Origin of the sequence: Stenotrophomonas sp. (genome assembly GCF_032103445.1) — a bacterium.
In the GTDB taxonomy this organism is placed as follows: Bacteria; Pseudomonadota; Gammaproteobacteria; order Xanthomonadales; family Xanthomonadaceae; genus Stenotrophomonas.
In genome coordinates this window covers 1-45,543 of sequence record NZ_DAMDFR010000034.1, presented here as the reverse complement: position 1 = coordinate 45,543, position 45,543 = coordinate 1, and the positions used below count along the sequence as shown (strand labels likewise).

48 protein-coding genes and 2 tRNA genes are annotated in these 45,543 nt (G+C 65.7%); 25 read left to right on the top strand and 25 right to left on the bottom strand.

Features of this window, described 5'->3' with window-relative positions:
- The first annotated feature begins 8 nt into the window (after nt 1-8).
- Both RT551_RS13260 and RT551_RS13255 read left to right on the top strand, forming a co-directional pair.
- Nucleotides 9-1,778, top strand: coding sequence for an EAL domain-containing protein (locus RT551_RS13260; protein ID WP_313459425.1), 1,770 nt, complete (start codon nt 9-11; stop codon nt 1,776-1,778).
- Between the two features lie 80 nt (nt 1,779-1,858).
- Complete coding sequence (locus RT551_RS13255) at nt 1,859-4,126, top strand: ATP-binding protein (protein ID WP_313459422.1); 2,268 nt, start codon at nt 1,859-1,861, stop codon at nt 4,124-4,126.
- Between the two features lies 1 nt (nt 4,127).
- On the opposite strand, the gene bfr is transcribed toward RT551_RS13255, so the two are convergent.
- The 3 genes from bfr to RT551_RS13240 form a co-directional block, all read right to left on the bottom strand.
- A complete protein-coding gene (gene bfr, locus RT551_RS13250) occupies nt 4,128-4,598 on the bottom strand; it encodes a bacterioferritin (RefSeq protein ID WP_282297275.1) in 471 nt (156 codons plus the stop codon).
- A gap of 177 nt (nt 4,599-4,775) precedes the next feature.
- Nucleotides 4,776-4,985 (bottom strand): bacterioferritin-associated ferredoxin, encoded by a 210-nt coding sequence (locus RT551_RS13245; protein ID WP_311192849.1) that lies wholly within the window; start codon nt 4,983-4,985, stop codon nt 4,776-4,778.
- A 98-nt stretch (nt 4,986-5,083) separates the two neighbouring features.
- Nucleotides 5,084-5,722: an RNA pyrophosphohydrolase gene (locus RT551_RS13240; RefSeq protein ID WP_311192850.1), complete on the bottom strand. Its 639-nt coding sequence runs from the start codon at nt 5,720-5,722 to the stop codon at nt 5,084-5,086.
- 121 nt (nt 5,723-5,843) lie between these two features.
- On the opposite strand from RT551_RS13240, the gene RT551_RS13235 reads away from it, so the two are divergent.
- Together RT551_RS13235 and RT551_RS13230 are read left to right on the top strand one after the other, a co-directional pair.
- Nucleotides 5,844-5,920: transfer RNA gene (locus RT551_RS13235), tRNA-Met, on the top strand.
- A gap of 49 nt (nt 5,921-5,969) precedes the next feature.
- Nucleotides 5,970-6,044 (top strand) — tRNA-Gln (locus tag RT551_RS13230).
- A 373-nt stretch (nt 6,045-6,417) separates the two neighbouring features.
- Here RT551_RS13230 and rpsI read toward each other — a convergent pair.
- Both rpsI and rplM read right to left on the bottom strand, forming a co-directional pair.
- Nucleotides 6,418-6,810 (bottom strand): 30S ribosomal protein S9, encoded by a 393-nt coding sequence (gene rpsI, locus RT551_RS13225; RefSeq protein ID WP_125360306.1) that lies wholly within the window; start codon nt 6,808-6,810, stop codon nt 6,418-6,420.
- 2 nt (nt 6,811-6,812) lie between these two features.
- Nucleotides 6,813-7,241: a 50S ribosomal protein L13 gene (gene rplM, locus RT551_RS13220; protein ID WP_282295555.1), complete on the bottom strand. Its 429-nt coding sequence runs from the start codon at nt 7,239-7,241 to the stop codon at nt 6,813-6,815.
- A gap of 183 nt (nt 7,242-7,424) precedes the next feature.
- Between rplM and coq7 the strand changes: the two genes are divergently transcribed.
- A complete protein-coding gene (gene coq7, locus RT551_RS13215; RefSeq protein WP_313459414.1) occupies nt 7,425-8,069 on the top strand; it encodes a 2-polyprenyl-3-methyl-6-methoxy-1,4-benzoquinone monooxygenase in 645 nt (214 codons plus the stop codon).
- A 99-nt stretch (nt 8,070-8,168) separates the two neighbouring features.
- On the opposite strand, the gene speD is transcribed toward coq7, so the two are convergent.
- Nucleotides 8,169-8,963, bottom strand: a complete 795-nt coding sequence (speD, locus tag RT551_RS13210) for an adenosylmethionine decarboxylase (protein WP_005411315.1) — start codon at nt 8,961-8,963, stop codon at nt 8,169-8,171.
- Between the two features lie 170 nt (nt 8,964-9,133).
- On the opposite strand from speD, the gene crp reads away from it, so the two are divergent.
- Both crp and RT551_RS13200 read left to right on the top strand, forming a co-directional pair.
- Nucleotides 9,134-9,799 (top strand): cAMP-activated global transcriptional regulator CRP, encoded by a 666-nt coding sequence (crp, locus tag RT551_RS13205; RefSeq protein WP_125360303.1) that lies wholly within the window; start codon nt 9,134-9,136, stop codon nt 9,797-9,799.
- Between the two features lie 81 nt (nt 9,800-9,880).
- Nucleotides 9,881-10,642, top strand: coding sequence for a sulfite exporter TauE/SafE family protein (locus tag RT551_RS13200; RefSeq protein WP_313459410.1), 762 nt, complete (start codon nt 9,881-9,883; stop codon nt 10,640-10,642).
- A 100-nt stretch (nt 10,643-10,742) separates the two neighbouring features.
- Here the strand turns inward: RT551_RS13200 and RT551_RS13195 are convergent, their stop codons facing one another.
- The 6 genes from RT551_RS13195 to RT551_RS13170 all read right to left on the bottom strand — a co-directional run bounded on the left by RT551_RS13195 (nt 10,743) and on the right by RT551_RS13170 (nt 17,625).
- A complete protein-coding gene (locus RT551_RS13195; RefSeq protein ID WP_313459407.1) occupies nt 10,743-11,459 on the bottom strand; it encodes a haloacid dehalogenase-like hydrolase in 717 nt (238 codons plus the stop codon).
- Nucleotides 11,456-12,250, bottom strand: coding sequence for an indole-3-glycerol phosphate synthase TrpC (trpC, locus tag RT551_RS13190; protein WP_311192855.1), 795 nt, complete (start codon nt 12,248-12,250; stop codon nt 11,456-11,458). The genes RT551_RS13195 and trpC overlap by 4 nt, the downstream gene beginning before the upstream one ends.
- A gap of 81 nt (nt 12,251-12,331) precedes the next feature.
- Nucleotides 12,332-13,369 (bottom strand): anthranilate phosphoribosyltransferase, encoded by a 1,038-nt coding sequence (trpD, locus tag RT551_RS13185; RefSeq protein ID WP_313459405.1) that lies wholly within the window; start codon nt 13,367-13,369, stop codon nt 12,332-12,334.
- 32 nt (nt 13,370-13,401) lie between these two features.
- Nucleotides 13,402-13,980 carry an aminodeoxychorismate/anthranilate synthase component II gene (locus tag RT551_RS13180; RefSeq protein ID WP_313459404.1) on the bottom strand — a complete coding sequence of 193 codons (579 nt, stop codon included), beginning with the start codon at nt 13,978-13,980 and terminating at the stop codon, nt 13,402-13,404.
- A gap of 58 nt (nt 13,981-14,038) precedes the next feature.
- The gene (gene trpE / locus RT551_RS13175) at nt 14,039-15,514 is read right to left on the bottom strand and encodes an anthranilate synthase component I (RefSeq protein WP_313459401.1); all 1,476 of its coding nucleotides are present in this window, start codon (nt 15,512-15,514) and stop codon (nt 14,039-14,041) included.
- A gap of 194 nt (nt 15,515-15,708) precedes the next feature.
- Nucleotides 15,709-17,625: an XVIPCD domain-containing protein gene (locus tag RT551_RS13170; protein ID WP_313459398.1), complete on the bottom strand. Its 1,917-nt coding sequence runs from the start codon at nt 17,623-17,625 to the stop codon at nt 15,709-15,711.
- A 596-nt stretch (nt 17,626-18,221) separates the two neighbouring features.
- Between RT551_RS13170 and RT551_RS13165 the strand changes: the two genes are divergently transcribed.
- The 3 genes from RT551_RS13165 to RT551_RS13155 all read left to right on the top strand — a co-directional run bounded on the left by RT551_RS13165 (nt 18,222) and on the right by RT551_RS13155 (nt 20,329).
- Nucleotides 18,222-19,088, top strand: a complete 867-nt coding sequence (locus RT551_RS13165; RefSeq protein ID WP_313459395.1) for an ankyrin repeat domain-containing protein — start codon at nt 18,222-18,224, stop codon at nt 19,086-19,088.
- Between the two features lie 38 nt (nt 19,089-19,126).
- Nucleotides 19,127-19,948 (top strand): ankyrin repeat domain-containing protein, encoded by an 822-nt coding sequence (locus tag RT551_RS13160; RefSeq protein ID WP_313459393.1) that lies wholly within the window; start codon nt 19,127-19,129, stop codon nt 19,946-19,948.
- A gap of 126 nt (nt 19,949-20,074) precedes the next feature.
- A complete protein-coding gene (locus tag RT551_RS13155; protein ID WP_313459391.1) occupies nt 20,075-20,329 on the top strand; it encodes a DUF333 domain-containing protein in 255 nt (84 codons plus the stop codon).
- Between the two features lie 12 nt (nt 20,330-20,341).
- Here the strand turns inward: RT551_RS13155 and yegS are convergent, their stop codons facing one another.
- The 5 genes from yegS to RT551_RS13130 form a co-directional block, all read right to left on the bottom strand.
- On the bottom strand, nt 20,342-21,265 hold the full coding sequence (yegS, locus tag RT551_RS13150; protein WP_313459388.1) for a lipid kinase YegS: 924 nt from the start codon (nt 21,263-21,265) through the stop codon (nt 20,342-20,344).
- A 178-nt stretch (nt 21,266-21,443) separates the two neighbouring features.
- Nucleotides 21,444-22,208 (bottom strand): hypothetical protein, encoded by a 765-nt coding sequence (locus RT551_RS13145; RefSeq protein ID WP_313459386.1) that lies wholly within the window; start codon nt 22,206-22,208, stop codon nt 21,444-21,446.
- Nucleotides 22,209-22,316: 108 nt separating this feature from the next.
- Nucleotides 22,317-22,808: a GNAT family N-acetyltransferase gene (locus RT551_RS13140; protein ID WP_313459383.1), complete on the bottom strand. Its 492-nt coding sequence runs from the start codon at nt 22,806-22,808 to the stop codon at nt 22,317-22,319.
- Between the two features lie 2 nt (nt 22,809-22,810).
- A complete protein-coding gene (gene rpe, locus RT551_RS13135) occupies nt 22,811-23,488 on the bottom strand; it encodes a ribulose-phosphate 3-epimerase (protein WP_125360582.1) in 678 nt (225 codons plus the stop codon).
- 37 nt (nt 23,489-23,525) lie between these two features.
- Entirely contained in the window at nt 23,526-23,858 is a 333-nt protein-coding gene (locus RT551_RS13130; RefSeq protein ID WP_313459419.1) for a DnaJ domain-containing protein, read from the bottom strand.
- A gap of 144 nt (nt 23,859-24,002) precedes the next feature.
- On the opposite strand from RT551_RS13130, the gene RT551_RS13125 reads away from it, so the two are divergent.
- The 8 genes from RT551_RS13125 to RT551_RS13090 all read left to right on the top strand — a co-directional run bounded on the left by RT551_RS13125 (nt 24,003) and on the right by RT551_RS13090 (nt 31,711).
- Nucleotides 24,003-24,929: a phosphoribosylaminoimidazolesuccinocarboxamide synthase gene (locus tag RT551_RS13125; RefSeq protein ID WP_313459380.1), complete on the top strand. Its 927-nt coding sequence runs from the start codon at nt 24,003-24,005 to the stop codon at nt 24,927-24,929.
- An 11-nt stretch (nt 24,930-24,940) separates the two neighbouring features.
- Nucleotides 24,941-25,426, top strand: a complete 486-nt coding sequence (locus RT551_RS13120) for an Mpo1-like protein (protein WP_313459377.1) — start codon at nt 24,941-24,943, stop codon at nt 25,424-25,426.
- Nucleotides 25,427-25,779: 353 nt separating this feature from the next.
- The gene (locus RT551_RS13115) at nt 25,780-28,608 is read left to right on the top strand and encodes a monovalent cation/H+ antiporter subunit A (protein WP_313459374.1); all 2,829 of its coding nucleotides are present in this window, start codon (nt 25,780-25,782) and stop codon (nt 28,606-28,608) included.
- Nucleotides 28,608-28,988 carry a Na+/H+ antiporter subunit C gene (locus RT551_RS13110; RefSeq protein WP_313459372.1) on the top strand — a complete coding sequence of 127 codons (381 nt, stop codon included), beginning with the start codon at nt 28,608-28,610 and terminating at the stop codon, nt 28,986-28,988. Before RT551_RS13115 ends, RT551_RS13110 begins: the two co-directional genes overlap by 1 nt.
- Entirely contained in the window at nt 28,985-30,520 is a 1,536-nt protein-coding gene (locus tag RT551_RS13105; protein WP_313459369.1) for a monovalent cation/H+ antiporter subunit D, read from the top strand. Before RT551_RS13110 ends, RT551_RS13105 begins: the two co-directional genes overlap by 4 nt.
- On the top strand, nt 30,517-31,023 hold the full coding sequence (locus RT551_RS13100; RefSeq protein WP_313459367.1) for a Na+/H+ antiporter subunit E: 507 nt from the start codon (nt 30,517-30,519) through the stop codon (nt 31,021-31,023). The genes RT551_RS13105 and RT551_RS13100 overlap by 4 nt, the downstream gene beginning before the upstream one ends.
- On the top strand, nt 31,020-31,304 hold the full coding sequence (locus RT551_RS13095; RefSeq protein ID WP_125360575.1) for a K+/H+ antiporter subunit F: 285 nt from the start codon (nt 31,020-31,022) through the stop codon (nt 31,302-31,304). The genes RT551_RS13100 and RT551_RS13095 overlap by 4 nt, the downstream gene beginning before the upstream one ends.
- Complete coding sequence (locus RT551_RS13090; protein ID WP_313459364.1) at nt 31,301-31,711, top strand: Na+/H+ antiporter subunit G; 411 nt, start codon at nt 31,301-31,303, stop codon at nt 31,709-31,711. Before RT551_RS13095 ends, RT551_RS13090 begins: the two co-directional genes overlap by 4 nt.
- Before the next feature lie 167 nt (nt 31,712-31,878).
- Here the strand turns inward: RT551_RS13090 and RT551_RS13085 are convergent, their stop codons facing one another.
- Both RT551_RS13085 and RT551_RS13080 read right to left on the bottom strand, forming a co-directional pair.
- Nucleotides 31,879-32,832 carry a sodium:calcium antiporter gene (locus tag RT551_RS13085; protein WP_313459361.1) on the bottom strand — a complete coding sequence of 318 codons (954 nt, stop codon included), beginning with the start codon at nt 32,830-32,832 and terminating at the stop codon, nt 31,879-31,881.
- A gap of 78 nt (nt 32,833-32,910) precedes the next feature.
- Nucleotides 32,911-33,522 (bottom strand): hypothetical protein, encoded by a 612-nt coding sequence (locus RT551_RS13080; protein WP_313459359.1) that lies wholly within the window; start codon nt 33,520-33,522, stop codon nt 32,911-32,913.
- 135 nt (nt 33,523-33,657) lie between these two features.
- On the opposite strand from RT551_RS13080, the gene RT551_RS13075 reads away from it, so the two are divergent.
- Entirely contained in the window at nt 33,658-34,167 is a 510-nt protein-coding gene (locus RT551_RS13075) for a hypothetical protein (protein ID WP_313459356.1), read from the top strand.
- Here the strand turns inward: RT551_RS13075 and hmgA are convergent.
- Nucleotides 34,157-35,458 carry a homogentisate 1,2-dioxygenase gene (hmgA, locus tag RT551_RS13070; protein WP_313459353.1) on the bottom strand — a complete coding sequence of 434 codons (1,302 nt, stop codon included), beginning with the start codon at nt 35,456-35,458 and terminating at the stop codon, nt 34,157-34,159. The genes RT551_RS13075 and hmgA overlap by 11 nt on opposite strands.
- Nucleotides 35,459-35,470: 12 nt before the next feature.
- Nucleotides 35,471-36,586 (bottom strand): 4-hydroxyphenylpyruvate dioxygenase, encoded by a 1,116-nt coding sequence (gene hppD / locus RT551_RS13065; protein WP_313459351.1) that lies wholly within the window; start codon nt 36,584-36,586, stop codon nt 35,471-35,473.
- 129 nt (nt 36,587-36,715) lie between these two features.
- Here hppD and RT551_RS13060 point away from each other — a divergent pair, with 129 nt between their 5' ends.
- Nucleotides 36,716-37,207 carry a MarR family transcriptional regulator gene (locus RT551_RS13060; RefSeq protein WP_125360569.1) on the top strand — a complete coding sequence of 164 codons (492 nt, stop codon included), beginning with the start codon at nt 36,716-36,718 and terminating at the stop codon, nt 37,205-37,207.
- Between the two features lie 72 nt (nt 37,208-37,279).
- Here RT551_RS13060 and RT551_RS13055 read toward each other — a convergent pair whose 3' ends face one another.
- The gene (locus RT551_RS13055; protein ID WP_313459349.1) at nt 37,280-38,422 is read right to left on the bottom strand and encodes a hypothetical protein; all 1,143 of its coding nucleotides are present in this window, start codon (nt 38,420-38,422) and stop codon (nt 37,280-37,282) included.
- Between the two features lie 229 nt (nt 38,423-38,651).
- Between RT551_RS13055 and RT551_RS13050 the strand changes: the two genes are divergently transcribed.
- Complete coding sequence (locus tag RT551_RS13050; RefSeq protein ID WP_313459346.1) at nt 38,652-39,056, top strand: DUF6795 domain-containing protein; 405 nt, start codon at nt 38,652-38,654, stop codon at nt 39,054-39,056.
- A 115-nt stretch (nt 39,057-39,171) separates the two neighbouring features.
- Here RT551_RS13050 and RT551_RS13045 read toward each other — a convergent pair whose 3' ends face one another.
- The 3 genes from RT551_RS13045 to RT551_RS13035 all read right to left on the bottom strand — a co-directional run bounded on the left by RT551_RS13045 (nt 39,172) and on the right by RT551_RS13035 (nt 42,237).
- Nucleotides 39,172-39,705 (bottom strand): thioredoxin family protein, encoded by a 534-nt coding sequence (locus tag RT551_RS13045; protein ID WP_313459343.1) that lies wholly within the window; start codon nt 39,703-39,705, stop codon nt 39,172-39,174.
- Nucleotides 39,706-39,740: 35 nt separating this feature from the next.
- Nucleotides 39,741-41,240 carry an oligopeptide:H+ symporter gene (locus RT551_RS13040; protein WP_313459340.1) on the bottom strand — a complete coding sequence of 500 codons (1,500 nt, stop codon included), beginning with the start codon at nt 41,238-41,240 and terminating at the stop codon, nt 39,741-39,743.
- A gap of 121 nt (nt 41,241-41,361) precedes the next feature.
- Nucleotides 41,362-42,237 (bottom strand): tryptophan 2,3-dioxygenase family protein, encoded by an 876-nt coding sequence (locus tag RT551_RS13035; RefSeq protein WP_313459338.1) that lies wholly within the window; start codon nt 42,235-42,237, stop codon nt 41,362-41,364.
- Nucleotides 42,238-42,540: 303 nt separating this feature from the next.
- Here RT551_RS13035 and pdhA point away from each other — a divergent pair, with 303 nt between their 5' ends.
- From pdhA to RT551_RS13015, 4 genes are all read left to right on the top strand, one after another.
- Nucleotides 42,541-43,623 (top strand): pyruvate dehydrogenase (acetyl-transferring) E1 component subunit alpha, encoded by a 1,083-nt coding sequence (gene pdhA / locus RT551_RS13030; protein ID WP_313459336.1) that lies wholly within the window; start codon nt 42,541-42,543, stop codon nt 43,621-43,623.
- Nucleotides 43,616-44,686, top strand: coding sequence for an alpha-ketoacid dehydrogenase subunit beta (locus tag RT551_RS13025; protein WP_125361934.1), 1,071 nt, complete (start codon nt 43,616-43,618; stop codon nt 44,684-44,686). Before pdhA ends, RT551_RS13025 begins: the two co-directional genes overlap by 8 nt.
- 1 nt (nt 44,687) lies before the next feature.
- Nucleotides 44,688-45,041, top strand: coding sequence for an SH3 domain-containing protein (locus RT551_RS13020; protein ID WP_313459334.1), 354 nt, complete (start codon nt 44,688-44,690; stop codon nt 45,039-45,041).
- A partial coding sequence (locus tag RT551_RS13015) for a biotin/lipoyl-containing protein (protein WP_313459332.1) occupies nt 45,038-45,543 on the top strand: 506 nt, incomplete at its 3' end. The genes RT551_RS13020 and RT551_RS13015, both read left to right, overlap by 4 nt.

Here is a 45,543-nt window from a genome sequence, read left to right as displayed (position 1 = left end):
CGGCCCCGTTGCCCAGCAACGTGGTGCCGCTGGCCACCGCCGCCAGCGCGGCCGTAGCCACGCCCCCGCCGCTGACGGTGGCTCCCGCACCGAGCCTGCCGGCCGACACTGCCCCGCCACTCGGCTCCGAAGCGCCGTACCGGGTGCTGATCGTGGAGGACGACCGTTCGCAGGCCCTGTTCGCGCAGAGCGTGCTGCACGGGGCTGGGATGGAGGCGATCGTGATCAGCGACGCCGAAGGCGCGCAGCAGGCCATTGCCGAGCACCGCCCCGACCTGATCCTGATGGATCTGCATCTGCCGGGCCTGGACGGCATGCGCCTGACCGCGCTGATCCGCCAGCAGCCCGGCCAGCAACTGCTGCCGATCGTGTTCCTCAGCGGCGACCCCGACCCGGAGCGCCAGTTCGAAGTGCTCGACAGTGGTGCCGATGACTTCCTGAGCAAGCCGATCCGACCCCGCCACCTGATTGCGGCCGTGTCCAACCGCATCCGCCGCGCCCGCGCGCAGGCTGCGACCCAGAGCGGTGCTGGCGGCGGCCCGGTGATGAACAACCCGGAGACCGGGTTGCCGACCCGCCACCATGTGCTGCAGCAATTGTCTGCGGCGCTGGCGCATGGCGATCACGGCGGCCTGTTTTTCATTGAAGTAGCCAGCGCGCTGGGGCTGCGCGAACGCTACGGCTACGCAGCATTCGAACGCCTGATGGTGCAGGCCGCACAGCGCCTGGCTGACAGCGCGCACCCACACCTGCTGGCGCGGTTGAACGACAACAGCTTCCTGGTGCTGGCCCGCGGGATCGACGAGGACAGTCTGGACACCATCGCGCAGAACCTGCGCACGCAGTTGTCCGAACGCGCCTTCGTGATCCGCGACGAAGAATCGGTGCACCTGCGTGGTGTGGTCGGCCATGCCCAACTGTCCGGCGGTTTCAGCGACGCCGGCACCGCGCTGGAAGCAGTCGAACGCACCACCCTGCAGGCGCGCCTGCTGTCCTCGGGCGTGGCCGCCTACGTGCGCCGCGAGGACGTGGCTGCGCAGGAACACCTGGCCCTGCTGGAAGGACAGCTGGAACTGGCCTACCAGCCGATCGTGGCGGTGGCCGGCGGCAACACCGCGCAGTACCAGGTGCTGCTGCGCCTGCGCCAGGCCGACGGCACCCTGCTGTCGGCCGGCCAGGTGATTCCGGCGGCAGAAGCGGCCGGGCGCATCGCCGACCTGGACCAGCAGGTACTCGACCACGCGCTGGGGCTGCTGGACCTGTACCGCCATGCCACCCAGCCACTGCATCTGTTCGTCTCGCAGTCGCTGCGCACGCTGGCCCGCGACGCCTTTGCCGACTGGCTGCTGGAGTCGCTGGAGCGACGCCAGATCGCCGGCAGCGCGGTCGTCATCGACGTACGCCTGCCGGATGCGCTGATCCATACGGTCACCCTGCAGCAGTTCTGCAACCGCATGAGCGCGGCCGGCGTGCGCTTCTGCCTGAGCCAGTTCGAGCCGGGCACCGAGGCCAACGCGTTGCTGACCCAGTTGCCGCTGTCTTACGTGCGCATGGCCGCGCGCTTCTCCAGCACGCATGCCAACCAGAAAACCCGCGACGAACTGCGCGGTGCCATCGATGCGGCGCACCGCGCCGGCGCGCTGATCATCGGCCAGCAGATCGAAGATCCGCAGGCCGCCGCAGCGATGTGGATGGGCGGCGTCGACTTCATCCAGGGCAACATGGTGCAGTCGGCCGGCAGCGAACTGAACTTCGACTTCCATAACGCGGTGCTGTAACCGTGGCGGCCCAGGGACGGGTTCCATTCGCGTTCTGGCTGGCCGCCATCACCGCGGCGTTGGCGGCGACGGCCAGTGTGATGGCGGTGGTGACGCTGCGCGCGCCGTGGATGTGGATCGCGGCCGGTGCTGCCGGTGTGGCCCTGGTGGCCGCCCTGATGGCGATGCGCCGCTGGCACGAACTGGAGGGCACCCTCGCCCAGCAGCAACGCCGCCACGCCGCCCTGGCCGGGGAGCGCGACCAGCTGCTGCGCACGCTGCAGCAGCAGGACGCGCTGGAACAGGAGCTGCTGCAGGCCAAACAGGCGGCAGAAACCGCCGCGCTGGCCAAGGGCGAGTTCCTGGCCACGATGAGCCACGAGATCCGCACGCCGCTCAACGGCATCCTGCCGATGCTCGACCTGATCGCGCGTGGGCAACTGGCCAGCGACCAACGGCAGATGCTGCAGACCGCCACGGTCAGCTCCCAGCAGCTGCTGCGCATCGTTGACGACATCCTGGATTACTCCCGGCTGGAGGCCAAGGGCCTGGACCTGGAGACCACCACCTTCAACCTGCGCGAGTTACTGGAAGGCCTGGTGCAGCTGATGCGGCGCACCGCCGAGGCCAAGCGCCTGGCCCTGACGCTGGAACTGGATCCGTCGGTGCGGCTGGCAGTGCGCGGCGACCCGGTGCGGCTGCGCCAGGTGCTGGGCAACCTGCTGGTGAACGCGATCAAGTTCACTGAGCGTGGTGGCATCCGCCTGCGGGCGAGCCGCCAGGGCGAGAGCGGCAACCAGCATCTGCTGCGTTTCGAAGTGATCGACAGCGGGATCGGCATCGAGCCGGCAATGCAGTCGCGTCTGTTCCAGTCCTTCAGCCAGGCTGATGCCTCCACCACCCGCATCTATGGCGGCACCGGGCTTGGCCTGGCCATCTGCAAGCGCATCATCGACCTGATGCATGGGCGCATCGGGGTCAGCTCGACGCCGGGGCATGGTGCCAACTTCTGGTTCGAGATTCCCTTGCTGAAAGTGGCCGGCGACCTGCCGCCGCCCAGCGCTACCACCCGCGCCCTGCTGGTCAGCCAGGACCCGCTGCTGATCCAGCGCCTGCAGCGGGTGACCCTGCACCACGACATCCGCCTGCACACCGTGGAAAGCGCTTCAGCTGCCCTGGATATCCTGCGCGCCCCGTCGCGGCGTGGGATCGAGCCGGACCTGACCTGGGTGATCGCCGACGCCGATGCGCTGCGCCACGGAGCCACCGCGCTGCACCGCGCCGTGCTGCGCGAACCGCGCGAGCCGCGCCCGCACCTGCTGTGGCTGGAGGGTACCGAGTCGCTGGCCGCGCTGCTGCATGAGGACGCCTTGGCGGTGTCGCGCGACGTGGGTGACATCGAACTGCATGCGCTGCTGCGTCCGCCGCAGCCCAGTGCGCGCCCGGCCCCGCTGCTGGTCAATGTGGAGGATTACGCCGAGCCGGTGGACGCGCAGCAGCTGGGTTTGAACCTGCTGCTGGTGGAAGACAACAGCGTCAACCTGCTGGTGGCCCAGCGCCTGCTGCAGGTGCTGGGCTGCACCGTCACTACCGCCACCGATGGCGAGCAGGCCCTGCAGGCCCTGCAGACCCAGTCGTTCGACCTGGTATTGATGGACTGCCAGATGCCGGTGATGGACGGCTACACCGCCACTCGCCGCTGGCGGGCACTGGAAGCCGAAAGCCGGGTCGGCCGGCTGCCGATCGTGGCGATGACCGCCAACGCGATGGCGGGCGACCGCGAACGCTGCCTGCAGGCCGGCATGGACGACTATCTGTCCAAGCCGGTCAACCGCGAGTCGCTGCAGGCCTGCCTGCTGCGCTGGCAGCAGAATGCCGAGAACAATGCGGTTGCCCTGGCGGTGCAGGCCGAGCCGCTGCCGGCACCCACGCCCCCACCCCTGCCGCCGCTCAACGACGCACCGCTGCTGCGCGGGCTGGAGCCGGAAACGCGCAGCGAGGAACCGGCCCAAGTCGTGCTGGACCCGGCGGTGCTGGACGAACTGCAGGAGGTGATCGGGCCGGAAACCGCGCACATCATCGGCGTGTTCCTGGACGACACCCCACCGTTGATCCGCCAGCTGCAGGACGCGTCGGTGGCCGGTGACCTGGAACAACTGCGCAACCTGGCGCACAGCCTGAAGTCGGCGAGCGCGAACGTGGGCGCGATGGCGTTGTCGATGGCGGCCCTGCGCATCGAGCAGGATGCACGCGCCGGTTCGCTGGAGCGCCCGGCCGTGGCCGTGGCGCTGCTGGTGGCAGAGTTCGCACGGGCCCGGATCGCGCTGGCCGGCTATCAGTCCGCCCTGCGCAATCCGGCCGCGCCGTAACTCACTCTTCCAGCTTGGTCAGCAGGTACTGCGGCTCACCGATGCGTTCGATCAGGTCGAGCTGGGTCTCCAGCCAGTCGATGTGCTCTTCCTCGTTGTCGAGGATCTTCACGAACAGCTGGCGGCTGACGTAGTCGCCCACGGAGTCGGCGTAGGCCACCGCCTCACGCAGGGTGACCGCGCCTTCCCGCTCCAGCGCCAGGTCGCACTGCAGGATCTCGGTCGGGTTTTCGCCAATGCGCAGCTTGCCCAGCGCCTGGAAGTTGGGCAGGCCTTCCAGGAACAGGATGCGATCGGACAGCACGTCGGCGTGCTTCATTTCTTCGATCGATTCCTTGTACTCGTGTTCGGAGAGTTCCTTCAGCCCCCAGTTCTTCAGCATCTTGGCGTGCAGGAAGTACTGGTTGATGGCGGTCAGCTCGTTGTAGAGGACCTTGTTGAGGAATTCGATGACCTTGGCGTCGCCCTTCATGACCGTGCTCCTGCAGCGTGAAAACGCCGGCACTGTAGCGCGTTGGGCAGGGGGATGATTAAACGCGAATCATGATCGGTAGCGCTTTTCGGCGGGGTGCCGCTCAAGGCGCGGAAATGATCCGGTAGCAGCCGGCCCCTGGCCGGATGACTTTAGCGGGATTGGCGCGGGTTGCCGTCAGGCAACCTGGGCCAAACCCAGAACCGGAAGCGGCAGGTCGTGGGTGTTGCGGGCCTTGGCCAGCAGGTCGGCGGCCATGTCCAGGCAGGAGCCGCAGGTCGCACCGCAGCCGGTCCGCATGGTCAGTTCGGCCACGTTCGCAACACCGCTCTGGGCGGCTTCGCGGATCTGGTGGTCGGTAACCCCATTGCAGATGCAGACGTACACGTGGCGGACTCGGCTGACAGGCCGGAATCGGCCTGTGCGCATTTGAATCGAAACGAGAATGGTTGTCAATTTCGAAACTGAATCATTCTCGATAGGATTCAGCCAGCCTGCCCACCACCCGGCTCGGTCTTCTTCCTCGGCCAGTAGCCCCCGCCCCGCTTGGGGGCCGGCGCGCGCTTGCGCGGGCGGTCGTGCCCGGCCGCATTGCCGGGCATCCAGGCCTCCTGGGCCGACTTGGGCATGTTCTGCACCCCCGCTCCGGCGACCCCGCGCGCCAGCGGAGCCAGGTGGCGCAGCGCGCGGGCATAGACCCCGCGCTTGAACATCACCACGTGCTCCACCGGGTACCAGAAGTCCACCCAGCGCCACTGATCGAACTCGGGGCTGTCGGTATGGTCCAGCTTCACATGCGACTCGTCGCCCGCCAGGCGCAGCAGGAACCACACCTGCTTCTGGCCGATGCAGACCTGACGCTCATTGCGCCGCACAGCCCGCGCCGGCAGGCGATAGCGCAGCCAGCCCGGTGTCGCACCCAGCACTTCCACGTGCTCGGGCAACAGACCGGTTTCTTCCTGCAACTCGCGATACATGGCCTCGACCGGGGTCTCATCGGTGTTCATGCCGCCTTGCGGGAACTGCCAGCCATCCCGGCGCACACGTCGTGCCCAGAACACCTGCCCGTCCTGCCGCATCAGCACAATGCCGACGTTCGGTCGATAGCCGTCCGGATCGATCACGATGCGGACTCCTGAATAAAATCTACTGGTTGGGACTGTGCCATGCCGGCACCCCACTCACAAGCGTGATGGAAAAGTGTTGACAGATCCCATCTTGCACCCCAGAATTACCGGCTCCCAAGGCTATGTAGCTCAGCCGGTTAGAGCACAGCACTCATAATGCTGGGGTCGGTGGTTCGAGTCCACCCATAGCCACCAAGTCCGCTTGGTTTAACTTGGGAAAAGTGCAATAATTGCACGCACATTTTGCCCCGTCGCCAAGCGGTAAGGCACCTGACTCTGACTCAGGCATTCGGTGGTTCGAATCCATCCGGGGCAGCCACACAAAAGCAAAAAGCCTGATCTTTGATCAGGCTTTTTGCTTTTGTGTGGGCGCTAGCTTGGGCGCAAAGCGCCCAAGCCCGAAACCTTGCCTTGCAAGGTTTCGGCGCCAGCGCGTACCACCTTAACCCCGCACCTTCGGTGCGCCCCCTTCAACAAGAAGGGGGCTCTCCTCCAGAGAGGCGGCTTCGCTTCGCTCGCCTTTCGGTGGCGGAAGCATCTTTTGGATCATGCATTACGGACCCAGGCCGATACATCTGCAAACGAAGGCTCTTCACCACAGAAGTCGAGTACCCCAGAAACGACAAAAGCCCGGCCGGAGCCGGGCTTTTGCTTTTCCCAGTTGGACTCCGAGGAGCCCAACCCAGGCGCGATTAACGCTTGGAGAACTGGGTGGCGCGACGGGCCTTGTGCAGACCGACCTTCTTACGCTCGACTTCACGGGCGTCACGGGTCATGAAGCCAGCCTTGCGCAGCTCGGACTTCAGGGTTTCGTCGTACTCGACCAGCGCGCGGGCGATGCCCAGGCGGATCGCACCGGCCTGGCCGGTGGTGCCACCGCCAGCGGCGGTCACGGTGATGTCGAAGCTCTCGGTGTTCTTGGTCAGCTCCAGCGGCTGACGCACGATCATGCGAGCGGTTTCACGACCAAAGAACTCGTCCAGCGGACGGCCGTTGACGGTGATGTTGCCAGCGCCCTTGCGCAGGAAAACGCGGGCAGTGGAGGACTTGCGGCGGCCGGTGCCGTAGTTTTGAGTGATAGCCATGATTAGATATCCAGAACCTGGGGCTGCTGAGCGGCGTGCGGGTGCTCGGAGCCCGAGTACACCTTGAGCTTACGGTACATGGCGCGGCCCAGCGGGCCCTTCGGCAGCATGCCCTTGACGGCGATTTCGATGACGCGTTCCGGGTGGCGCTCCAGCGCCTGGGCCAGGGTTTCGGTCTTCAGGTTGCCGATGTAGCCAGTGAAGCGGTGGTACAGCTTGTCCTGCAGCTTGTTGCCGGTGACGGCAATCTTTTCTGCATTGATGACAACCAGGTAGTCACCGGTGTCGACGTGCGGGGTGTAAACCGGCTTGTGCTTGCCGCGCAGACGGCGGGCCAGCTCGGAGGACAGACGACCCAGCGTCTTGCCGGAGGCGTCAACGAGATACCAGTCGCGCTGGACGGTCTCGGACTTTGCAGTGAAAGTGCTCATGAAAGAACTCAAGTAGGTCGGGCTCATTGCGGCGATGGAACCACCGGAACTCTGCCACGCGTTGTGAAGAGGCGGGATTGTACCGGCCCCCTGCCCGGCATGCAAGTCAGCCGGGGCTGTGGTTGGCACCGGGCCGCCGCCCGGGCGAAAATCGGACCACCCCCGCTGCTGCCGTGCCTGCGCATGACCTCGCTCCGCCAGATCACCCCGCTGGACCACCTGCTGACCGAAGCCCAACGGGCCTTGGACACGGTGTTCGGCAACCCGCCGGCGCACCGCCCCTACCCCGCCGAAGCCACGCCGGACGTGGAGCTGGACGCAGATGAGCGCCGCCACGCCGCCGGTCTGATGCGCATCAACCACGTCGGCGAGGTTTGTGCCCAGGGTCTGTATTTCGGCCAGGCCGCCGTGGCCCGCGAGCCGGAAACCCGCGCCCATCTGCTGGAAGCCGCCCAGGAAGAGACCGACCACCTGGCCTGGTGCGCCCAGCGCCTGCGCGAACTGGACAGTCGCCCCAGCCTGTTCAATCCGCTGTGGTATGCCGGCAGCTACACCATCGGCACCCTGGCCGGCCTGCGCGGCGACGGCTGGAACCTGGGCTTCGTGGTCGAAACCGAGCGCCAGGTCGAAGCCCACCTGGACGAGCACCTGGACACCCTGCCCCCGGCCGATCTGCGCAGCCGCGAGATCCTCAAGGTGATGAAGATCGATGAGGCCCGCCACGCCGACCACGCCGAGCATGCCGGCGCGCGCCGCCTGCCGCCACCGATCCCGACCGTGATGGCGCTGGCGTCGAAGGTGATGAAGGGCGTGGCCTACCGGTTGTGATGAATGAAAGCAAAACGGCCCAGTGTCTTCACACCGGGCCGTCTCGTCAGAAGACCGTGAAACGTCGGATCTGCGCGACCCGACGTTCCACGCAACCGATTACTCGGACAGATTGCGTCCGTGGAACAGCTCTTCGATCTCGCGCTTGAGCAGCGCTTCGATCTTCATGCGTTCCTTGAAGGACAGGTTCTTGGCCTTCTCTTCGAACAGGTACTGGTCCAGGTCGAAGTCCTTCAGGTGCATCTTCGTGTGGAAGATGTTTTCCTGGTAGACGTTGACGTCGAACATCTCGTAACGCGACTTGATGTTCTTGGCCAGGAAGTTCTGGATCGAGTTGATCTTGTGGTCGATGAAGTGCTTCTTGCCCTTCACGTCACGGGTGAAGCCACGCACGCGGTAGTCCATGATCACGATGTCCGATTCCAGACTCTCGATCAGGTAGTTCAGCGCCTTCAGCGGCGAGATCACGCCACAGGTGGCCACGTCGATGTCGGCACGGAACGTCGCAATACCTTCCTGCGGATGGGTTTCCGGGTAGGTGTGGACAGTGATGTGGCTCTTGTCCATGTGCGCGACCACGGCGTCGGAGATCAGCTCCTTGCCGGCCAGCTTCTTGTCGATCACCGGTTCTTCGGAGATCAGGATGGTCACCGACGCACCCTGCGGATCGTAATCCTGGCGCGCGACGTTGAGGATGTTGGCGCCGATGATCTCAGCGACATCGGTCAAGATTTGAGTCAGCCTATCGGCGTTGTACTCTTCATCGATGTATTCAATGTAACGCTGGCGCTCCTCTTCGGTGCGGGCGTAACACACGTCATAGATGTTGAAGCTCAGCGCCTTGGTGAGGTTGTTGAAACCCTGCAACCTCAGGCGAGGCAACGGCTTGACCACGGCGGTCGATCCTGTGTGTGGTGGGAAAGGGGGAATTATGGGGCAAACGGGCCGGGGGCGAAACTTGCATCGAGGCAAGTTCGTGTGCTGGGTTTGCCCTTCACAATGCTGATCGTTAAGCTCGCGGGATACAGCCGTGAATTCTTCATGAGCAGAGGGAGCGCCTTACCGTGTCAACTGTGCGCCTTGCTACAAGTCCATTGGCCCTGGACATCGCCACCATTGACCGGTTTCTGGCCCACAGCCACCGCCGGCGCTACCCCGCCCGGACCGACGTGTTCCGGCCCGGGGACCCCGCCGGAACCCTCTACTACGTGATCAGCGGCTCGGTTTCGATAATGGCCGAGGAAGAAGACGACCGCGAACTGGTGCTGGGCTACTTCGGCGCAGGCGAGTTCGTCGGCGAAATGGGCCTGTTCGTCGAATCCGACCGCCGTGAAGTCGTGCTGCGTACCCGCACTCCCTGCGAGCTGGCCGAGATCAGCTACGAGCGCCTGCACCAGCTGTTCCTGGGGCCGCTCTCCTCCGATGCCCCCCGCCTGCTGTATGCCCTGGGCCAGCAGGTCTCCAAGCGCCTGCTCGACACCAGCCGCAAGGCCAGCCGGCTGGCGTTCCTGGATGTGACCGACCGCATCGTGCGCACCCTGCACGACCTGTCCAAGGAGCCGGAGGCCATGAGCCACCCGCAGGGCACCCAGCTGCGCGTGTCGCGCCAGGAGCTGGCCCGCCTGGTCGGTTGCTCGCGTGAAATGGCCGGCCGCGTGCTGAAGAAGCTGCAGAGCGACGGGCTGCTGCACGCGCGTGGCAAGACCGTTGTTCTGTACGGCACCCGTTGACGCCCGATTCCCCCGGTGGGTGACGACCGTTGGTCGTCACGCCGTACCGCGGCCTTCACCTGGACCCGATAGGCTGAAGGCATGGAACTAGGCAGCGAATTCTATTGGTTCATCCTGATCGGCCTTGGCGCGCAGCTGGTGGACGGCGCGCTGGGCATGGCGTTCGGGCTGGTTTCCTCGTCAGTGATGCTGAGCATGGGCATCCCACCCGCGGCAGTCAGCGCCAGCGTGCATACGGCTGAAGTGTTCACCACCGGGGCGTCCGGGGTGTCCCACCTGGTAGCCGGCAACGTTGATAAACGACTGTTCCTGCGCCTGGCCCTGCCGGGTGCGGTGGGCGGCGTTCTCGGGGCTTACGTGCTGACCCAGCTCCCCGGCGACGCGATCCGTCCCTTCATCTACGCCTATCTGCTGGTGCTGGCGGTGTTCATCCTGCTGCGCGCAGCGGGGCGGCTGGTCCCGCGTCAGGAGGTCAAGCGCGTGCCGTTGCTGGGCTTCGTGGCCGGCATGCTCGACGCCAGCGGCGGCGGCGGCTGGGGGCCGGTGGCCACCTCAACCCTGCTGGCGCGCGGCGGCCAGGCCCGGACCACCATCGGTACCGTCAATGCGGCCGAGTTCGTCGTGACCGTGGCGGTGTCGGTGACCTTCCTGCTGTCGATGGGACTGCAGTACCTGAACATCGTCGCCGGCCTGCTGATCGGCGGCATGATGGCCGCGCCGTTGGCGGCCATTCTGGTCAAGCGCGTGAAGGAGCGCTGGGTGCTGGTCGCGGTAGGCGTGCTGGTGCTGGGGATCAGCCTGTTCCAGGTGGGCAGCGCGGTGAAGGGATGGTTGGCGGGGTAATCCGGCATCGCGAGGGCCGGCCAACGGCCGGCGCTACCTGCCATCTGATCCGACATCACCGGTAGCGCCGGCCGTTGGCCGGCCCCCGCGATGCCTGCGATCAGGCAACGTCACCGCCGCGATCCACACAGCCCCAATTGAGGATGCGCGTACCCGGCTTCAACACCTGACGGAAGTAGTCGACCTTCGAATGCTTCGGATTCACCACCACCGGATCCTTCGCCGCCAGCAGCAGCGGCAGGTCAGCGGTGCTGTCCGAGTAGGCCACGTCGATATCGCCATAGCCGCGCTCACGCAGCATGCGCATCTTCTCTTCGTTGTGGCAGTGCCGGGTTGCCCCGACCGCGCCCAGGCGCGGCCCCACTTCGCTGCCGATCACCGGCACGCCCTGGTGGGCAACGAAGGCGAGGATGGCACGGGCCAGCTCCGGCGGCGCACCGGTGGCCACGACCACGCGGTCACCCTTGGCCCGGTGCTCGGCGAACACGGCCAGCGCCTGCGGCAGCAGCTTGGCGCGCAGCTGCGCCTCGTGCTTGATCACGTAGGCGTCGATGACCCGGTTGAACTCGCGCGCGCGGTGCAGCCCGAAGGTGGCAATCCATACATAGACCGAGATGCCGGTACGCCGCGTCGGCAGCATCGCCACCAACGGCCCCGCAATGGGGGTGACCAGCAGCGCGGCCAGCAGCCGCAGCGGATTGCGCTTGATCAGCGAAGCAAACAGGTGGCTGCCGGAATCGCCGTCGTACAGGGTGTGATCGAAGTCGAAAACAACCAGCGGGGCGTCGTCACGCGGAGTCGGATAGGTCGCAGTCATGCGTTGAAGAATAGCTGACGCAGCCCCTCGCCGGGCTCTTCCACCCGCATGAAGGCCTCGCCGACCAGGAACGCATGCACGCCGGCATTGCGCATCAGGGCGACATCATCGGGCCCCAGAATGCCGCTTTCGGTCACCAGCAGACGGTCGCGCGGCACCGCCTGGCGCATCTCCAGCGTGGTCTGCAGCGAGACTTCAAACGTGCGCAGATTACGGTTGTTGATGCCCACCAGCGGCACCGGCACCTGCAGGGCACGCTCCAGCTCGTCGATGTCGTGTACTTCCACCAGCACGTCCATGCCCAGTTGCATGGCCAGGTCGGACAGTTCGGCCAGCTGGCGATCATCCAGCGCGGCCACGATCAGCAGGATGCAGTCCGCGCCCAGCACGCGCGCCTCGTACACCTGATACGGGTCGATCACGAAGTCCTTGCGCAGCACCGGCAGCGTGCAGGCGTCGCGCGCCTGCTGCAGGTAGGCGTCAGCACCCTGGAAGAAGTCCACGTCGGTCAGCACCGACAGGCAGCTGGCCCCGCCGAACTCGTAGCTGACCGCAATGTCGGCCGGATGGAAGTCCGGGCGGATCACCCCCTTGGACGGGCTGGCCTTCTTCACCTCGGCAATCACCGCCGGGTCGCCGTTGGCGATGGCCGCCTGCAGCGCGCGGGCAAAGCCGCGCACGGGCGGTGCGCTGGCCACCTGGGCCTGGAGGGTCTCCAGCGGCACCTGCGCACGGCGCGCGGCCACTTCTTCGACCTTGCGGGCCAGGATGGTGTCGAGGATGTCGCTCATGGGGAATTCGGGTCCTTCAGGCCAGCCATGCATTCAAGCAGGCGATTATCGGCCAGCAGCGGGTGGGGCGTGAAGGCGGGCTCAGCCCGCGTCGTTCAGGCGGCGGGTGGCGGCGACGTAGTCCTGCATGCGCTGGCGGGCGCTGCCGTCGGCAATGGCCGCGCGTGCGCGTGCCAGCCCGTCGGCGATGCTGTCGGCCACGCCGGCCACGTACAACGCGGCACCGGCATTCAGCGCCACGATGTCCAGCGCCGGGCCGGGTTCGTTGTCGAGCACGCCGCGCAGCATGGCGATGGACTCTTCCGGCCCGCTCACCTTCAGGTTGCGGCTGGCGGACATGGCGATGCCGAAGTCTTCCGGGTGGATCTCGTACTCGCGCACCTTGCCGTCGCGCAGTTCGCCCACCAGGGTGCCCGCGCCCAGCGAAATCTCATCCATGTTGTCGCGCCCCCACACCACCAGCGCGCGCTCGGCCCCCAGCTCGCGCAGCACGCGCGCCTGGATGCCCACCAGATCCGGATGGAACACGCCCATCAGCACATTGGTGGCCCCGACCGGATTGGTCAGCGGGCCAAGGATGTTGAAGATGGTGCGCACGCCCATTTCGCGGCGCACCGGTGCCACCACCTTCATCGCCGGGTGATGCATCGGCGCGAACATGAAGCCGATGCCGGTCTCTTCAATCGCGCGTGCGACCTGCTCCGGGCGCAGCTCGATCACCGCGCCCAGCGCTTCCACCGCGTCGGCGCTGCCGGACTTCGACGACACGCTGCGGTTGCCGTGCTTGGCGACCTTGGCTCCGGCCGCGGCGACCACGAACATCGCGCAGGTGGAGATGTTGAAGGTGTGCGAGCCGTCACCACCGGTGCCGACAATGTCCACCAGGTGGGTCTTGTCCTGCACCGGCACCGCCAGTGCCAGTTCGCGCATTACCGTGGCCGCGCCCGCGATTTCGCCGACCGTTTCCTTTTTCACCCGCAATCCAGTGAGGATGGCGGCGGTCATCACCGGTGACACTTCACCGCGCATCACCTGACGCATCAGGTCGATCATCTCGTCAAAGAAGATCTCGCGATGCTCGATCGTGCGCTGCAGGGCTTCCTGGGGGGAGAAGGTCATGCGGGTGTCCTTTGTGATGCGGGCAGCGCGGCTCAGCGCTGCAGGAAGTTTTTCAGCAGGGCGTGGCCGTGCTCGGTGAGGATCGATTCGGGGTGAAACTGCACGCCCTCGACCGGATGCTCGCGGTGACGCAGGCCCATGATTTCCTCGATGGAACCGTCGTCGTTCTCGGTCCAGGCGGTGACTTCCAGGCACGACGGCAGCGTGGCCTTGTCGACCACCAGCGAGTGGTAGCGGGTGGCCTGGTAGCGGTCCGGCAGGCCGGCGAACACACCCTTACCTTCATGCCGGATGGGTGAGGTCTTGCCGTGCATGATGTTGCCGGCACGGATCACGTCGCCGCCATACACCTGGCCAATGCTCTGGTGGCCCAGGCACACGCCGAGGATCGGCGTGGTCGGCCCCAGCCGCTGGATCAGCTCCAGCGACACGCCCGCTTCATTGGGCGTGCACGGACCGGGCGAGATCACGATGCGCTCGGGCCGCTGCGCGGCAATCTCGTCCACGCTCATCGCGTCATTGCGCACCACCTTGACCTCGGCACCCAGCGTCTGCAGGTACTGCACAAGGTTGTAGGTGAAGCTGTCGTAGTTGTCGATCATCCACAACATGGAAAAATCCCTGGAATTCTGTGGGTAGTGCCGGCCGCTGGCCGGCAACAAAAAAACCTCAAAGGCCCTTGGCGGCCTGCGCAACGGCGCGGAACAGCGCACGGCCCTTGTTCATGGTCTCGTCCCATTCCTTGCCCGGGTCCGAGTCATAGACGATGCCGGCACCGGCCTGCACGTGCAGGCGGCCGTCCTTGATCACCGCCGTGCGGATCGCAATGGCGGTATCCGCGTCGCCGTGCCAGCCGATGTAGCCGATGCTGCCGGCGTACACGTTGCGCTTGATCGGCTCCAGCTCGCGGATCACTTCCAGCGCGCGGATCTTCGGCGCACCGCTGACCGTGCCGGCCGGGAACGTCGCGCGCAGCACGTCGGCGTAGCTCAGGCCCGGCTGCAGCCGGCCAGTGACTTCGCTGACGATGTGCATGACGTGGCTGTAGCGTTCGATCACGAACTGCTCACCCACTTCCACCGTGCCGGCCTGCGAGACGCGGCCGGCGTCGTTGCGGCCGAGGTCGATCAGCATCAGGTGCTCGGCACGTTCCTTGGGGTCGGCCAGCAGCTCGGCTTCCAGTGCGTTGTCTTCTTCCACCGTGGCCCCGCGCGGGCGGGTGCCGGCGATGGGACGCACGGTGACTTCGCCGTCCTGCAGGCGCACCAGGATTTCCGGTGAGGAGCCCACCACCTGCACGTCGCCGGTGTCGAGGAAATACATGTACGGCGACGGATTCAGCGCGCGCAGCGCGCGGTACACGTCCACGGGGCGCGCCTTGAACGGCACGCTCAGGCGCTGGCTGAGCACCACCTGGAAGATGTCGCCGGCACGGATGTATTCCTTGGACTTGTCCACCGCGGCAATGAAGCCGTCGCGGGTGAAGCCGGACACGAAGTCGTTCTCATCCAGTACATCGCGGGTGATTGGGGCCGGATAGCCTGCGCCCGGGGCGCGCAGCTTGGTCACCAGGGCATCCAGGCGGCCCTGCGCCTCGTCGAAGGCACCGGGCTGGCGCGGGTCGGCGTGCACGATCAGGTACAGACGGCCCTTGAGGTTGTCAAAGACCGCAAGGTCTTCCGAATGCAGCAGCAGGATGTCCGGCGTGCCCAGCTCATCGCGGCCACGCGGCGGGGCCAGGCGCGGTTCGATGTAGCCGATGCATTCAAAGCCGAACCAGCCCACCAGCCCGCCGGTGAAGCCCGGCAGACCGGCCAGCTTGGGCACCGAATGGGCGCTACGCAGTGCCTCCACTTCGGCGAAGGGGTCGGCCACGTCACGGGTTTCCACCACCTGCCCCGCCTCGCGCACGGTCAGGGTATGGCCGTGGAAGGCATACACCCGGCGCGCCGGCAGGCCGATGATGGAGTAGCGCCCAAAGCGCTCGCCGCCTTCGACGGATTCAAACAGGTAGGTATGCGGGCCGTCAGCGAGCTTCAGGTACACCGAAAGCGGCGTGTCCAGGTCGGACAGCACTTCACGGACGACGGGGATGCGGGTGTGGCCTTCAGCGGCCTGCTGCTGGAACTGCTCGAGCGTGATCAAGACGACTTTCCTTCCGGGAAACGGTGGTGGCGGGACGGACGACGGCAACAGGCCACCATCGCCAACCACGGCGAGCGGAAGAAAGGGTATGCGGGGTCGTCAGAATGGACACCCGGGGACTGTACCCCAAGGCCGGGGCCAGGGGAACCCGCCCGGGCACGGTGGCCCAGGCGGGAGGCGGGCCCGGCCGGGCCTCAGCCCATGCGGCGGGCGGCGGGCTGCTGCTCCTGGTCGCGCTGGCCGGCATCGAGGTCCTGGGCCTGCTGCTTGTCGGGAGTGGCCTGGGCGATCTGCTGCCGGTTGACCTCGGCGACCTGCTCGGTACTGACGCTGAGCGGCTGCTGACGGCCCTCGGCAATATCCACCTGAGCCAATTTGCGGTGCACCGAGGTGGTGTCCTGGGTGTCGACCGCGAACACGCGGGTGCGGTCGGTGCTGAGCACCACGTGTTCGATGGACTCCAGCCCGCCCTGCTTGGCCTTGCTGGCCAGCGCCCCGGCCAACTGGTCGCTGTGCAGGTCCGGGCTGAGGTTGTGGGCCACGTCCAGCGCGTGCACACCGGTCTGCGCGCCTTTGAACAGCTTGTAATCGGCGTTGCGGGGGTCGTTGATGCCCACCACCAGTGACGCCGGCTCGGCGTTCAGGCTGGCCTGACGGCCGTCGTTGGGATGCTGGATGCGCTGGTGTTGCTCGACCATCTGGCGGGCGGCGGCTTCCTGTTTGATCAGTTCGAAGTCCAGACTCGGGATGACGGTATCGCCCATGCCGTGGCGGGCCGCCGATTCGCCGAACGAGGGGCTGAGGTCGCCAATCAGTCGCGCCGACTGCGCAAGGTTGGAGAGGTTGGTGATCGCCAACGGCGGCGGCCCCGCAGGCACGTGGGTCGCAGCCGCCGTGGTCAGGCCGGCGGCGACGCCACCCGTTGTGGCGAATACGGCAGGAGCATGCGAGGTGATGCCCTTCACATGAGATGCGGCCAGATCGTAGCCGCTGTCCACGTAAGCCCCGGCGGTAGCAAACCCGTTCTGCAGCTTACCGGCCACCCATTGCCCGCTGTGGCCGATGGCGGCGGCGCTACGATCACCCACCGCGCGGATCCCCTCTGCATCGGACTGCGCGTGGCGGGTGGCATTCTGTGCCCGCTGCTCGCCGTCGCTGCGGGCGTGCTCCGCTTCCTTCGCCAAGCGATCGGAGAAGCTGTCCAGGCCAACCTTGTCGGTGATCCATGACAGGGCCGAAGCACTTCCCGAATGCAACCGCGATTGGACGCGGTGCGCGGTGGCCTCGATGCTGCCGGTGAGCTCGCGCCCGGAGGCAATCACTGTGGCAGATGCTTTGGTACTGACCTGCATGGTGGCCGAGCCGAAGTTGACCACTTGCCCGATCGCCATTCCCTGCGTCTTGAGCACGGTCTCGGCACCATCGCCGACCTTGTCCAGCACGTGCGCACCGGCTGCGCCTACCCGCTCGACCTGTTCACCGATGATGCGGCCACCACGCATGCCGTACCCGGTGGCATGCAGTGCATGCGACAGGGGACCGGCCAGCTCGGCCACCTGGCTGGGTGCCGCCACATTCGGGCGGTCGACGATTCTGTCATTTTTGTCGACCATCTTGGAGTCGAGCAGAAGCTCAAGCTTGCCTGCCGCCACCGGGATGTTGCGCAGCGCCTCCTGCCCGGGCTTGGTTGCCAGCTGTTCGACGAACTGCGCGGCCGAGGTCTGCGCGCCCGCGGGCATCATGTCGCGCAGCTTGTCGCCGACCAGCTTCTGCATGGCCGGCTCTTTCAGCAGCATGCCCATTTCATTGGCGAGCACGCCATAGCCCCGACGCTGCTCGTCGTTGAGCTTCTGCATGCCGTTCTGCACGTCATTCAACACCTCACCGGCCGTCTGGTAGGTGTGCACGGTCTGCTGCGGATTGAAGGTAGGCAGGCCGTTTTCTTTGGCGAAGCGCGCCGGGGTATCCGGATGCAGGCCAGCGGCGTTGAAGGTGGTGGCGCGGGCACCGGTGACAGCGGAGGCGGCGGAGGCCATGCCGCCACCCAGGGAGTGGCCGGCGATTTCGAAGTTGCCGGCAGTGACTCTGTCCAACCGTGCTGCAAGCCCCATGGCGCGATCGTAGTAATCACTACGCATCCCGATACCTTGCTGCCCGTTGTTCAGGAAGTCTTCTGCCCCGGACTCCCGGCGGCCGCTTGGAGCAGAGGGGTCGAAGATCGGCCCAGTGGACCCCTTGTATACGACGACGGGCTTGGCGTTCTCTCCGAATACCGCCTTGTCGGGCAGATATATCTCCGCGCGAAACCCTGAATATCGCGGCTGGAGCGCTTCACGAATCTCCTGGTCTGAGAGATTGATCCCTGCCGCACGAAGAGCTGCGGGATCGGAACTCGCGCGCGTCCACCCTGCAGGTGGTGCCCCTTCATGGTTTGCGGATTTGTAAACGTCCGCAGCCAGACCCGACATTTCGCGAGCGTGATACGTCTCCTGGAGTCGATCAGCTTCTCGGTCATTGCCGCTCTCGCGCAGCTGCTGCACAAGTTCGTTCTGCGCTTGGACAGCACGCGCACGCGCCTCGATATCCGGACCGCTCATGGCAAACTCCTTTGCTCTGTGAAGGACGCGGCCCCGGGTCCGCGATGCTTATCGAATAACAGAACAGTTTGCTAATGTCACCCCATCAGGGGTCTCACATCAGGACGACCATGCGCTCCACTGTTCACAATTTCATAGCAAAAGCGCTCCTAAGTGCGGCATGGATCACACTTTTCCTTGCAAGCGGCTGTGCCGCGTCCTCCGCGCACGGCGCAGGCGACTACTTCCAGGGAAAAGCCCTGCAGTTGGCGATTGCCACCGAAAGTGGCGATTCCGACACCATCGCACGCCTCATTAAAGAAGAGGGGGTGAATCCCGACACAACTTTTGCAAGCCGCGATGGCATTCCCCTCATAGCTTGGCCACTCCGCGCCCGAAGCCTCGACGGGTTGAATGCGTTGCTCGAGGCTGGCGCAGATCCGAATGCGCGCGAGTCAAAACACATGAATGGCGAGTTGATCCACTTCAACAACGCCATGGTCTTCGCGGCGATGATGGACGACCCTCGCTATCTTGCCCTTCTCCTCAAGCACGGTGGCGATCCAAACATCAGGAACGTCAATAACGAAACACTACTTTTCCAAGCATTCATCAGTGGAAACCAGTGGGAGAACGTAAAGCTGCTCATAGAGAATGGGGCAAACATCAATGCACCCAACCGCGCTTCTGACGACACCATCCTCAGCTCCTACACATCACGAGGAGGATTCGATTCCGCATACTGGCTGCTTGAGCATGGTGCCGACCCAACACTTGAACTCGCTCCGCTGCCGGGAAGTGGCCAATCGGCCCGCCAATTGATGGTTGAGGATATTTACTGGGAGATCACAACGCCCGATCTCTTGCCTTGGCAGAGGAAGTGTCAGCAATGGCTCATCGAGCGCAACATCCCGCGCCCGCCAATGCCGGGCAACATTCTGAAAAAAAGGGCTGCTTTCGGGTATCCAACGGACGAGAAGGAAATTCCCCTTCTGTGAGGGCGACCTGCACTCTACAGGGTGTCGGAGCGGCACTTATGGCAGTAGGCGTCCTCGCACTCCTGCCACTCACATCCTGCACCCCAGTGTCCACTCTCGGCGCAGATGGCTACTTCGAGGGGAAAGCCCTGCAGTTGGCCATTGCCTCCGAAAATGGCGATTCCGACACCATCACGCGACTCGTCAAAGAAGACGGGGTGAATCCCGACACAACCTTTGCAAGCCGCGATGGCATTCCCGTCGTCGCCTGGCCACTCCGCGCCCGCAATCTAGAAGGACTGGATGCGCTGCTTGAGGCTGGCGCAGATCCCAATGCGCGCGAGTCGAAACACATGAACGGCGAAATGATCCACTTCAACAACGCCATGGTATTCGCGGCGATGATGGACGACCCTCGCTATCTTGCCCTTCTCTTGAAGCACGGTGGCGATCCGAATATCAGGAACGTCAATAACGAAACACTTCTTTACCAAGCATTCATCAGCGGAAATCAGTGGGAGAACGTGAAGCTCCTCGTAGAGAACGGCGCAGAAGTGAACGAGTCCAATCGTGGTTCAGCAGACACTGTGCTGGGCTGGTACACCACGCGCGGGGGATTCGAGCATGCGTACTGGCTCTTGGAGCACGGAGCGGACCCTACGGTGATGATGAAGTCGTCAATTGGAAAGCCTGGCAGGATGCACATTGCGGAAGACATCTATTGGGGCATCACCACGCCGGACCTGATCCCCTGGCAGAAGAAGTGTCAGGAATGTCTGATTGCGCGCAACATTCCGCGCCCTGCCATGCCCGACGGCATCCGGGACAAGCGCAAGGCGTTCGGATTTCCATACAAAGAAGAAGAGATACCGCTGCTTTGAGTGAAGCAGCCGGGCAAGCCCGGCTCTACGGGAAGCAGCACGGCCGGTGCAGATGTTGTGCACGCGGGTGGGCAGATGCCGGCGTCATGAAAGAGGGCGGGCGAGTCCGCGCAACGGGAGGCTGTAATGCGTAAGGTGATGAATGCGGCTGTGGTGGGTGCGGGGATGATGCTCGCCGGGTGCGGGTCCGCGGCAAAGCCGGACGCTGCCGACCCTGCTGTTGGCATGGCCAATCCAGCGTCGGTGTACTGCGTCGAGCGTGGTGGCAAGAGTGTGATCGAGACCGACAGCGCGGGTGCGCAGACCGGGTTCTGCCATCTGCCAGATGGAACCAGGATCGAGGAATGGGCGTTGTACCGGCGGGATCATCAGGCGCGGTGATGCCGTATCCGGTTACACCAGCTCGCTGTCATGCGGCAGGTGCATGCGCACGCGGCTGGGCACGCAGTCGGTGCGGAAGTGGCGCGCTTTGACCGGCTCGCCATCCAGATTCAGCGTCATCGGCTGATCGGCGTCGATCTCCACCCATTGCGCGCGGGTGCGCTCGGCGACCTGCTCCAGTGCACCGCGCTTGCCGCCCTTCACCAGCGCCGCGAAGGTGGACATGACCTCACCGCTGAGCTCGGGAATGATGGTCAGGTCGAGCAGGCCGTCGTTGATCACCGCCTCCGGGCACAGCACCTGGCCGCCGCCGGCCTGGCGGCCGTTGCCGATGCCCAGTGCGATGAAACCGCCCTGCCAGTGGAAGCCTTCGGCGCGCACGCGGGCCTGGATCGGCTCGATCTTGCCCAGCCGCGAGATGCCGGTGACCAGGTATGCCAGCCCACCCAGCACCTTCTTCAGCCCTTCATCGGTCTCCACCGTGACCTCGGTACCGAAACCGCCGCTGGCGACGTTGGCGCACCACCACGGCTTGCCGTCGGCGTCGATGCGCAGCAGGTCGACCGGGCGCGGAGACTGTTGCTCGATCAGGCTCAGCGCGGCCAGCGGTTCGTCCGGAATGCCGGCGGCGGTGGCGAAGTCATTGGCGGTGCCCAGCGGCAGCAGGCCCAGCGAGGGCAGCGCATCGGCGAGCTCGTCACGGTGGGCCAGGGTTTCTGCGACCTCGCTCAGGGTGCCGTCACCGCCGGCGGCAATGATGGTGTCCACGCCATGCTCGATGGCCTCGGCCACGTAGCGATCGGCGTCGCCTCCTTCCCAGGTGACACGTACGTCCAGTGCAATGCCACGCTCGCGCAGAATGTGCACGGCCTCGCGCACATCCTGGTTGCCGGTGGATTTTCCGTTCAGGATCAGACGCCAGCGGGCACGGCTCATGCAGCATTTCCATCAGTGGGGACGCGCAGGCTAGCAGCGCGGTGTTTCAGCCGTGGTGAACGTCATCAAACGGTCACCCAACACCCGGAGAATAGAAGGCCATAGCAGGGATGATGGATGGAGGCAGGATCAGCCTCCCGCTGTTTCCGGGGTCGCATCTGAAAGGGTGCGGCCTTTTTTAGTTGGGGCCCGACGATTCGTCCGCATCGGATAGCGTTGCTGCGTGCCACAGTTCGGCGGCGTCCCTGGCGATGCCATATCCCACCTCATACTCCCGCCTCACCTCGTGGCGCAGCGCCTCCGGGAATCGTTGCTCCAGCGTTTCGATGCTTTCGTCCCACGGGGTGTTGTCGATGGCTGCATCATCGCCGTCTGCAACTGGACTAGCGATGGATTCGCCAGCGACCTCTTGACCCTCTGCTGGTACGCCGACGGCCTCACGGTATCCGTGCCGTGCTCCGAGCGCATGGATCAGGTCCCGCTGGCGGATGGACAGATGTTCTGCGTGAGGCGGCCGAACCGACGCGGACGGAGCCAACCCCAGCTCGGCCAGGAAGCGCAGCTCCCTTACTCCAATAACGCCAACCGCAGGTTCATCAATCGCATTGCGACGATGCTGGATACGTTGCGGCCGCCGCAACTCCTGCGCCAGATGGGCACGCACCCGGGCGACGCGGCGTTCCCACATTCGGAACTTGCCTACGTTCCAAACCAGGGCGATCGCAAACGAGAGCCCAATCATCATGCCCAGTGACATTCCGCCACGCGGTTCAACCCCAGCCTGATCGTCAGACAAGCTCGCATCGCGCACCCAGACCACGGCCCGGTTAGCCATGTCGTGCAGTGAGTTGCCCAACGCAGACAGGCCGGTAACCGCGCGCTCGGCACTCAGCGCGTTGGAGTGACTGACATGGGAACTCAGCGGACATTGTGGCGGCAGCACGGAGACCTCGACGCAGGCAAGAAAGTACCTGCAATTGTCTTCACGCTCGCCTGATCACGTCAGAGGCAATGCCGACAATGCGTCGGCAAAAGCCCATGCCTGCAACGCTTACGCGCGCTCCGCGAACGCCTTCAACGCGTCGCCTTCAAGCCGGTACACGGTCCACTCGCTCTGCGGACGCGCACCCATCGCTTCATAGAAGTCGATGGCCGGGGTGTTCCAGTCCAGCACCGACCACTCGAAGCGGCCGCAGCCTTCCGCCACCGCCTGCCGTGCGATGTACTGCAGCAGGGCCTTGCCGGCACCGCTGCCACGGCTGGCGGGGCTGACGTACAGGTCTTCCAGGTAGATGCCGTTTCGGCCCAGCCAGGTCGAGTAGTTGTAGAAGTACACCGCGTAGCCGATGGGCTGGCCGTCGGCTTCGCAGATCAGCGCGCGCGCCTTGGCACCGGCACCGAACAGGCTGTCGCGGATGCCGGCCTCGTCGGTCTGCACCGACGATTCGGCCCTCTCGTAGATCGCCAGCTCGCGGATGAAGCGCAGGATCAGCGCCGCATCCCCGGCAATGGCATCGCGGATCAGCACGCCGGAGGCGGCCATGCTCAGCCCCGCGCCTTGGCGACGTTGCGGCGCATCTGCTCGATCACGTCCTTGTAGCTGATCGGCGCATTGAAGATGGCCGAACCGGCGACGAAGGCATCGGCACCGGCAGCAGCGATCGCACCGATGTTGTCGGCCTTCACCCCGCCGTCGATCTCGAGGCGGATGTCGCGGCCACTGGCGTCGATCTTCTCGCGCACCACGCGCAGCTTGTCCAGCGCCGAGGGAATGAAGGCCTGGCCACCGAAGCCCGGGTTGACCGACATCAGCAGCACCAGGTCCAGGTCATCCAGCACCCAGTCCAGCACGTCGACCGGGGTGCCCGGGTTGAGCACCAGGCCCGGCTTGCAGCCCAGCGAACGGATCAGCTGGATGGTGCGGTGCACGTGGCGGCTGGCTTCCGGGTGGAAGCTGATGTAGGTGGCCCCGGCCTCGGCGAAGTCGGGAATGATGCGGTCCACCGGTTCCACCATCAGGTGCACGTCGATGGGCGCGGTGATGCCGTGCTTGCGCAGCGCCTGGCACACCATCGGACCGATGGTCAGGTTCGGCACGTAATGGTTGTCCATCACGTCGAAGTGCACCCAGTCGGCACCGGCGGCAAGCACGTTGTCCACTTCCTCGCCGAGACGGGCGAAATCGGCGGACAGGATCGAGGGGGCGATGATGCAGTTGGACATGGCCAGGGCCTTGCAGAAGGAAGAAGGGAGGGCAGCGCTAACCGCGCTTGCGCAGGGTCTTGATGCGGTCGTAGGCGGCGTTGAGCTGGCGCGACTTGCGCTCGGCCTGCTGGCGCAGCTCAGGGGCCGCGCCCACCACCTTGTCGGGGTGGTACTGGGAGATCAGCCGGCGGTAGGCCAGGTCGATCTCTGCGTCGGTGGCCTCGGAGGTCAGTCCCAGCTCGCGGTAGGGGTTTTCCCTGTTCAGCCGGAACCAGTCGGCGTCGAAGGCGTGGCCGAGCAGCAGGCCGATGACCGCCCCGAACAGCGGGTTGGGCCGGAACAGCAGGGCCCCGGCGATGAATCCGAGCAGTTTTCCGTACCAGCGCATGGTCGTCGGGGCGGCCGCTTGAAAAAGGTGATCCATTTTACGTCACAGCGGGCCCAACCCGCTTTACACTAGGCCGCCCGCTGTCTGGCGGGCCCGTCACCGGGTGCCCTGGACAGCTGTCTCGACGAAGCCTCAGGAGTGCCCGTGCCGACCACGTTGTTGCAATCCGATCTCCCCGGCCTGCCCTTGCGCCATCGCGGCAAGGTGCGTGATGTTTTCGACATTCCGCGCGACCGGCTGCCCGCCGGCACCCCGCCGGGGGACTACCTGCTGATGGTCGCCACCGACCGTCTGTCGGCCTTCGACGTGGTGCTGCCGGACCCGATTCCGGGCAAGGGCGAAATGCTCTGCCAGGTCTCGAACTTCTGGTTCGCCAAGACCGCGCACCTGATGCCCAACCACCTGACCGGCATTGATGTCGCCAGCGTCCTGCCCGAAGGCGTGGACCCGGCGCTGTACGCCAGGCGCGCGGTGGTCACCCGCAAGCTGAAGCCCGTGCCGGTCGAGGCCATCGCCCGCGGCTACCTGATCGGCAGCGGCTGGAAGGACTACCAGCGCACCGGCAAGGTCAGCGGCATCGAGCTGCCCGACGGCCTGCGCCAGGCCGAGCAGCTGCCGGAACCGATCTTCACCCCGTCGACCAAGGCGGCGGTGGGCGACCACGACGAGAACATCGACTTCGACGCGATGGTCAAGCAGGTGGGCGTGGACCTGGCCGAGCGCGTGCGCGACGCCACCCTGCGCATCTACAAGTTCGCGGCGGATTACGCCCGCGAGCGCGGCATCATCCTGGCCGACACCAAGTTCGAGTTCGGCACCGATGAAGACGGCCGCCTGTACATCATGGACGAGATGCTGACCCCGGATTCGTCGCGCTACTGGCCGGCCGATGAGTACGAAGTGGGCACCAGCCCGCCAAGCTACGACAAGCAGTTCGTACGTGACTACCTGGAAACGCTGGACTGGGGCAAGACCGCCCCGGGCCCGAACATCCCGGCCGACATCATCGAACGTACCCGCGCCAAGTACGCCGAGGCGCTGCAGCGCCTGGCCGGCATCAGCGTGGATTGACGGAAGCCACCATGTCCACCACCACCCAGGTTGTGCGGCCGATTGACCGCTACTTCGCCAGCTACTCCGATGACCATCGCAATGCACTGAACCAGCGCATCCACGTGGTCGCGGTTCCGGCGATCCTGTGGTCGGTGGTGGGTCTGCTGTGGTGCATTCCGCCGCTGATCACCTGGTTCCAGCACGGCGTCTGGGCCGGCCTGGCGATGTTCACCGCCTGGTGCTTCTACAACCGCCTGTCGAGGTCGCTGGGCATTGGCATGCTGGGCATGCTGTTCGTCTGCGGCTGCGTGTGCCGCCTGCTGGAAGCCCAGATCGGCATTGCCGGTCTGGGCTGGACCGCGCTGGGCGTGTTCGTGGTGGCGTGGATCGCGCAGTTCATCGGCCACAAGTTCGAGGGCCGCAAGCCCAGCTTCCTCACCGACCTGACCTATCTGCTGATCGGGCCGGCCTGGGTGATGGCCAAGCTGTTCCGCCAGATGGGCTGGAAATATTAACCCCCAAACCTGAACGAAATCGATCATCACCGGCGCTGCACGGACCCGCGCCCAGCATCGCCGTGGGTGATCCATTTTCGACATCGGCCGTTCATGTCCAGGCCAGCCGAGGTGTGGTCGCAGCCCCTGCCATTGCTGGGCGGAAACGCCCACGCTGAACAACAAGGGGCCAGATGCGGCAAAGCGGACGGGTTTGTCCATACGGCTTTGACGGGTGCCGAATGGGGCGGATATGGGGCCTGAAAAAATGAACCACGCACGTTCCCTGCAGTTGCTGGCGTATTCGGGTATATCGGCGACAAATGACCGCCTGTTAGACTGAACAACCTGCTCGTGAATCGCGCATTCCCTGCATGAATCCTGCCCTGCTCCTGCTGCTGGCCCTGCCCTTCCTGATGGCAGCGGTCGTGGCCACATTCCGTACCAGCTCCCGCGCCACTGCCGCCTGGCTGGCCGGCGTCGCCCCGTTGGGCGGGCTGGCGCTGCTGGCGACGATGACCCCGGCCGTGATGCACGGCGAGGTGGTGCGCAGCTTCGGCGACTGGCTGCCACAGATCGGCCTGGCCTTCTCGCTGCGCCTGGACGGGCTGGCCTGGATGTTCGCCGGCATGGTGCTGGCCATCGGCGCGCTGGTGGTGATGTATGCCCACTACTACCTGAGCGCCCGCGACAGCGCGCACCGCTTCTACTGCTACCTGCTGCTGTTCATGGGGGCCATGCTGGGCATGGTCCTGTCGGGCAACCTGTTGCTGCTGATGGTGTTCTGGGAAATGACCAGCATCAGCTCGTTCCTGCTGATCGGCTTCTGGTCGCACCGCCAGGACGCGCGTGAAGGCGCGCGCATGGCGCTGGTGGTGACCGGCGGCGGTGGCCTGGCCCTGCTCGGCGGTGTCCTGCTGATCGGCCGCATTGTCGGCAGTTTCGAGCTGGATGCGGTGCTGGCTGCGGGCGATGTGATCCGCAGCAGCCCGCTGTACCCGTATGCCCTGTTCCTGGTGCTGGCCGGCATCTTCACCAAGAGCGCGCAGTTCCCGTTCCACTTCTGGCTGCCGCACGCCATGGCCGCGCCGACCCCGGTGTCGGCCTACCTGCACTCGGCGACCATGGTCAAAGCCGGCGTGTTCCTGCTGGCGCGGCTGCACCCGGCCCTGGCCGGCACCGACCTGTTCTTCTACACGGTCAGCGGCATCGGCGCGATCACCCTGCTGATCGGCGCGTGGAATGCGATCTTCCAGCATGACCTTAAAGGCCTGCTGGCCTATTCGACGATCTCGCACCTGGGCCTGATCACCCTGCTGTTCGGCCTGTCGACGCCCATGGCGGTGGTGGCCGGCGTGTTCCACATCCTCAACCACGCCACCTTCAAAGCGTCGCTGTTCATGGCCGCCGGCATCATCGATCATGAAACCGGCACGCGTGACATGCGCAAGCTCGGCGGATTGCGCCGGCTGATGCCGTTCACCAGCGCGCTGGCGATCATCGCCTCGCTGGCGATGGCCGGCATTCCGCTGCTCAATGGCTTCCTGTCCAAGGAAATGCTGTTCGCCGAGGCGATCACCACGCAGGGCCCTGAGCCGATGCGCATCGCGGTGTCGATCGCGGCGCTGCTGGCCGGCGTGTTCGGCGTCGCCTACAGCCTGCGCTTCGTGCACGACACCTTCTTCGGCAAGGGCCCGCATGATCTGGACCGGGTGCCACACGAGCCGCCGCGCTTCATGAAGGTGCCGGTGGAGATCCTGGTGGTGATCTGTCTGGCCGTCGGCATCGCGCCGGCGATCACCATCGCGCCGGTGCTCGACACCGCCGCACAGGCCATTCTGGGGCCGGCAATGCCCAGCTTCAGCCTGTCGGTGTGGCACGGCTTCAACCTGCCGCTGGTGATGAGCATCGTCGGCGTGCTCGGCGGCGTAGCGCTGTACTTCGGCCTGCGCCGGCTGATCAACCTGCATGCGGTGGTCAGCCGCACCATCGGCCGCAACCTGTTCCACAAGCAGCTGGATCTGGTGTTCGGCTTCGCCCACGGCCTCACTCACACGCTGGCCAACGGCAGCCTGCAGCGCATGCTGATGGCGCTGGTGGTGGTGGCCATCGTGGTCGCGGCCGCGCCGTTCGTGGCCAACCCGATCTCCCCGAACTGGCCGTCGCCGCAGCCGATTCCGCTGCTGGGCTGGGTGCTGTGGGCGGTGATCGTGGTCTGCTCGTTCGGCGCGCTGTTCGTGTACCGGCAGCGCCTGCTGGCGGTGCTGGTGGTCGGTGGCGTGGGGCTGATGGTGTCGCTGACCTTCGTGTTCCTGTCCGCACCGGATCTGGCGCTGACCCAGCTGCTGGTGGAAATGGTCACCCTGGTGCTGATGCTGCTGGGCATGAACTACCTGCCGGCGCAGTCACCACCGGAAAAATCGCGCTGGCGCAAACGGCGTGACGCGGTGATCGCCGTCATCGCCGGCGGCGGCCTGGGAGCCATGGCCTACAGCGCGATGACCCTGCCGCCCAACACCATGGCGGGCGAGATGCTGGCGCGCGCCCTGCCCGAAGCCTACGGCGAGAACGTGGTCAACGTGATCCTGGTGGACTTCCGCGGCTTCGATACCTTCGGCGAGATCACCGTGTTCGGCATTGCCGCGCTGGTGGTGCATGCACTGCTGCGGCGTTCGCGCATGGCTCCGGAGCAGATCATGCCGGGTCCGCCGATCAAGCTGCCGGTACCGGCCGATCTGGCCCAGATCATGTTCCCGCTCACCCTGACGGTGTCGATCTTCCTGTTCCTGCGCGGCCACAACGCGCCGGGTGGCGGCTTCATTGCCGGCCTGGTGCTGGCAGTGCCGCTGCTGATCCAGTACGTGATCCAGGGCACCGAATCGGTGGAATCGCGCTTTGGCTTCGACTACATCCGCTGCATCGGCGTCGGCCTGCTGATCGCCATCGTCAGTGGCTGCGCCTCGATGCTGTTCGGGGTGCCGTTCCTGACCAGCGGTCACATCGACCTGGAGCTGCCGCTGATCGGCACCGTGCCGCTGGCCAGTGCGATCGGATTCGACACCGGCGTGTACCTGGTGGTGTTCGGTGGCGCGATGCTGATGCTGTCGATGATGGGCACGATCAAGCCGCACCGCACCCGCAACGCCCGCAAGGGTGAGATCGATCCCAACCGCCGTTCGGCCTTGACCGGGGAGATGCACTGATGGAACTGGCCCTGGCAAGCGCGATTGGCGTCCTGGCGACGATCGGCGTCTATCTGCTGCTGCGCGCACGCAGCTTCGACGTGATTCTGGGCATGACCTTCCTGTCCTACGCGACCAACCTGTTGATCTTCGCCGGTGGCCGGCTGGTCAGTGGCAAGGCTCCGGTGCTGAAGGAAGGGGTGGCCTCGAACCTGGGCAACTACACCGACCCGCTGCCGCAGGCGCTGGTGCTGACCGCCATTGTCATTGCCTTTGCGATGACCGCAGTGAGCATCGTGCTGGCCATGCGCAGCCGCAGCGACAACCACAGCGACCATGTGGACGCCCACGAGGACGAGCCGGCACCCGACACCGCGCCGGGCCGGGAGGGCGGCGCATGAATCATGTGGTGATTCTGCCCATCCTGATTCCGTTGGTCGGTGCAGCGCTCTCGCTGTTCGTCGAACACCGGCGCTATGGGCCCAAGGTGCAGCGCAGCGTGGCCTGGACCACGCTGGCGGCGCTGGCCGCTGCGGTGGCCCTGCTGTTCACGCGCACGGCCGATGGCAGCATCGCGGTGTACCTGCTGGGTGACTGGCCGGCACGGCTGGGCATCGCATTGGTGGCCGACCGGCTGTCCAGCTGGATGCTGCTGACCACCCTGCTGCTGGCCATTGCCTGCCTGCTGCATGCCTGTTCCGGTTGGGACCGGCGCGCACCGCACTTCCACGCGTTGTTCCAGTTCCAGCTGGTCGGTTTGAACGGTGCCTTCCTCACCGGCGACATCTTCAACCTGTTCGTGTTCTTCGAGGTGATGCTGATCGCCTCGTACGGCCTGCTGCTCAGCGGCGGGCGGGGCCTGCGCATGCGCATCGGCCTGCACTACGTGGTGTTCAACGTCACCGCCTCGACCCTGTTCCTGATCGCGCTGGGCCTGCTGTACGCCTCGCTGGGTTCGCTGAACATGGCCGAGCTGTCGCAGCGCATCGCCGAAGTGCCAGCCAGCCACCTGACCCTGACCAAGGCCACGCTGGGTCTGCTGCTGCTGGTGTTCTGCAGCAAGGCGGCATTGATGCCGCTGTACCTGTGGTTGCCGGAAGCCTACGCGCGTGCGCCCGCCGCCGTCGCCGCCCTGTTCGCGATCATGACCAAGGTCGGCCTGTATGCCGTGCTGCGGGTGAGCTCGCTGTGGTTCGGTGAAGATGCCGGCCCGATGGCTGGCTATGGCAGCCATTGGCTGCTGTGGGCCGGCGTGGCCACGCTGGTGCTGGGCGGGCTCGGCGTCCTCGCCGCTGCGCGCTTGCGTGTGCTGATCTCCTATCTGGTGGTGGTGTCGGCGGCGACGCTGTTCATTGCCTTCGCCATCCGCACGCCGCAGGTGCTGTCGGCCGGTCTGTACTACCTGCCGCACAGCACCTTTGTCGCCGCCGCGCTGTTCCTGATCGCCGACCTGATCCGCCGTCGTCGCGGCGGAGCCAGCGACCGCAAGGAAGTGATCGCGCCGATGCCCGGCAAACAGACCCCGGCGGTGCTGTTCCTGATCGCCGCGGTGTCGGTGGCCGGCCTGCCGCCGCTGTCCGGCTTCCTGGCCAAGGCCGCACTGTTGGCTGGCATGCCTGCGCAGTACACCGGCCTGGTGTGGAGCGCAGTGCTGGTCAGCAGCTTGATGGTAATCGTCGGCATCACTCGCGGTGGCGTGCGCCTGTTCTGGCGCGTGCCGGTCGCCGAAGAAGGCGTACCCGCGCCGCGCAAGGCCCCTACCCGCACGGTGGAGCTGTTCGCCGCCGGACTGCTGCTGGTCTACGGCATCGGTATGGCAGTGTTCGCCAACCCGTTGATGCGTTACACCGACGCCATGGCCGCCCAGTTGCTGCAACCGCAGGACTACGTGGGCGAGCTGCGCGCGACCACGCCGGAGATCCGCCGCCCATGACGCGCAAACGCCCGTTGTTCCGCCACCTGATTCCCTCGCCGATGCTGAGCTTCACGGTGCTGGCGTTCTGGGTGCTGATGTCCGACAGCTTCACTCTGGGCCAGATCCTGCTCGGGCTGGTGCTGGGCGTGGTGGTGCCGCTGTTCGCCGCGCGCCTGGACCGCGAGTTCGCCCGCATCGGCTCGCTGCGGCCGATTCCCAAGCTGGTCTGCGTCACCCTGTGGGACATCCTGGTGTCCAACATCCGCGTGGCGATCCAGGTACTGGGGCCGGAGCGCCGCATCCACCCCGGCTTCATCTGGTTGCCGCTGGACATTGCCAATATCCACGGCATCGCCGCGCTGACCAGCATGATCACGCTGACCCCGGGCACGGTGTCAGCAGCCTTGTCCGACGACCGCCGCTACCTGCTGGTACATGTGCTGCACCTGGATGACCCGGACGAGCTGATCCGGCAGATCAAGACCCGCTACGAAGCCCCGCTGATGGAGATCTTCCCATGACCGGTTATGTGTTCATCCAGACCACGCTGGTGGTGTGCATGCACGTGGTCGGGCTGGCCATGCTGCTGGCCACCTGGCGTCTGCTGCGCGGGCCGACCGTGCCGGATCGCATCCTGGCGCTGGATACCTTGTCGGTAACCGCCATTGCCGAACTGATGCTGTTTGGCATGTACCTCAATTCGGCGGTGTACTTTGAAGCAGCGCTGGTGATTGCGATGCTGGGCTTCGGCAGCACGGTGGTGCTGAGCAAGTTCGTGCTGCGCCGGGACATCGTCGAATGATCACCTTCATCCAGATCCTGCTGTCGCTGCTGCTGTTGTTCGGCTGCTTCTTCATCCTGGTCGGTGCGCTGGGCCTGGTGAAGCTGTCCACGTTCTTCAAGCGCCTGCATGCGCCGACCAAGGCCAGCACGCTGGGCGTGGGCTGCGTGCTGGCCGGATCGGTGGCGTATCACATCTTCCTGGGTGAAGATCCGCAGCCGCGTGAGCTGCTGATTACCGCATTCCTGTTCATCACCGCGCCGATCAGCGCACACATGATGGCCAAGGCCGCGTTGTCGCTGATGATGGAGAAGCGGCCGAGCCTGCCGGGCAATGACAAGGCCGAAGAAGAGCAGTTGCCGCCGCCGGAGCCGCGCGACATGACCGATGCCCGCAACACCCACCCGGCCCCGGAACAATCGCCGTAGAGCCACGCCCTGCGTGGCTGCGATCGGGTCCGGCACCGCGAAGCCACGCAGGGCGTATACGTGTGCAGGGACATGGCGTTGACACGCATGGCGTGTCACTACGACCCATGGTCGAGCGATCATGTAGGGACACGCCATGCGTGTCCGCGGAAACCCGGCACCGGTGGTCAGCCGCGAATCAACGCCAGCTCCAGCACCACCCAGCCCACGAACGCCACCAGCAGAATTCCGCCCTCACGCCGGCTGACAGTCAGGTCCCCACGGAGCATCGGGTACAGCACCAGCACGAAGGCGATTGCCGCAGGCAGCTCCAGCTTCACGAACGATTCCGGCAGCGCAATCGGGCGCAGCGCAGCCATGCCGCCCACCACCACCAGCAGGTTGAACAGGCTGGAGCCGATTACGTGGCCGAGCACCATGTCGCCCTGCCCGCGACGCGCGGCCACGATTGCCGCCGCAATTTCCGGCAACGCGGTGCCGATCGCCACCGGTAACAGGCCCACCAGCAGCGGTGACCAGCCCAGTCCGGCCCCGAGCACCGGCGCGGCACCCACAATCCAGCGCGCACCGTAGTACAGCGCCACGCCGGCAAACACCACCCGCAACAGGTTGAGGAACAGGCCGGTGCGGGTCATTGCGTAGCCGGCTATGGCTTCGCGCACCGGCTCCGCTTCGCGCCGCGCCGCACGCAGCAGGAACGCCAGCACGCCGACGAAACCCAGCAGCATCAGTGCGCCTTCCCAGCGCGCGATGACCCCGTCCAGGCCGAATACGATCAGCGCCAGGCTGACCACCGCCAGCAGCACCAGCAGTGGCGACAGCACCCGGGCCCGTACCAGCAGCGGCGCGGCCAGCGCGGCGAGGCCCAGGGTCAGACCGACATTGACGATGTTGCTGCCCACCGCGTTGCCCAGCGCCAGGTCCTCCGCTCCCACCGCGAAGGCGCGCACGTTGACCACGAGTTCCGGCAGCGAGGTCCCGAAGGCGACCAGCAGCAGCCCCGCGACGAACGGCGAGGCCCCAAAGCGCTGCGCCAGCCCCGAGGCCGCTTTGACGATGGAATCCCCACCCAGTGCCAGCAGCACCAGGCCCAGCACGAACCAGATGGCAGCAGCGATCATCGGTCTCTCCCCATGATGCCGGGCATGGCCCGGCGTTCCCATGTGCCCGGCGGGGCACCTCCCGGTGCCTACGCTACCTCAACTGCAGCCTTCCACGTAGTCCACCTGCGGGGTCTGGCCAACCCGCCACGCGGTAACGGTGCCATTGCCACCGATCTCGAAGTTCAGAATCGCGCCGCCCTCGGCGGCCGGCCGCACCCGCAGGTTGTGCCCGTTCTGCTCGTACTTGTGCGGGGTCAGGTCCGCCCGCTCCGGATACAGCGCCTGCAGCTCGCCCAGGGTCATGCCGACCTTGCCGCCACCCGGGGCGACGATGCGGTCGTTGCGCACGTCATAGCGGACCAGCTTGCGGCCCTCGATCATGAAGACCACATCCTCGGCCTGCGCTCCCTGCGGGCGCAGCGCATGGCAATAGTCATCCGGCACGTCACCCTGCAGCGGTTCGTTCCAGGCGGTTTTCAGCGCGTCCAACGAAGCACCCAGAGTCGCCGCGCCATAGCCGTCCAGACGCGCAGGTCCGCCGCCCGCAGTCGCGCCATTCTGTGTGGTGGGCATCGGCGCAGGTGCGGCCGGTTCGCCTGCGGCGGCAGGCCGTGATTCATCGGCGGGTACCACCGCCGGGGGCCGCCGGTCGCAGGCGGCCAGGGACAACACCATACCGATGGCCAGAACGCCTCCCAGCTGTTTCATGAGCACACCTCCTCCGTTCAGTGCCGGCAGCGTAGTCGCTCCGGCGTGCAGCGGATGCATGCAAGCGAGCGGCTGTCATCACGCTTTCACCTGCCCCGTTCAGGCTCGGCATGCACCGCATCGACACCTCTCCCCATGCAACCGCGCAAGACCGATCTCGCCCGCGACGCCCTGCAGGCTCACCGTGCGCCGCTGGACATGCGCCAGCGGCGGCTGCTGATCATGTGTGACGGCCAGCGCGATATTGCCCAGCTGACTGCGCTGATCGGCCCGGAAGCGCCGGCGATGGTGATCCAGATGATCCAGGCCGGGTATCTGGTGTCTGCGCCGGAGCCGGCGGTGGTGGTGGCGGTGCCTGCTGCAGTAGCAGCTCCCGCTGCGGCGGAGCCGGCACCGGAGCGACGTCGCTCATTGGTGGCCGCGCGGATTTATCTGCTGGGCATTCTGGAGCTGCAGCGCAATCCGCAGGCGGCGGCGCTGTATCGGGATCTGCAGATGGCGCGGGCCGAAGGGGATGTGGTGACAAGCCTGCGGACGGCGTTGGAGGCGCTGCCGGGGATGACGTCCGAAGGCTATTCCCAGCGGGTAAGGCAGCGCGTGATGGAAGCGCTGCCGCTGGAGCATTGCGAGGCGGTCACACCGTGAAATGCTTCCTCAACCCCTGCCAGCACTGCTGATACCCACGCTGGCGATGCGCGGCCTCCATGGCCTGCGCGGTCGGTCGAATAACCCCACGCGTTTCGAACATGAAGGCCATCGTGTCCTTGATCACGTCCGGCTTGCTGAGATCAGCCGCCGACGCCTTCTCGAACGTCGCCGCATCCGGGCCATGACCGCTCATGCAGTTATGCAGCGAGGCACCGCCGGGCACGAACCCTTCCGCCTTGGCGTCGTAGGCACCGTGGATCAGGCCCATGAACTCGCTGGCGATGTTGCGGTGGAACCACGGCGGGCGGAACGTGTCCTGCGCCACCAGCCAACGCGGCGGGAAGATCGCGAAGTCCATGTTGCTTGTTCCCGGCGTGTCGCTCGGCGAATGCAGCACCAGGAAGATCGACGGGTCCGGGTGGTCGTGGCTGATCGAGCCGATGGTGTTGAAGCGGCGCAGGTCGTAGCGGTACGGCGCGTAGTTGCCGTGCCAGGCCACCACGTCCAGCGGCGAGTGGTCGATGTCGGCGCGCCACAGCTGCCCCTGGAACTTGGCGATCAGCTCGAACGCGCCTTCCACGTCTTCGAAGGCCGCGTGCGGGGTCTCGAAGTCGCGCGGGTTGGCCAGCCCATTGGAGCCGATTGGCCCCAGGTCGGGCAGCTTCAGCAGCGCGCCAAAGTTCTCGCAGATGTAGCCCCGCGCCTGCCCGTCGGGCAGCTCCACGCGGAAGCGCACACCACGCGGCATCACCGCGATCTGCTGGGGTTCGATCTCGATCACGCCGAACTCGCTGAGCAGGCGCAACCGGCCCAGCTGCGGCACGATCAGCAGTTCGCCATCGGCGTTGTAGAAGTAACGGCCCTGCATGTCCGCCGTAGCGGCATACAGATGGATACCCACACCATGATGCGCGTCCGGTGCGCCGTTGCCGCCCATGGTGTACAGCCCATCGACGAAATCGGTCGGCGTGGTCGGCAGCGGCAACGGGTCCCAGCGCAGCTGGTTGGGCGACACCGCACCGTGCGCGAAGTCGCTGTGCAGGTACGGCTGCGCGTAGGGGGTGAACTCCCCATGGGTGACCGCCGGGCGAATGCGGTAGACCCAGCTGCGCCGGTTGCTGCCGCGCGGGGCGGTGAACGCAGTGCCGGACAGTTGCTCGGCATACAGCCCCCGCGCCACGCGTTGCGGTGAGTTGCGCCCGACCGGAAGGGTATCCGGCAGGGCTTCGGTGGCGAATTCATTGCCGAAGCCGGTTTGATAGCCGCGTGAAGCGATGGACGGGGACATGGGGGCCTCCGGTTACAGTACGCCGCGCTTGATCTGGTCGCGCTCGATGCTTTCGAACAGCGCGGTGAAGTTGCCTTCGCCGAAGCCTTCGTTGCCCTTGCGCTGGATGATCTCGAAGAAGATCGGGCCGATGCAGTTCTGGGTGAAGATCTGGAGCAGCTTGCGCTGCTTGGTCTCCGGGTCGGCGTCGATCAGGATCTTGTTCTTCGCCAGACGGGCCACGTCTTCGCCGTGGTTGGGGACGCGCTGGTCGATCACGTCGAAATAGGTGTCCGGCGTGTCCAGGAACTCCACGCCCTGAGCACGCATCGCTTCCACCGTGTCGTAGATGTTCTCGGTGAAGCAGGCGATGTGCTGGATACCCTCACCCTTGTAGGCATCGAGGTATTCGTTGATCTGGCTCTTCGGGTCGGACGACTCGTTCAGCGGAATGCGCACGATGCCGTCCGGCGCGGTCATTGCCTTGGACACCAGGCCGGTCTTCAGGCCCTTGATGTCGAAGTAGCGGATCTCGCGGAAGTTGAACAGCCGCTCGTAGTAGTCCGACCACTGCTGCATGTTGCCGAAGTACAGGTTGTGGGTGAGGTGGTCGATGAAGGTCAACCCGAAGCCGACCGGATGCTGGTCGACGCCCTCGATCGGCGCGTAGTCGGTGTCGAACATGCTGCCGTTGGCACCATAACGGTCCACCAGATACAGCATGCAGTCGCCGATGCCCTTGATGACCGGAGCCGGCACCGCCTTGGATTCGGGCTTGAAGTCGACCGCCTCGGCCCCGTTGCCCAGCGCCATCTGGTACACCTGCTCGCCCGGCTTCTGGAAGCGGATGGCGAAACCGCAGGCACACGGACCATGCTTGGCGGCGAAGTCTGCAGCGAACGAGTCCGGGTCTTCGTTGACCAGGAAGTTCACGTCGCCCTGGCGATACACGGTGATGGCGCGCTGCTTGTGGCGCAGCACCGCGGTGAAGCCCATCTTGCGGAAATAGTCGTGCAGCTCGGCACCACGTCCTGCGGGCGCTGCGAATTCGACGAACTCGAACCCGTCGATTCCCATCGGGTTTTCGAAGGTGGTCACCTGCATGCCCGGGTTGGGGGCGTGAGTGGCGGTGCTGGGCTGGCTGCTCATGACGTGGCTCCAAAACTGGCCCCACCTGAAAAAACCAGATGACGGGCGGAAGGCAGACCCGCGAGAATGCGGAGTCCGGAATGAAGGTTTATAGTTTCATATGAAACCACCATCAAGGTGCACTGCAGCATGAATCCGCCCGATCCCGCCAGCCAGCGCATCCGCGCCTCGCACGCCCTGCTCGACCTGGAGCAGTTTCTGCCTTATCGGCTCAGCGTCCTGTCCAACCGGGTCAGCGGCAACATCGCCAAGCTGTACGGCGACCGCTACGGGCTGGCGATCCCGGAATGGCGGGTGATCACCATCCTGGCGTTATACCCGGGGTCTTCGGCCAGCGAGGTCTCCGACCGCACCGCGATGGACAAGGTGGCGGTCAGCCGCGCCGTGGCCAGACTGCTGGAGCGGGGCTTCATCAAGCGTGAAACCCATGGCGACGACCGCCGCCGCTCGGTGTTGGCGCTTTCGGCCGCCGGCTTCGAGGTGTACGAGACGATTGCTCCGCTGGTAATCGAGATCACCCGCAAGCTGATGTCGGTGCTCAGCGAAGAGGAAGAACAGTTGTTGGAGAAGCTGATCCTGCGCCTGGCCGGGGACGGCCTGCAGCGCATGGATGAGGGGTGATGGCAGCGTACCCACCAACGGTGGGTACCTACCGCGTTGCGTGCACGCCCGGTAGGTGACGACCGTTGGTCGTCACCGGAGATGCTTCTTCCGCGCGTGCACCCAGGGTGCGGCCAATGCCCCGATCGCACCGGCGGCCAGCCCCAGTGAGGCCGCCACGGCGGCGGCCTCCACAGCGTTCGGCAGGGCCAGCGCCGCGATCACCAGGATGGCCGACGGCAGGCCGATGAACGTGGCCATGAAGTAGCGCCAGCGCGGCACCCAGGTGCCCACCTGGAGCAGGCTGACCGGGACCCACGCTTCGCCGGAGGCGTCTTCGGCCACCTTGGCGGCGGTCTTGACCAGGTCCACTTCCACCGGCCCCTTGCCCTGGCGGACGGTGGCCAGCATCTGCGCCACCTCCTCGACCGGCGGATACGACGCAGGCCAGAGGGTCGGCGCGGGAACGCCATACGCGGTCAGCAGCGGCACGCTCAGCCACGGGGCCAGCAGCGGGCGCAGCTTGCGCCGGCCCAGCACACACCAGACCTGCGCAGTGCCATGCGCCACCACGCTGTACAGCGCCAGCTCGCCCGGCTCCGGGTACGGCAGTACATGCACGCGCGCGGCCATGCTGTCGTAGCCCATCTGGCGCAGGAAGCCGGGGCGGGTGCGTCCCTCGTGTGCCCAGGCCAGACCCAGCGCGGCGACCAGATACGCCCCGGCCGGATCCTTGGCCCCGGCACTGGCGCGGTCGTCGCTGGCCAGGAAGAACGCCAGCGACTTGGGTTCGGCCACATCGGCATGTTCCCAGCGGCCGCTGTCGCCGATCACGTGCTTGAGCGGCAAGCGCGCCGGCTGGGTGTCGGCCGTGGCGGTGTTGTGCAGATAGGGCAGCACAGACAGCACAAAGGCCTGCAGGTCCACGCCACGGTTGCCGGCACCCTGCCACTCGCTCGGCAGCAGGCCGGCCAGGGCTGGATTGCGGGCCAGCCGGTCCAGCTGCGCCTTCTGTTCCACCAGCTTCTGCACGGCGGCCTTGAGCAGCACGTTGTCCGGCACCGAAATCAGCGGCAGGCGGTACAGGGTAGAGCCCGGCGACGGCGCGTCCGCCTCGCTGCCAAGGGCATCGGGCGAGGAGTGATCATCGAGCAACACTTCGGCCGGCGGCAGCGCAACGCCCGCCACGGCCGCCGCTGTGGTTTCGGAAACGGTGTCGCTGGTGCCGGGCTGCATGCGGGGTTGGTCCTCAAGGGTGCGCCACAGTCGGGTGCGGCGTCAGGTCCTTGGGGGTAACGGCAGTGCGTGGAGTAACTGTAGGGCCGAGCGTTGAAGATGTGACACACCGCGCTCTTTTCATGGCAGTCTGCTGCGTTATCGCAGTGAGCAGGAAGCGCGCGTGTCAAAAAGGATGTCGTGGGTGTGCTGCACCCTGTTGGCTGGACTACTTACCCCAGGATGGGCAATGGCTTTTTCAAAGACGCTGACGCTGTTTTCCGAAGTCGAAGGCACCGTGGTGATGGACGGACAACCGGTCGCCGGCGTGCAGGTTGAGCAGGAGCATCACTGGCACTGGAAGGACCAGCGCGGCACCGCCACGGTGACCACCGATGCGCAGGGCCGCTTCCGCTTTCCCGCGGTGACCGCCACCTCGTGGACCGCCGGGCTGCTGCCGCATGAGCCGGTGATCGGCCAGCGCATCACCTTGCGCTACCAGGGCAAGACGCATAAGGGCTGGGTGATGAGCAAGCGCAACTATGACGCCCAGGGCGAGGTGCCCGGGCGTGCCTTGCGGTTTGTCTGCGATCTGAGCGACGAGGCTGTGGCGCATCCGGAAACGGAGACGTTCGGAATCTGCCGACTGGTGTGAGAAACCCAGCCTACCGATGACGTAGAGCCGCGCCGCAGTACGTTTGCGGCAGCCGCGAAGAAGAACGCGTCGCCACGCGTCCATTCAATGACGTGCCGACGACGTTTTGCCGAGTTTACGGAGCCCAGGCCTGCACGAACGCCAGGAAGCGTTCGCGGTTGTAGCCCTTGGGCTGGCCCTTGTCCGCTTCCAGTTCGCCGGTGAACTGCGAGTGCAGCAGCTTGCCGTCAGCGTCGAGCACGAACAGGTGCGGGTAGCCCTTGATCGTCGGGAACTGCGACAGGAAGGCCGCGTTCTCGTTGTCTTCGCTGTAGTTGACCTTCATCCACACGTACTTCGTATCGACCAGCGTGCGGACGTCGGCATCACCTTCGATGAAGGCATCCAGCAGGTGGCACCAGGAACACCACTCGCCGCCCACATCGAGCACGATGCGCTTGCCAGTGCGGCGGGCTTCGGCCTGCGCGACCGCCAGGTCGGCCGCCGGGTCACGGGCCGGGTCGAAGCGGGTGTTCAGTGCCGCCACATCGGCGGCCACCGGTGCGCCGGACTCAGCGACCGGTGGCTGCGCGGAGGCAGGCGATTGCGCAGGCGCGGCGGTGGGAGCCGAGGAGGGCGAACAGGCGCACAGCAGGCCCGCCACTATCATCGAAAAACACCCCGTCTTCATGCGCATCGCAGACCTCACTTGACGCCGTGCATCAGCTTGTTGATCAGCGGCGCGATCAGGAACAGCACCACGCCCGAACCGATCAAGGCCCAGAAGCCGAAGGTGTAGCCCTTCAGCGCCGACTCGACAGTCATGCCGCCTTCGCCGCTGACCGCACCGGCAAAGATGCCGGACAGGTTGTTGCCGATGCCGGTGGACAGGAACCAGCCGCCCATGCCGAAGCCAACCAGGCGCACCGGAGCCAGCTTGGTCACCATCGACAGACCGATCGGCGACAGGCACAGCTCACCCACCGACTGGATCACGTAGACCATGAACAGGGTCCAGAACGGGATCTTGCCCTCCACGACCATGGTCGACAGGGCCAGCATCAGCAGCGCGAAGGCCGCGCCATTGAACAGCAGGCCCAGGCCGAACTTGCGCGGAATGGACGGGTTGGCGCTGCCCAGCTTGACCCAGATCCAGGCAATGATCGGAGCCAGGGTGATGATCGCCACCGAGTTCACCGACTGGAACCACGCGGTCGGGAAGGTCCAGCCACCCAGGTTGCGGTTGACGATGTTGTCGGCCAGGAAGGTGAACGAGCTGCCGGCCTGTTCGAAGAACATCCAGAACATCACGTTGAAGGTGAAGATGATCAGCATCGCAATCACGCGGTCACGCTGCACCTTGCCCTCGCGGATGCCTTCCACCAGCAGCAGCACTGCCAGCGCGACGAACAGCACACCGAGAATCCAGGCCAGTGCGGTGGCACCGGTGGAGAGCAGGAAGTAGGCCACCGGAATGGCCACCAGCGAACCCACCAGCACCATCACGATGCGGCCGTAACCTTCGGCACCGGCCGGCGGTGCGCCGATGCCCTTCAGGCCGGCACGACCGACGTAGAACCACACCAGGCTGAGCAGCATGCCGATGCCCGAAGCGATGAACACCATCTTGTAGGACGGCATGGCTTCGGTACCGAAGATCTTCTCGGCCAGGAACTGGGTCAGCACCGGCGCGATCATCGCACCGACGTTGATGCCCATGTAGAAGATGGTGAAGCCCGAATCGCGGCGCTCATCCTTCAGGCCGTACAGCTTGCCGACCATGGTCGAGATGTTCGGCTTGAACAGGCCGTTGCCGATGATGATCGTGGCCAGGCCCAGCTCGAACACTTCCTTGACCGGCATCGCCACCATGAACAGGCCGGCCGCCATGATCACCGCACCGGTCAGGATCGAGCGCTGATAGCCCAGTACCCGGTCGGCCACATAGCCGCCGAAGATCGCCGCGGCGTACACGAGCGCCAGATAGGCACCGTAGGTGCGGCTGGCCGCGCCCTGCCCGGCGGCGTCGCCGTCGAAGAACTGCGCCACGATGTACAGCACCAGGGCCCAGCGGATTCCGTAGAACGCAAAGCGTTCCCAGAACTCGGTCATGAACAGCATCCACAACGGACGCGGGTGGCCGAGGGTGGTCTTGAACTCCGGCAACGCCGGTTCGGGAACGGATTTCGCGGCGTCTACGCTCATGCGGGATTCCTGGGTTCGGTGGAAGACATGCACGTCCGATGTGCGAAACAACCCGGGAGAATTCCAGAACTTGGGCGTTCACGTCAAATAAACACTTCCGCGTGTTTGCCTGAATAGGGCCTCACCCCGGTGGCAGTGGATCGTCGTTGCGGATCGTGGTGCGCACCTGGAACAGCTCCGGGAAGAAGGTCAGTTCCAGCGCCTGGCGCAGGAACCCCACCCCGCTGGAGCCGCCGGTGCCGCGCTTGAAGCCGATCACCCGCATCACCGTGCGCATGTGGCGGAAGCGCCACAGCTGGAAGGCGGTTTCCAGGTCAACCAGGTCCTCGCACAGCGAGTACTCACGCCAGTAGCGGTCGGTGTTCTCGTAGATGCGCTCGAACACCGGGTGCAGGGCGTCGTCGGCCACATGCGCGGTCTGCCAATCGCGGTGCTGGTACACCTCGGGGATGGCATGGCCGAAGCGGGCCAGGTAGCGCAGGAACTCCTCGTACAGGCTGGGCGCGTCCAGCACCTGCTGCAGTTGGGCCTGCCCGGCCGGGTCGTGCGAGAACACCTGCAGCATCTGCGCGTTCTTGTTGCCCAGCAGGAACTCGATGTAGCGGTACTGCAGCGACTGGAAGCCCGAAGAAGGCCCCAGCACGTCGCGGAAGCCCATGTACTCGGACGGGGTCAGGGTTTCCAGCACCGACCACTGCTCGGTCAGCTGGCGCAGCACCTGTTTGCTGCGGGCCAGCACCTTGCGGCACTGCCAGACCTCGTCGCGCTGCAGGAAGCCGATCGCCGCGCGCAGCTCGTGGGCCAGCAGCTTCAGCCACAGCTCGGAGGTCTGGTGCTGGATGATGAACAGCATCTCGTCGTGGTGCGGGGGGTTGGACAGCGGCTGCTGGGCGCTGAGCAGCTGGTCCAGGCGCAGATAGCCCCCGTAGGTCAGGCGGCCCTCCAGGTCGGTGTGGATGCCGGCTTCCAGATCGCGTTGGTTCTTGTCGACAGACATGGCGGTGACCGCATAAGGGGGTGCAAGCGTAGCGCAGCGGCCGCCCTACGGTGGCGTGTGGTCGCCCCGTTCAGCGCGGTCGCCGCTGCGACCCATTGCCGCGGCTGCCCCGGCGTGAGCGCGCTCATGCGCCGTTGCGGCAACTGAATACGTTGATGTTATTGGCCTTTCCGGCCTGACAGCGGTATACCCGGAGGCTGCCAGGCGGTTTCCTTGTTGCGCCGCAGGACGGCTTTTTCGTACGCCTTCCTTAACATGGCAATTCATATCATTTGTAACTTCCTGTCGAAGGTGCAGTACGCAATGACGGTTGCCGCTGAGTTCAAGATCGAATACCTGCAGTACCTGGACACGGACGGTAACCTCGTCCGCGATGACCTGCCCGAGGCCCTGCGCGACCCCAAGGCGCTGCTGCCGATGTTCAAGCAGATGCTGTTCGTGCGCGTGTTCGACGGCAAGTCGATCGCGCTGCAGCGCACCGGCAAGCTGGGCACCTACGCGGCCTGCCTGGGCCATGAGGCCGCGCACGTGGGCATCGGTGCTGCCATGCAGAAGGACGACGTGTTCGCGCCTTCGTACCGCGAATACGGCGCGATGTTCATGCGCGGCGTGCGCCCGCGCGATGTGCTGATGTACTGGGGCGGCGACGAGCGCGGCAATGACTACGGCGGCAACGCGGCCAAGGACTTCCCGTTCTGCGTGCCGATCTCCACCCAGTGCCTGCACGCGGCCGGTGCGGCGCTGAAGTTCAAGCTCAACAACGAGAAGCAGATCGCCGTGGCGGTATGCGGCGACGGCGGCAGCTCCAAGACCGACTTCTACGCCGCGCTGAACTCGGCCGGTGCCTACATGCTCCCGCTGATCCTGTGCATCGTCAACAACGGCTGGGCCATTTCGGTCCCGCGTTCGGCCCAGACCGGTGCCGAAACCCTGGCCCAGAAGGGCCTGGCTGGCGGCCTGCACTGCCTGCAGGTGGACGGCAACGACCTGATCGCGGTGATGGCTGCCATGCTGCAGGCGCGTGATCGCGCCCTCGCCGGCGACGGCGGCACCGTGCTGGAACTGATGACCTACCGCCTGTCCGACCACACCACCGCCGACGACGCCCGTCGCTACCGCGACGACGCGGAAGTGAAGGACGCCTGGCTGCTGGAACCGATGCTGCGCCTGCGCAAGTATCTGACCAACGCCGGTGTGTGGAGCGAGGCAGAAGAAGCGGCCTGGACCGCCGAGTGCGGCAAGCGCGTAGATGAGGAAGTGAACCTGTACCTCAACACGCCGGTGCAGCCGGTCGAGGCAATGTTCGATTATCTGTACGCCGACCCGCCGCAGGACCTGCTGGCCCAGCGCGCGCAGGCCATTGCCCTGGAGCAGCGTCATGGATGAGCTCAAGCACGTTTCCAGCACCACCGCGCAGACCCACGCCGCCGACAGCGCCGCCCTTGCGCGCGGAGAACAGACCATGACCAGCACCCCCATCACCCTTATTGAAGCCATCACCCAGGCCTTGGCCTGGGAGCTGGAGCACGACAAGTCGGTGCTGGTGCTGGGCGAGGACGTGGGCGTGAACGGCGGCGTGTTCCGCGCCACCGCCGGCCTGCAGCAGCGCTTCGGCGCGGACCGCGTGCTGGACACTCCGCTGGATGAAACCACCATTGCCGGCCTCACCATTGGTCTGGCCGCACAGGGCATGAAGCCCGTGGCCGAAGCCCAGTTCGACGGCTTCATGTACCCGATGGTCGACCACATCGTCTGCCATGCCGCGCGTCTGCGTTACCGCACGCGTGGCCGCCTGAACTGCCCGATGGTGCTGCGCGTGCCGTGGGGCGGTGGCATCCGCGCGCCGGAACACCACAGCGAAGCCAACGAGGCCATCTTCACCAACGTGCCGGGCCTGCGCGTGGTCCTGCCGTCGTCGCCGCAGCGTGCCTATGGCCTGCTGCTGGCTGCGATCCGCGAACCGGATCCGGTCATCTACATGGAGCCCAAGCGCATCTACCGCCAGTACAAGGAAGTGGTGGTCAACGACGGTGAAGCCCTGCCGCTGGATGTCTGCTTCGTGCTGCGCGACGGCACCGACGTGACCCTGGTGACTTGGGGCGCGCAGGTGAAGGAAGCGCTGGAAGCCGCCGACAAGCTGGCCGGCGAAGGCATCAGTGCTGAAGTCATCGACGTCGCCACGCTGCGCCCGCTGGACTTTGCCACCATCGCCGAATCGGTGGCCAAGACCGGCCGCTGCGTGATCGTGCAGGAAGCGCCGAAGACCGCCGGCTTCGGCGCGGAAATCGCCGCACGCCTGGCCGAGGAATCGCTGTACGACCTGCTGGCCCCGGTCGAACGCGTGACCGGCTACGACACCCACATTCCGCTGTTCCGCCTGGAAATGAAGTATCTGCCCAGCGTGGACCGTATTGTGAGCGCGGCCAAACGCGCGGTGGCGGCAGGCTGACATGCGGGCCCGTCTTCTAGGCCCGTACCGCAGCCAGTACTCCAACCCGCTCCGGTTCCGCACCGGCCAGATCGTCGAACTGGGTGTTCGTGACGAGGAATGGCCGGCGTTTGCCTGGGTGCGCACCGATGACGGGCGCGCCGGCTGGGCTCCGGTGGCATGGTTGCAGGTGCTGGATGATGGTCGCGCGGAAGCCCTGCGCGACTACGACGCCCGCGAACTGGACGTTGAAAGCGGTGAACTGGTCAAACTGCATCATGAACACGGCGGCTGGTGGTGGTCCGAACGCGCGAACGGCGCGACGGGCTGGCTGCCGGCCCGCGATCTCGAACTGCTTGAAGAGAACTGCACATGAGTGAGAACAAGAACTTCAACCTGCCCGATCTGGGCGAGGGCCTGCCCGACGCCACCATCGTCGAGTGGTTCGTCAAGGAAGGCGACGTGATCCGGCTCGACGAGCCGCTGGTGTCGATGGAAACGGCGAAGGCCGTGGTCGAAGTGCCCTCGCCGTTCTCGGGCAAGGTGCTGAAGCTGTCCGGCGGCCCCGGCGACATCATTCCCACCGGCAGCGTGCTGGCCCAGTTCGAACTGGACCCCAACCTGCCGCAGCGCGCCGACGGCCAGGACACCGGTCACAGCCATGGACATGCCGCACCGGCTGCCGCCCCGAGCACGGGCCAGACCGCACCGGCACAGCCGGACAAGGTGGTGGCCTCCGACGAGGGCGGCGAGATCGCCAAGCCGTCGGCAGAGCGCGATGACGCTGGCACCGTGGTCGGGGCCATGCAGAGCTCCAACGCCGTGCACGCCGAGCAGGCGGTGGCGGTGGGCGGGGTCAAGGCCGTGCCCGCCGTGCG

Bases quoted from the DNA above. Each gene is read 5' to 3' on its own strand.
- RT551_RS13255 (WP_313459422.1), top strand. From the start codon at position 1,859: ATGGCGGTGGTGACGCTGCGCGCGCCGTGGATGTGGATCGCGGCCGGT.
- bfr (WP_282297275.1), bottom strand. From the start codon at position 4,598: ATGAAGGGCGACGCCAAGGTCATCGAATTCCTCAACAAGGTCCTCTAC.
- rpsI (WP_125360306.1), bottom strand. From the start codon at position 6,810: ATGGCTATCACTCAAAACTACGGCACCGGCCGCCGCAAGTCCTCCACT.
- rplM (WP_282295555.1), bottom strand. From the start codon at position 7,241: ATGAGCACTTTCACTGCAAAGTCCGAGACCGTCCAGCGCGACTGGTAT.
- coq7 (WP_313459414.1), top strand. From the start codon at position 7,425: ATGACCTCGCTCCGCCAGATCACCCCGCTGGACCACCTGCTGACCGAA.
- RT551_RS13200 (WP_313459410.1), top strand. From the start codon at position 9,881: ATGGAACTAGGCAGCGAATTCTATTGGTTCATCCTGATCGGCCTTGGC.
- RT551_RS13195 (WP_313459407.1), bottom strand. From the start codon at position 11,459: ATGACTGCGACCTATCCGACTCCGCGTGACGACGCCCCGCTGGTTGTT.
- trpC (WP_311192855.1), bottom strand. From the start codon at position 12,250: ATGAGCGACATCCTCGACACCATCCTGGCCCGCAAGGTCGAAGAAGTG.
- trpD (WP_313459405.1), bottom strand. From the start codon at position 13,369: ATGACCTTCTCCCCCCAGGAAGCCCTGCAGCGCACGATCGAGCATCGC.
- RT551_RS13180 (WP_313459404.1), bottom strand. From the start codon at position 13,980: ATGTTGTGGATGATCGACAACTACGACAGCTTCACCTACAACCTTGTG.
- RT551_RS13170 (WP_313459398.1), bottom strand. From the start codon at position 17,625: ATGGGGCTTGCAGCACGGTTGGACAGAGTCACTGCCGGCAACTTCGAA.
- RT551_RS13165 (WP_313459395.1), top strand. From the start codon at position 18,222: ATGCGCTCCACTGTTCACAATTTCATAGCAAAAGCGCTCCTAAGTGCG.
- RT551_RS13160 (WP_313459393.1), top strand. From the start codon at position 19,127: ATGGCAGTAGGCGTCCTCGCACTCCTGCCACTCACATCCTGCACCCCA.
- RT551_RS13155 (WP_313459391.1), top strand. From the start codon at position 20,075: ATGCGTAAGGTGATGAATGCGGCTGTGGTGGGTGCGGGGATGATGCTC.
- yegS (WP_313459388.1), bottom strand. From the start codon at position 21,265: ATGAGCCGTGCCCGCTGGCGTCTGATCCTGAACGGAAAATCCACCGGC.
- RT551_RS13140 (WP_313459383.1), bottom strand. From the start codon at position 22,808: ATGGCCGCCTCCGGCGTGCTGATCCGCGATGCCATTGCCGGGGATGCG.
- rpe (WP_125360582.1), bottom strand. From the start codon at position 23,488: ATGTCCAACTGCATCATCGCCCCCTCGATCCTGTCCGCCGATTTCGCC.
- RT551_RS13130 (WP_313459419.1), bottom strand. From the start codon at position 23,858: ATGCGCTGGTACGGAAAACTGCTCGGATTCATCGCCGGGGCCCTGCTG.
- RT551_RS13120 (WP_313459377.1), top strand. From the start codon at position 24,941: ATGTCCACCACCACCCAGGTTGTGCGGCCGATTGACCGCTACTTCGCC.
- RT551_RS13115 (WP_313459374.1), top strand. From the start codon at position 25,780: ATGAATCCTGCCCTGCTCCTGCTGCTGGCCCTGCCCTTCCTGATGGCA.
- RT551_RS13110 (WP_313459372.1), top strand. From the start codon at position 28,608: ATGGAACTGGCCCTGGCAAGCGCGATTGGCGTCCTGGCGACGATCGGC.
- RT551_RS13105 (WP_313459369.1), top strand. From the start codon at position 28,985: ATGAATCATGTGGTGATTCTGCCCATCCTGATTCCGTTGGTCGGTGCA.
- RT551_RS13100 (WP_313459367.1), top strand. From the start codon at position 30,517: ATGACGCGCAAACGCCCGTTGTTCCGCCACCTGATTCCCTCGCCGATG.
- RT551_RS13095 (WP_125360575.1), top strand. From the start codon at position 31,020: ATGACCGGTTATGTGTTCATCCAGACCACGCTGGTGGTGTGCATGCAC.
- RT551_RS13090 (WP_313459364.1), top strand. From the start codon at position 31,301: ATGATCACCTTCATCCAGATCCTGCTGTCGCTGCTGCTGTTGTTCGGC.
- RT551_RS13085 (WP_313459361.1), bottom strand. From the start codon at position 32,832: ATGATCGCTGCTGCCATCTGGTTCGTGCTGGGCCTGGTGCTGCTGGCA.
- RT551_RS13080 (WP_313459359.1), bottom strand. From the start codon at position 33,522: ATGAAACAGCTGGGAGGCGTTCTGGCCATCGGTATGGTGTTGTCCCTG.
- RT551_RS13075 (WP_313459356.1), top strand. From the start codon at position 33,658: ATGCAACCGCGCAAGACCGATCTCGCCCGCGACGCCCTGCAGGCTCAC.
- hmgA (WP_313459353.1), bottom strand. From the start codon at position 35,458: ATGTCCCCGTCCATCGCTTCACGCGGCTATCAAACCGGCTTCGGCAAT.
- hppD (WP_313459351.1), bottom strand. From the start codon at position 36,586: ATGAGCAGCCAGCCCAGCACCGCCACTCACGCCCCCAACCCGGGCATG.
- RT551_RS13060 (WP_125360569.1), top strand. From the start codon at position 36,716: ATGAATCCGCCCGATCCCGCCAGCCAGCGCATCCGCGCCTCGCACGCC.
- RT551_RS13055 (WP_313459349.1), bottom strand. From the start codon at position 38,422: ATGCAGCCCGGCACCAGCGACACCGTTTCCGAAACCACAGCGGCGGCC.
- RT551_RS13050 (WP_313459346.1), top strand. From the start codon at position 38,652: ATGGCTTTTTCAAAGACGCTGACGCTGTTTTCCGAAGTCGAAGGCACC.
- RT551_RS13045 (WP_313459343.1), bottom strand. From the start codon at position 39,705: ATGATAGTGGCGGGCCTGCTGTGCGCCTGTTCGCCCTCCTCGGCTCCC.
- RT551_RS13040 (WP_313459340.1), bottom strand. From the start codon at position 41,240: ATGAGCGTAGACGCCGCGAAATCCGTTCCCGAACCGGCGTTGCCGGAG.
- RT551_RS13035 (WP_313459338.1), bottom strand. From the start codon at position 42,237: ATGTCTGTCGACAAGAACCAACGCGATCTGGAAGCCGGCATCCACACC.
- pdhA (WP_313459336.1), top strand. From the start codon at position 42,541: ATGACGGTTGCCGCTGAGTTCAAGATCGAATACCTGCAGTACCTGGAC.
- RT551_RS13025 (WP_125361934.1), top strand. From the start codon at position 43,616: ATGGATGAGCTCAAGCACGTTTCCAGCACCACCGCGCAGACCCACGCC.
- RT551_RS13020 (WP_313459334.1), top strand. From the start codon at position 44,688: ATGCGGGCCCGTCTTCTAGGCCCGTACCGCAGCCAGTACTCCAACCCG.